Below are 56,262 nucleotides of genomic sequence, written 5' to 3' on the forward strand. Positions count from 1 at the left end.
TCGGCTATGACGGCCCCACCAGCATCGAGTGGGAGGACGCCGGCATGGACCGCCTCGTCGGCGCACCGCAGGCGCTGGCCATGGTGCAGGAACTGGGCCGGATCGCCCCGCCCGCAGCAGCCTTCGACGCCGCCTTCTCCAGCCGCTGACCCGACCTGTGCCGGCAAAAACAAAAGCCGGCAGCCAACCAAAGGAAACCCAATGACAGAACCCAAAAATGCCCTGGTGGTCCGCGGCGGCTGGGACGGCCACCAGCCGTACGAGGCCACCGAGCTGTTCATCCCCTATCTCAAGGACAACGGCTACGACGTCCGCGTGGAGGAATCCCCGAAGGTTTACGCGGATGCCGAATACATGGCCGGCGTGGACCTGATCATGCAGTGCATGACCATGACCACCATCGAAAAGGACGAGTTCGCCGGGCTGCGGACGGCGGTGGAAAACGGCACCGGCCTGGCCGGTTGGCACGGCGGGATCGCCGATTCCTACCGGAACAACTCCGACTACCTGCACCTGATCGGCGGCCAGTTCGCCTGCCACCCGGGCAAGCACCCGGACGAGTGCATCGGCGAGCAGTCGGACAACTACGTGCCCTACACCGTGAACATGCTGCCCGCAGCCGCGGAGCATCCCATCACCCGGGGCATCAAGGACTTCGACCTGGTCACCGAACAGTACTGGGTCCTCTCCGACGACTACATCGACGTCCTCGCCACCACCGCCCAAAAGGTCCGGGAATGGGACCCCTGGAACCGCGAAGTCACCTCCCCCGCCATCTGGACCCGCCAATGGGGCAAGGGCCGCATCTTCGTCGCCACCCCCGGCCACCGGGTCGAAATCCTCCAGGACACCAACGTCCGCACCATCATCGAAAGGGGCCTGCTGTGGGCAAGCCGTTGAAAGTAGGAATCATTGGCTGCGGCGCCATCATCGCGCAGTACCTCACCAACTTCCGCAAGCTCCAGGACCTCGAACTTGTAGCGGTGGCGGACCTGGATCCCGCTCGCGCCCAGGCTGTGGCTGAGCAGTACGACGGCGTCCGCGCCGTTTCCGTGGACGAACTCCTCGCCGCGGACGACGTCGAACTGGTCCTGAACCTCACCATCCCCGCAGCGCACGCCGAGGTGGCGCTGAAGGCCATCGCAGCGGGCAAGAGCGTGTACGGCGAGAAGCCCCTCGCCGCCACCGCCGCGGAGGCACGCACGGTGCTGGAGGCAGCGCGGGAGGCCGGCGTCGTCGTCGGCTGCGCGCCTGACACGGTACTGGGCACCGGCATCCAGACCGCCCGCAAGGCGATCGATGACGGCCTGATCGGCGCACCCATCTCCGCCTCCGCCACTATGGTGACCCCCGGCCACGAGCGCTGGCACCCGAACCCGGACTTCTACTACCAGCCCGGCGGCGGGCCGCTCCTGGACATGGGCCCCTACTACGTCACGGCCCTGGTGACCCTGCTGGGCCCGGTGGTCTCGGTGACGGGCGCGGCGAGCCACACGCGCAGCGAACGGACCATCGGCTCCGGTCCCCGGCAGGGCGAAAAGGTCCCCGTTGCGATCGACTCCCACGTCACCGGCGTCCTGACGCACGCTTCCGGCGCGCTCTCCACCCTGTTCATGAGCTTCGACGCCGTGAAGTCCAAGTCCCCGAACATTGAGATCCACGGCGAACACGGCTCCCTGGTGGTGCCGGACCCCAACCATTTCGACGGCGACGTCCAGCTGTTCTCCCTGGGCGCCGATGCGTGGGAGACCCTCCCCGTGTCCGCCGGCTACGTTGACTCAGGGCGCGGCTTCGGCATCGCCGACCTCGCCGCCACCCCGGAAGGTGCCGAGCCCCGCGCGGGCGGCACCCTGGCCTTCCATGTCCTTGAGGTGATGGAGTCAGTGCTGGAGTCGGCCCACACCGGTTCCTCAGTGCGCATCAGCAGCACAGTAGAGCGGCCTGCCGGCGTCGAATTGACCGTCCTTACGGGGGACGTGCGCGAACTCCAGGCGCAGGAGGCTGCTTCCTAGCCAAAGCGCCGGCTTGCGCCCAGCCGGGCAGGGTCCGTGAAAGCGGTCCCTGCCCGGCATTGTGCTGTGTCAGGTCCGCAGGTTCCGGGACTCTGGACAACTCCGCCGGGCCGTAGCACGATCTGAAGTGTGACCTCCAGCCCCCTCTCCGACGCCCGCCTCCGTGAGCTTACGGATCTTCGCCGCGTCAAGGACCGGATCGACCGGGAATATGCGCAGCCGCTGGACGTCGAGTCCCTGGCCCGCGGCGTCCACATGTCCGCCGGGCACCTGAGCCGCCGCTTCAAGGCTGCGTACCAGGAATCGCCCTACAGCTACCTCATGACCCGGCGCATCGAGCGGGCCATGGCGCTGCTCCGCCGCGGTGACCTTTCCGTCACGGACGTGTGTTTCGCCGTCGGCTGTTCCTCGCTGGGAACCTTCAGCACCCGCTTCACGGAGCTTGTGGGTATGCCGCCCAGCGTCTACAAACAGGAGGCAGAAATGTCGACGGCGGGCATTCCCGCGTGCGTGGCGAAACAGGTCACCAGACCGGTCAGGAATCGAGAAGCGCCCGTGCAGGAGCCGCAACTAGCATGACTGCCATGAACAAGATCAGCATTTCCTCAACCTTCCTTCCGCACACCGATCCCGACGCCTCCCTGGCGTTCTACCGCGACGCCCTGGGCTTCGAGGTCCGTAACGATGTTGGCCGCGGCACCATGCGCTGGATCACGGTGGGCCCTGCAGGGCAGCCGGATGTTTCCATCGTCCTGCACCCGCCGGCCGTGGATCCCGGCATCACCGACGACGAACGCCGCACCATCGCCGAAATGATGGCCAAGGGCACCTACGCCACCGTGATCCTGTCCGCCCCGGACGTGGACGCCGCGTTCGCCTCGGTGGAGGCCACCGGAGCCGACGTGGTCCAGGAACCCGTTGACCAGCCCTACGGAATCCGCGACTGCGCCTTCCGCGACCCGGCCGGCAACACCGTCCGCATCAACCAGCAGCCCTGAGCTGCGAGGATAGGAACCAGCGGCACGAGGGGGAGGCTGCGGGCGCGGCCTACCCCTCGCAGGACATATTGCAGCCCGACAGATGGAGACCCGATGAGCACGGACACCAGTACCGCCACGAACACCGATCCCCAGACCAACGGGCTGCACGTTGCCGACACCCACGACCTGATCCGGGTGCAGGGGGCACGGGAAAACAACCTCAAGGACGTCAGCGTTGAGCTGCCCAAGCGCCGGCTGACAGTGTTCACGGGTGTGTCCGGTTCGGGCAAGAGCTCCCTGGTGTTCGCCACCATCGCCGCCGAGTCGCAGCGCATGATCAATGAAACCTACAGTGCGTTCGTACAGGGCTTTATGCCCTCGTTGGCCCGGCCCGAGGTGGACTTCCTGGAAGGGCTCACCACGGCCATCATCGTGGACCAGGAGCGGATGGGCGCCAACCCGCGCTCCACCGTGGGCACCGCCACCGACGCGAATGCCATGCTGCGTATCCTCTTCAGCAGGCTCGGCTCACCATACGGCGGCCCGCCGACAGCGTTTTCCTTCAACGTGCCCACCCGCAAGGCCAGCGGCGTGATGTCCACGGAGAAAAGTGAAGGCCGGGTGGAGAAGGCCGTGGTCCAGCAGGCCGTCTACCTGGGCGGCATGTGCCCGCGCTGCGAGGGCATGGGCGCCGTCAGCGATATTGACCGCACGGCGCTGTACGACGACGAAAAGTCCCTGGGCGAGGGAGCGCTGCTTGTTCCGGGGTACTCGATGGACGGCTGGTACGGGCGCCTGTTCGAGGGTATGGGCCTGCCGATGGACAAGCCCATTGCGAAGTTCACCAAGAAACAGCTGGAGACCATGCTGTACGCGGAGCCCACCAAGATCAAGGTGGAGGGCGTCAACCTGACCTTCGAGGGCATCATCCCGAAGATCCAGAAGTCCATGCTGTCCAAGGACCCCGAGGCGATGCAGCCGCACGTGCGCCGGTTCGTGGAGCGCGCCGTGACGTTCCAGACGTGCCCCGAGTGTGAGGGGACCCGGCTGACGCAGCAGGCGCTGTCCTCCAGGATCAACGGGAAGAACATCGCCGAGCTCTGCCAGATGCAGATCAGCGATCTCGCCGAGTGGATCCGCAGCCTCAAGGACCCCTCCGTGGCTCCCCTGCTCAAGGGCCTGCAGCACCTGCTTGACTCGTTCTCCGACATCGGACTGGGCTACCTCAGCCTGGACCGCCCGGCCGGGACGCTCTCCGGCGGCGAGGCCCAGCGCACCAAGATGATCCGGCACCTCGGTTCCTCCCTCACCGACGTCACATATGTCTTTGACGAACCCACCATTGGGCTGCACCCGCACGACATCGAGCGCATGAACCAGCTGCTGCTCCAGTTGCGGGACAAGGGCAACACCGTGCTGGTAGTGGAGCACAAGCCGGAAACCATTGCGATCGCGGACCACATTGTTGACCTCGGGCCCGGTGCCGGCACCACGGGCGGCACCGTCTGTTACGAGGGCACAGTGGAGGGCCTGCGGTCCAGCGACACCATCACGGGGCGCCACCTCGGGGACCGGGCGTCCCTCAAGGAAACGGTCCGGAAAGCATCCGGAGCGCTCGAGGTGCGCGGGGCGTCAACGCACAACCTGCAGGCGGTCGACGTCGACATTCCCCTGGGCGTGTTGACGGTGGTGACGGGCGTAGCCGGCTCGGGCAAGAGTTCGCTGATCCACGGTTCGGTGGCCAAGCGCGAGGGCGTGGTGGTCATCGACCAGGGCGCCATCAAGGGCTCCCGGCGCAGCAACCCGGCCACCTACACGGGCATGCTGGAGCCCATCCGCAAGGCCTTCGCAAAGGCCAACGGGGTGAAGCCGGCGCTGTTCAGCTCCAACTCCGAGGGCGCCTGCCCCACCTGCAACGGCGCCGGCGTCATCTTCACCGAGCTGGGTGTGATGGCCACGGTGGAGTCGCCGTGCGAGGACTGCGAGGGCCGCCGCTTTCAGGCATCAGTGCTGGAATACACCCTCGGCGGGAAGAACATCGCCGACGTTCTGGCCATGTCCGTCACGGAGGCCGCCGCCTTCTTCGCCGAAGGCGAAGCCAAAACGCCGGCGGCACGCACAGTCCTTAACCGGCTCGCGGACGTCGGCCTGGGCTACCTCAGCCTCGGCCAGCCGCTCACCACACTGTCCGGCGGCGAGCGCCAGCGGCTCAAGCTCGCCACCCAGATGGCCGAAAAGGGCGACGTTTATGTCCTGGACGAGCCCACCACGGGCCTGCACCTCGCCGACGTGGAGAACCTGCTGGGCCTGCTGGACCGGCTGGTTGATTCCGGCAAGTCCGTGATCGTCATCGAGCACCACCAGGCGGTAATGGCGCACGCTGACTGGATCATCGACCTGGGGCCGGGAGCAGGGCACGACGGCGGGCGGATCGTTTTCGAGGGCACTCCGGCTGAGCTGGTGGCTGACGCCTCCACCCTCACCGGCAAGCACCTGGCGGCCTACGTGGGTGGTTGAGCCTGCGGAACCCAAGGCAGGTTGTTGCTGTCAGGAAATCGCGGGATCGAGAAGCCATGCGAGTGCCTCATCACGGGACGTGAAGAAGCGTGTGGGGCATGGCAGGGCCTGCCGTTCAATGGTGAAGTTGGCAATGATGCGGTCCACCGGACTTGAGCCAAGCAAGGCAATCCGCGACGCTGCACAGGGGATCTGGAAGGCGGACTTGGCCTGGCGGGTCACTGCCTTGGTAACCCCCATGTCCACCAGCATCGGGTATTCGGACCCTGCGGAAATGTCATTGACCTTGTCCATCGCCGCGTGCACGTCATCGCTTTCCAGGACGATCCCGGGTTGCCAGACAAGGTGAATGATTCCGTCGGCGCCGAGTCTTACGGTGCCCTTGCCGCCGTCAACAGCGATTGGTTCCAATTTCTGCTCCCCCAATAGTTCCGATCAGCGATCTCTGCGCCTACATCAAACTACGCTGGCGGTATGGCCGAACACTACCGGTACGACGTCGAAATCCTGCACCTGCTGGTGTCTCCCGGGCATGCCTACTTCGGGCGGGCCAAGGACGGCCCTGCGGACGTGCCGACGCTCGACGCCGGCACCGCTGAGGTGGTGGCCGGCAAGGGCATCGTGGGTGACCGGTTTTTCGGCAAGGCCGCGCACATGGATGCTGCGGTGACGCTGTTCGCCGTCGAGGCCCTCGAAGCCATGGCCGCGGAGCTGGAGGCAGGGCCGTTCGATCCGCTGGCGACGCGCCGGAACGTGATCCTGCGGGGCGCGCACCTGGCTCCGCTGCTGGGGCAGGATTTCGCGCTGGAATCCGGCGGCTCCGTGGTGGAGTTCCACGGCGGGCGGCCTGCCCACCCATGCGCCTGGATGAACGAGGTCCTTGCGCCGGGGGCCCATGCCGCGATGCGGGGCAGGGGCGGCGTCCGCTGCCGGGCACTCTCCAGCGGCACCCTGCACCGCGGCCCTGCGGTTCTGGTCAGTCCCGTTCCGCTGGATCCTGCACAAGCCGGCGTGCCTTCGGTGCTCCGGCCGAGCCGGCTGCCGTAGCTAATCCAACTGCACGTCCTAGTCCAACTCCACGCCCCGGAGCAGCAGCATCGTCCCGCCCACCACCGCGGCGGACGCAAGGAAAACACCCCCTGCACCGAGCCCTGCCGCGACCACCCCGATGGCACTCGGCATCACCACCTGGCCCACCCGGTTCCCGGCGAGCCTCAGAGCCAGCGCCCGTCCTCGCTGCCCCGCGGGGGCCTGCGCCGAAAGCCAGGACATGGTCAGCGGCTGGCCGATGCCCAGGCCCAGCCCGAGAACGGCCATCACAACAAACAACAGCCACGTCGGCATGGGAATCGCCGCCACGGCCAAGGCGACGGTGGACAGTGCCAGGCTCAACACCAGCAGCCTCATGCGGCCCAGCTTCCGGGACACCCGGCCCAGCAGGATCCGGGAAACCATGGAGAACACTGCCCGGACAGTGAGCATGGCGCCCACCGTTGCCGCAGTAAGCCCGCGTTCGGATCCGAGTGCCGGGAGGTACACCATGGTCAGGTCCACCACGGCAAGCACGGTGGCGCTGGTGGCCAATGCGCGGGCGACGCCAGGAGTCCGAAGCAGCGAGAGTGCGTTGCCGGTGTTGCCGTCTCCTGCAGCTGCCTTCCTCTTCGCGCCGCTGACATGTGCTGCCACGCCAAACGTGGTCACGAAAAGCGCCAGGCTCATGCACGTCGACAGGAAGAAGATCGCCTGCGTGTCGGGGCGGATGGAAGCGCCTCCCACGAGGGAAATCGCCAGGGGTCCCAGGGCCTGGCCCAGGGATGCGGCGAAAGTCAGGTAACCGAAAGCTGCGTCCATCCGGGTTGGGGGAGCGTTGTTGGCCACCACGGCTTGCTGCCCTACAACGCAGGCGAGTTGCCCGGCACCCAGCAGCGCGGTTCCGATGACCAGGGCGACGATTGACGAGCCCCACAGCAGCAGGAAAGCAGAACAGGCAAGAACGACGGCGGACCCGACGGCCATCAGCCGGCGCTCACCCAGGCGGTCCACCAGGCCGCCCGTCGGGACCGCGAGCAGCAAGGGGAAAACAGCATAGCTTGCTGCCAGAAGGCCCAGGGCAAAGCCGGGAACGTCCAGCTCAAGCGCACGGTAGGTTGCCGCGGGCCGGACCAGGAAGGTCACGGCCTGGATCAGCGCGGAATGGACCAGGAGGGAAGTTGTTGTGCGCCGGCCAAGTTCGCCGATCATGAGATGCCCGGGCCGCTGCCCGAGATGGCACGCACAGCGGCATCCCGCGCGCCCATGACATGCTCGAAAGCAATCTTCGCAGCGTTGTCCGGATCGCCCGCAGCCACGGCATCCACCAGGGCCCGGTGCTGGGCCAGGGCCTGGTCACGCCGTTCCTGGGTGCTGTTGGTGAAGTGCCGGTACCGCTCCATCTGGCTTGACACCTGCCCATGGAAACGGCGGGCCCAGGAATTTCCGGCAATCTCCGCAAGCCTGCTGTGCAATGCCATGCCCTGCCGCATGGCGTCATCGGCGAACTCCACCACTGCAGCGTTACGTGCCAGGATGCCGCGGAGCGCTTCGATGTCAGAAGGCGTCGCCTTAATGCAGGCGTTCCGTGCCATCAACGACTCCATGGCCGCCCGGACCTCGTATAACTCCGAAATGACTGCCTCGTCCAGGTTTGGCACCAGGACGGCCCCCGTGGGCTGCTGCTCCAGGAGGTTCTCCGAGATGAGCCTCCTCATGGCCTCACGCAGCGGCGTACGGCTCACCTTCAATGAAGCCGCCATTGCAGGCTCGAAAACCCGTTCCCCCGGCTTCAGTTCAAGGCTGAGGATCTGCCGTTTCAGTTCCGCATAAACAAAATGCGCGCCGGTGTTCCGGGCAGGTAAATCAGTCATGTTCGACCTCCGGTACCCATCATAGTTGTATAGATGTATACAAGTATGATTCCCTCGGGGAACGCGACCGATAAGGTGTAGGGATGCGTGTTTTTATCACCGGATCCGCTGACGGGCTTGGACGGGCTACCGCCCAGACCCTCCTGGAAAACGGCCACGACGTCGCTGTGCATGCCCGGAGCACTGCCCGGTTGGATGCCGTCCAGGATCTGGTGGACGGCGGGGCCGCAGCCGTGGTGGGCGACCTCTCGGACCTGGAACAGACGCGCGATCTCGCCCGTCAGGTCAACGCGATCGGCCGGATGGACGCCGTCATCCACAACGCGGGAGTGCTGCACAGCCCGGACATCTTTACGGTGAACGTTGTCGCTCCGTACCTCCTCACCGTGCTCATCGAACGCCCGCAGCGGCTGGTCTACCTCAGCAGCGGGATGCACCGCGGCGGGCACGCCGATCTCGGCAGGCTCGAACCGGGCACGGACGACGTGAGCTACTCGGACAGCAAGCTCTACCTCACAGCCCTCGCCGCCGCCGTCGCCCGTTTATGGCCCGACGTCCTCAGCAACGCCGTCGATCCCGGTTGGGTGCCCACCCGGATGGGCGGCGCTGGGGCCCCGGACGATCTCCGGCTCGGACACCTGACCCAGGAATGGCTCGCCACGAGCGATGACCCGGCGGCGCTCACCAGCGGCGGCTACTGGTTCCACCAGAACCGGGAGAAGCCGCACCACGCAGCCCGCGACGAGCGGTTCCAGAACGCGCTCCTGGACCACCTGGCCGGAATCACCGGCGAGAGCCTGGCCTGATCTGGCGCTTTCTGAGGCTCAGATGGTCTGCCCCGCGTCGGCGAGGAGGGTGCTTCCGGTCATGATGGTGGACAAATCGCTCGCGCAGAAGAGGACAACGCGTGCGATGTCGTCGGGGGTTCCCATCCGGCCGATGAGGCTGTTGGTCATGACGGCCATAGCCTGGCCGGATTCTTCCGTTGGCGCGTGAGCTGCGGCCGCGGCCATGTTGCCTTCCGTAGGCACGAAGGTGGGCGCGACGCCAAGAACGCGGATCCCGAGGGGAGCGAACTCAAGGGCCATCTGCTTCGTCATGCCGCGCACGGCGTGCTTGGATCCGACATAGGCGGAGAGTCCGGGAGCTGTCCCGGTGAATCCGGCGGTGGAGACGATGTTGATGATGACGCCGCCCCGATCAGCGCCCGTCATGTGCCGGGCCGCCTCGCGGGAGCCGTTGAAGACCCCGCGGGTATTCACGGCGAACACCTGCTCCCAGGTCCCATCCGGTGTTTCCAGGACCGGGACGCTGGGGAAGATGCCCGCGTTGTTCACCCAAATGTCGATACCGCCGAACACCTCGACGGCGGATGCAGCGGCGGCGCGGACGGATTCGGAGTCCGCAACGTCCATGGCGGCGCCGAGTGCCCGCACCGGAAAACGTGCAGCTATATCGTCTGCCGCGGCTTGCGCCCTTTCGGCGTTGATGTCGCCGATGAGGATGTCGGCGCCCGCTTCTGCCAGCCGGAGCGCGATGGCTTTGCCGAGCCCCTGGGCTCCGCCCGTGACCACCGCCTGCCGGCCGGCCAGGGACAGGAGCTCTGCGAGGGGTGCGGCGGAAACGTCGGCGAACGCGGTGGTCACGAGAGGACCCCGGCGTCCAGGGCGTTGTGCTGGGCCACGCCGCCGAGCCACGCCAGGCTTGGCTTTGGCGTCCGTACGAAGGTGTCCCGGTCGACGGCGATCAGGCCGAAGGTGGGCTCCCAGTGTCCCCACTCGAAATTGTCCAGGAGCGACCAGTGCAGGTAGCCGAGCACGTCAATGCCCTCAGCCATGGTTTCAAGGAGGCCAACGAGCGCTTCGGTGGTGTAGCGGATCCTTTGTTCGTCATCGGCGGTGGCGATGCCGTTTTCCGTGATGAGGACGGGCACGCCGCCGGTGATGTCCCAGGCGTGGCGGACGGCAATGCTGAGCGCGTCGGGCCGGTACGCAGTGCCAACGAGTGTGTTGTCGGGGTGCGGCGGGTGCGGGACGAGGCCGTTGACGTCCACTTCCTGGCTGGAGTAGGCCTGTACGCCGACGAAGTCGTCGCCACGGCTGCCCTCCCAGTAGACGTCCTCTTTGCCGTACCGGATTTCGAGGAGCTTTTCCTCGCCACCGGGGGCGGGGGTGAGGGCTCCGGCGGCGATGGTCCAGCCGACCTTGGCGTTGGTGCGTGCGCGGACGATGTCACGGGCGGCGTGGTGGATGGCCGTGAAGGCGCGCCCGATTTCGGGATCCGCGTAGGTGAGGAAGTCGCTGTGCGTCTGCTTCTTTTCACCCTCCCCTTCGACGGTGGGGCTCTGCCACTGGGCACCCTGGTTCTGCTGCATGCGGCGCATGGCCGTCATGATGGCCGCCTGCATGTTGGGTTCGTTCATGGTGACCACCCACTCGACACCGTCGAGGATTTCCGTGGTGGCTGTGACGTAGCGCTGGAACTTTTCGGACGCATCCGGAGCCAGCCAGCCGCCGTCGTTCGCGAACCATTGCGGAGTGGTGAAGTGCTGCAGGGTGACCACGGGCGTGACGTTCCGCTCGAAGCAGTACTCGATCATGCGTCGGTAGTGGGCCAGCTCCGCCTTGGAAAAGTGCCCGGCAACCGGTTCGATCCGGGACCACTCGAGGCTGAACCGGTAGGAAGTCAGGCCCGCGTCTGCGAGGAGGGCGATGTCCTCGCGGTAGCGGTGGTAGCTGTCGCAGGCGTCGCCGGAAAGCTCCATGCCGGGCATGGTCAGCTCGCGGGCCCACCAGTCGCTGTTGACGTTGTTGCCTTCAATCTGGTGGCCGGCGGTTGCGGCGCCCCACAGGAAGCCGTCGGGGAAAGTAGTCATTTGGTCCTCTAAGTTGCGTACGTTAGGTGGGTGTTGGTGGAGGGGATGGATCTTGCAGCGCGGAACCTGCCTGGGCCGGCCGTGTATTCAGTGCCGTCGGGGAAGACGATCCGGGCGGTGGTTTCGGCCGGGATGTCAGCGTCGATGCGCAGTTCTTCTTCATCGAGCTGCCAGTGGACCCTGATGGTCCCGTTGGGTGTCTCATGCGACCCGCGCGCCCAACTCAGGTCCGGGCCAGGGGTTGGAGCGATGACGACGGACCGCCAGGCCACCGAATCCGGATCCTGCCGCAGTCCTAGCGTGTATTCGTGGAGAAACCGGAGGACTGTTCCCTTGCTGTAGTGGTTCAGTGAGTCGTGGGCGTTGCCGTCCTCGTCAATGCCCTCCCAGGATTCCCAGATGGTGGTAGCGCCCTTGTCCACCATGTAGAGCCACGATGGCGCGCTGCGCTGCAGGAGCAGCCCGTAGGCCACGTCCTCCCGGCCGGCCTCAACGAGAACGGGCAGCAGGTCTCCCGTGGAGAGGAACCCTGTTCCCAGATGTGTGTCCTCGTTCCGGATCAGCTCGACGAGGCGGGTTACGGCAGGCCCGCGGGCTTCGCCCGGCAGCAGGCCAAACGAGAGCGCCCGGACATAGCTGGCCTGGCTGTCCGTGAGGGTGGTGCCGTCCGCGCGAAGGTAGGCGGCCTGCCACGCCAGCCGGATGGACTCCGCGGTGTCCGCATACTTTGCTGCCTCTTCGGCGCGTCCCAGAACGTGGGCTGCCCGGGAGAGTGTTGCCGTGGAGCGGTAGAGGTACGCCGTGCCCACTTCGCCCTTGTCTTCCATGAACCAGGCCATCGGGTTGTCCTGGACGGGGTCGATCAGTTTCCCGTCGGCGTCGCGCTTTTTCGGCTCGGTCCATTCGCCCCAGTGGAAGGTGCCGTCCCAGAGGTACTCCTCGAACGGTTCCGGCTCGGGTGCGAGCTGTGCGCGGGCGTGGTGGCGGGTGGTGCGTGCCTTGTCGAGGGCCCACCGGACCCATCGGTCCATGGCGTTCCAGTTCTCGGCGAGTACCGCCTCATCCCCGTACTCCTCGTAGAGGGCCCAGGGAACTGCCACAACGGCGTCTCCCCAGCCGGCGGATCCGGTCATCATCGCAAACTGGTCATCCAGGTTGTTTTTGATGCGGCGGCCGTCGGGCGAGAAGTTGGCGATCCGTCCATCGTCGAGCTGGTCGTCGCGGACTGACCGCAGCCATTTCCGGCTGAATCCGAGTACGTCCCGCAGCCTGGTAGCCGTGGAGATGAAGACCTGGTAGTCGCCCGTCCAGGCCACCCGTTCCCGGGTGGGGCAATCGGTGGGGACATCTACCGCGTTCCCCAGGAAGCTCCATTCGCCGATGCTGTGCAGGCGGTTGAGGTCCTCATTGCTGCAGGAGAATTCACCGGTGGGACGAAGGTCGGTATGGACCACCTGCATGGCCAGCGCGGACGGATCCAAGGCGGCGCCAAGACGGCTGATGCGGGCGTACTGGAAGCCGTGGACCGTGTGGCGGGGCTCGAATATTGCGCCGGCAGGTCCTGCTGTCACTTCATCACGTTGCGAAAAGATTCTTGCCGGCTCTCCCGGCCGGTGGGAATCGAGGTGCGAGGTGGAGAGGTCACCGTCCGGCCCGAGGTGTTCGCCGTACTCGATGACCGTGCGGGTGCCCTCTGGTCCCAGGTCCGCCAGCCGGATCCACCCGGATGCGTTCTGGCCGAAATCGGCCACCCATACTCCCGGCCTGATCTCATGGATGCGTTCGGGGGCACGGGAGTCAATGACTCGGACCGGCGGAGCAGGAGACCAGTCGATGGACGGCGCCTCCACCACGTTCACAAGAACTTTCTCCGAAGCGGCCGCCTTCCCGAAGTCAACGCTTTGCCCGTCCATCAGGTCCGCACGGGTCGTCGTCGAGGGGGCGCTCGTCCAAGTGCCGTCCGTGGGGATGACCTGGCGGGTTCCGTCGCTCAGTTCGATGTGCAGTTCTGCACGTGCTCCCAGGGTGGTGCCCCAGCCGGCGGGCAGCCGGAAAGCGCCCACCTGGCCGCGGTACCAGCCGTCGGACAGTTCAAGGTCCATCCGGTTGCGTTCCGGCCTCAGCGAGGATGTCACGTCGAAGGCCTGCGCGTAGAGGGTGTGGTCGTACGACGTCGACCCGGGGGACAGTTCCGCGGTACCGGCCCTTTCGCCGTTGACCGCCGCGGTGTAGACGCCGAGTGCCGTGGCGTAGAGCCTGGCTGACTTCACGGCGCCGGGCAGCTCGAAGTGGGTGGTGAGGAGGTAGGCGGGACGGCGGCCGTAGCCCGGGTCTTCGGGTTCCAGCGGGGAAATCCAGTCGGCGGTCCAGTCCGCGTCCAGCAGCCCGGCTTCGAAAGCGGACCACGCAGACCAGTCACCCGAGGCTCCCGCCCGCACCCGCCACTGGACCCGCTGCCCGCTGCCCAGAGCCTGCCAGGGCCAGGACACGTACAGCCGCTGGTCCGTCGTTACGGTGGGCTGGAGCGCGCCGTCGATGGCCGCTTCGACTTCATAGGAAGCGGTGGTGTCGGCTGAAATCTTCCACGACAGCCTGGGGGCGGGCCCCGTAACAGGGAACTGGTCTCCGCCGCTGTCGACGGCCAGATCGTAGGGCGCTCTGCCCATGGTGGTCCTTCTTCCTTCGTGGGGCCCGTTCAGCGGACTGCCTTGACCTTGACCGCGATCACGGTGCCGCCCAGCAGGGCCAGGACGGCGCCGGTGAGGTACAGGAGCGTGTAGTTCTTCTCCGGTCCAATGGCGCCGATGGTGATAATCAGGGAAGCAATGAGCGGAGCTACGGCGCTCGGGATCTTCTGCGCGAAGGCCACCACTGCCATGTACCGCCCGGTTTCGCTGCGGTTGGGCAGGATGGCGAAAATGATTGCCTGGTCGACTGTGGCGAAGACGGCGATGGCGGTCTGCATGAGCACGGCGCCGATGATCAGCTGGGGAAGGGACCACGCCGTTGCCTCTGCCAGCGCTCCGCCGACAAAGAGGAGTGCGGAGATCAGCACGAACAGGCGCCGGCGCCGCAGTCTGTCGGACAGGAATCCGCCGAGGAGCGCGCCCGCTGCTGCCGCGACAACGCCGAGCATACCGATGGTGGCGACCACGCCGGCCACTTCCCGGACGGGAAGGTTGAGGCGCTGCGCGTAGAAAAACGTGCCGAACGTGGTGTTGAAGTACAGGCCGATGAAGAACACGAAGCGGCCCAGCCAGTTCCACGCGAAGTCGGGGTATTTGCGCACGTTGAAGCCGTAGCTGGCAACCACCGATTTTGCTGTGACCTGCGAGGTAACGGCAAGGTCCTTAGAGCTGCCTTCGGGCTTGATGATCGGAAGCAGGGCCAGGAGCACGGCGCCGATGAGTCCTGGTACGACGAAGACCAGGAGGGTGTTCGACGAAACGGCATAGGCCACCCCGATACCCAGGACGGGCGCGATCTGGGTCATGAGCGATGTCAGGGCTGAAACGCGCCCGCGCTGCTGGTCCGGCAACTTGTCCGCCATCAGGTTCTGGATCGCCGCACCGGAAATGGACCACCCTGACATGCCCAGCACCCATCCGGCGCCTACGATCAGCAGATCGGGCGCCAGTCCCATCACCACCAGGCCTGCCAGGCCGATGCCGGTGCCGAGGAAGATGAACGGGGTGCGGCGGCCAAAACCGGACCGCATGCGGTCGCTCCAGATACCCACCATCGGGCTGATGACCAGGTAAATCAGCTGGGCCGTGCCGGTGATGTAACCCAGCACCTCTTCATGGCCGGGAGCCAGTTCGCTGATCCGCACGGCGATGCCGTAGGAAAGGGGCACCATCATGGCGATGGATGCCCCGAAGCTCGCGAGCATCAGCCAAAGAATGTAGCTCCTGCTCACGGGTGACTGGGGTTCCTCTGGGACGGTCGCAACGCCGTCGGAAGCTTCTCCGGGATTCTGGTTGCCGGGCACCGGCTGGGCGGCCGCAATGCCGCCAACGAAACCAGAAGCCTCGTGTTCGTTCGTAGTCACCTATGACTCCTTAATCGGATGGCTCCCCGCCCGCAGCGCCGCAGACGACGGACGACAGCTGTGTCGAAAGCCAAGTAAATAGTAACCACTGTGGTTACTCTTCGAGAAATAGTAGCCAGAGTGGTTACAATTGGCAATACCCCCGGGAAGAAAAGCCCGGCCACAGAAAAGAGACGATTTCCGTGACCACCACTGCCGGGCAAGAGACCGGAAAAAAGGCCGGCACCAGGCGACGCGGCCCGTATGCAACAACTCCCGCCCGCCGGGCGGAGATTGTCAGGGCAGCGTCAGCAAGCTTCGCCGAGCACGGCTATGAACGGGCATCCCTGAGGGATATCGCGGCCCGGGCGAACGTGACCCACGCGGCATTGCTCCGCCATTTCGCGACGAAGGATGAGCTTCTCCTGGCCGCCCTCGCCCAGCGCGATGCCGACGATTCGGAACTCGCCCGCCGCATCATCGAATCGAAAGTGCCCAGGGAACAGGTGTTGTCCACCATCCTTCGGGACGAGTTCGCCCACCCGGACCAGCAGCGGAACTGGCTTGCCATCACCATCGCGGCAACAAATCCCAGCCACCCCGCCCACGACTTCTTCATCGAGCGCCGCGAGAAGATGCGGGACCACTTCACCAGCACCCGGCTTGCCACCTCCCAGGACAGCGGGGAGCTCAGCGCAGACGACAAGGTCACCATGGTCATGGCAATGATGGACGGCCTCCGGATCCAGTCCCTCCTGGACCCCGGCCGGAAGACACTGCACCTGATGGAGACACTGATGAAGTTCCTCGCTCCTGACGGGGACGGGTAGGGGCGCAGCCAACTGACCCGGCAGGCGTCACAGCAACGCGGTGGCGTTCGCTGGTGATCCGGTCCCGCCGGTGATGTTCAGCGGTTTGATAGTAACGAAGGCGTCCCACTGGCTGATGCCCCGCATGTGGCGCGCGAGGGGCCCGAGCCGCCACAGTTCACCCAGCGGCATGCCCAGCTTGGCGAGGAGCTGCTGGTGCATCATCCCGTGATCGTTTGGGGCGGAGTCGCGGTAGGGGCTGGAAGCCAATGCTGGCAGGCATTCGAAGGCGAAGTTGTCCGCCGCGAGGAGCGCCAGCTTGTGGTCCCATGCCCAGGCGACGAAGTCCTCGGACTGGGCAACGCCGGTGGCCTGCCTGTTCTCCCGCATACGCTGTTTGTCCTCCGGCGCCAGGGCCAGGAACCACTCCCACCAGCCGGTATGCAGCATCAGGATGTCGCCCTGCCGGAGGGTCACAGACTGGGCGTCCAGCGCTGCCTGGATCAGCTCCAGGCCCAAGGGCTCACCGGTGGCGTGGTCGATCGGATCGCCCTGCCCGGCGCGGTACCCGGCGAGGTCAACAAGCACTCCCCTGCCGACGATCGGGTTGTCCGCCCATTCCTGGACGCCAAGATCGGGCGTACCCTCACGGACAAGGTCATCGGGTGTGCCGTTGTAGAAGCCCACGTCGTCTGCCCGGCGGTGCCGCAGCCCGTCGATCTGGCTGGATCCCTGCAGGTAGTAACCGTCCAGGAAGTCATCCCGGTGGGCGGGGTGCGAGGAGTAGATGGTGTGCCGGGGAGCGCCGCGCTTGAGGGACATACCGGGGTTGAACGCATCGGCCGGATAGTCCAGGCCAAAGGTTGTGCCGGTGCGGATGCAGCTTCGCGCCTCCAGCACGGTCCGGGAATTAATGAACGACGGCGTCCCTCGGGTTGCGTCCGGAAACAGGCCCCAGGAGGTCCCCGCCAGAGCGCCCTCCCGCTTCAGCAGCCCCGCGAACGTTGGATAGGTTCCGTCTCCGGAGCTCACCGCGCCCCTGCTTCCTGCGGCTGCTCCTGATTCTGCCGGCGTTTGTAGCTGAGCAGGAAGCCGGCGACGGCGCAGACCGAGGCAGCGATGCACATGGGCGCCTTGATGGTCTCGTTGAGCAGGGTGAGCCAGTCGCCTTGGCCGGCCACCAGGGCAATGGCCTGCCCGGCCACGAACACAACGCCGCCAACAAGGAGCGCTGCGAGGGTCAGCACGAAGAGGACTTCGATGGCCCTTCGGATGGTGTGCATGGTGACTTCCTTTAGATGGGCAGGACGCCGAGGATGATCAGGACCCCGATGCCGAGCAACGGCAGGGCATAGTGGGTGAGCAGCCGGAGGAACGTCGTGATCGGGTCCACGTCCGCGATGCCGCAGGCCACATACAGCGGGGCACCGCCGGGCGGAACCGCCGCCTCGCAGGAGGAGAAGACCAGGACGGCCACGGCTGCCGTGGTTGCCGGCACCCCGGCCGCCACCAGGGCGGCGACGCCGACTGTCCCCACAGCAGCCATGGTGGCGGTGGCGGACAGTGGTGCGGCGACGGCGATGACAATCAGCCCGATCAGGATGGCCAGGATCCACAGCGGGAGGTTCATTCCGTTGAGGAGCGTTGTCATTTGCTGTGGCAGGCCGGTGGCGGCCAGGGCGTTGGCTCCGGCGAAGGCGAACACTACGGTGACGCCCACGATTCCGAAGCGCGGGGCCGAGTTCTGCAGCAACGCCCACCACGCCCGCCCGTCCGTGGGAAGTTTCTTCCGGCCCAGCAGGAAGCCCGTGATGATCAGGACCACGGGGATCCAGACGATGACGCTGACGGACTTGGTGACGTCTCCCCCGGTCCAGTCCGAGAGCCCCTCTGCGATGGCCCCGGATGTGATGACCAGCGGGATGGCCACCACAACGAACAGCAGCAAGGTGGCCCAGCCACGGCCAAATGCGGCCCGGACCGGCAGCCGGTGGGCTGCATCAAGCGGAGCCATCCCGCTCTTGCGGATCAGCAGCCAGGTGACGATCAGCCGGTGCAGGAAGCACCACAGGCCGCCGAACAGCAAGGGCAGGACCAGCGCGTTGATGTCCAGGAGGGGACCCGCGGTGGCGGACCCCACCAGCACGAACATCGAGGCGCTGAACGGAAAGGTGATTCCCATGCCGGCGTTGCCGGCCACCAGCGTGGCCGCCGAGGGCTTGTCCAGCCGTGACTTTTCCATCCAGGGGATGGTTACCGATCCCACGGTGGCGGCAATGGCGGCCTGGTTGTGGACCACCCCGCCCAGGCCGGCTGAGGCCAGGGTGGACACCCAGGCCGGCCCGCCTTTAAGCCCGCCGATCAGGGAGTTCAGGAGATCGATGAGCTTGTCCAGCACACCGGTTTTGTCCAGCAGGTAGCCCATAAAGACGAAGGCCATGGTGGCGTAGACGATCTCATCGGTGATGGCCGAGTAGAGCGCGTCCCAGCCGATCCGCACCGCCGCTGCCCCGGTGAACGGAAGCACGGCCAGGAAGCCCAGGATCATGGCCTCCCCCACGCTGCGCTTGAGCACTGTGGTCCATAACAGGATGACGGCAAGGTAGGCGCCGAGTGCCCAGATGCCGATCATGTTGCTGCTCCTGACGGCGGGATGCCGGTTAGGTGGTGAATCACGTATTACCCGTTCTTGATTCTGCCGGACACAGCGGTCAGCGCAAGGCCGGCTCAGTTTCCAGTGCCATGCGCTGCAGGGCGGCAGCGGAGGCGCTGGTCATCTCGGCGGGAACTCCAAGATCGGCGAGGTAGCTGGCCGTGTCCTGCATTTCCTTGGAGCGCCGGACGGCGTGCTTGGCTGTGCCGGCCAGGAACCGGTCGATGACTGCCTGGCCGTCACCCGCGAGCTGGCTGGCGATCTGGGCCCGGATCCATTCTTCGAGCCCCGCTGCCCTGCCGGCAGTTACGGCCTCGACCACCACGGAAGCCAGGCCCTTCATCAGGACACTGCGCAGGAGTTTGTGGGCCATGGCCGCACCTGGTTCTCCCGCTGCAATTTCGACGTCGGCGCCCACTGGACCGAGCAGGTCAGCCACCGCCTGCGCTCCCGGTCCGCTGACCATCAGGGGCGTCTTCTCGCCGAGCGCGGCGACGGGTCCAAGGATGGCGACGTCGGCAAAGTCGGCTTTGCCGCTCAGCTGTCCGAGTTCGCGCATCACTCCGGGAGAGGATGAGGTGAAGTCCGCGTAGCAGCTGCCCGCTTCCAGGACCGGAAGGCACTCCCGGGCGACGCTGCGGGCAGCGGCGGCTCCTGTCATGACGAGGACGATGTCCGTGCCTTCACAGGCTTCCGCTGCTGTTCCTGCGCGGGCGACGCCGGCGGGGGTGGTGGGCGCAACCGGGTCAAACCCGGTGACCTTGTGGCCCGCGGCGTGGAGCGCCGCGGCGTAGGTGGCGCCGGCTTCGCCGAGGCCAATGACGGTTACCGCTCTCATGGTTTTCTCTGTCTTTCTTGCTTCAGGCGCGGGCTGCCACGATGGCTTGCCTGCGGTTCGTTTCGTCTGCGAAGACTGCTTCGGCAGCCTCGGCCACGGCGGCCGCCTGCTCGCGGGGCACCACCACCACACCGTCGGAGTCGCCGATGATCACATCGCCGGGCAGGACGGGGACGCCGCCGAAGGCGAGCGCTGTCCCCAGGCGGAAGGGACCGTTCTTGTAAGGGCCGGCGGGGGAAGTAGCCCGGGCGAAGACGGGCATGCCGATCTCACCCAGCGCTTCGGCGTCGCGCGCTGCTCCGTCCAGTGCGAAGCCGGCGATGCCAAGGTTGATGGCGCGTTCGCCGATGAGCTCGCCAAGCAGCGCGCGGGAGGCGTCTCCGCCGCCGGCCACCACAATGACGTCCCCCGGCCGGGCCTGTTCCAGGGCCTTGTGGATGCCCTGGTTGTCGCCGGGCCGCGTCCACACCGTGAAGGCAGGGCCGGCGAGAAGGGCGCCGGGCCAGATGGCCTGGATGGCGGAGTCCGCCACGCCGAGCCGGTCCATCGCATCGCCGATGTTGGCGGCGGGCAGCTTGGCGAGGCGTTCCACCACGTCCCTGTCGGGGCGGGGAAAGCCGGCGTCGATGGTGTCGATTGCTGGGGTTGTCATGAGGGTTTCTTCCGTCCGGTGGGTTTGCGGCAGGGTCAGTTGGTCTTCTGGACCAGCGGCAGGACCTTCTTGAAGTCCTCTTCCTGTCCGGCCCAGAACTGCTTGTAGTCCTCGCCGGAGAGGTAGCTGGTCTGCAGGCCGAGGGCGCTCATCTTTTCCTTGACCGTGGGGTCTTCGATGGCCGTCTTGATGGCGGCTTCGAGCTTCTTGGCCACGTCGTCCGGCAGGCCGGCGGGGGCGGAGTAGCCGCGGACCGTGCCGGCTTCGAGGTCGTAGCCCGCTTCCTTGAACGTCGGAACGTCCGGCAGCGAGGGTGCCCGCTCTGACGTCATGACGCCCAGGACGCGGGCCTTGCCCTGCTTGGTCAGGTCGGTGACGTCACTGACGTTGGCCACCAGGACGTCCACATGCTTGCCAAGGAAAGCGGTGGTGGCCTGGGATGCACCTTCGGAGAAGTGGACCGGAGCGAATTCGGAGCTGGTGTTCTCCTGGATCTGCGCCAGGGCGAAGTGTTCGCCGGTCTGGAGCCCGGTGGTGCTGGCGGTCAGGGACTTGGGGCTGGCCTTGGCCGCGTCCAAGAGTTCCTTCAGCGTTTTGTAGGGGCTGTCCGGCTGCACTGCGATCACGGTGGGGTCGATGACCTGGCGGCCCAGTGGCTGGAAGCTGTCGCGGGTGTATTTGGCGCCGCGGGCGGGATCCAGGGGTGAGACGACGACGGACGGTGAGCCGGTGGCGCCGATGGTGTATCCGTCAGGCTTGGCACTGGTCAGCTGCGTATAGCCGATCTGTCCGCCGGCGCCTGGCTTGTTGATGACCTCCACGTTGGTGCCCAGTTCCTTTTGCAGGATGGGCTGGATCAGCCGGGCAGCGGTGTCCACGGCACCTCCGGAGGAGAAGGCGACGACGAGGTCGATTGTTTTGCCCTTTTTGGGGAAGTCGCCGGCCGGGGCGTTGCTGGCGCCGGCGTTGGCGCCGCAGCCGGTCAGGGCGATCAGGGATGCGGCGGCCAGGGCGGCTGCGATGCGTGCACGGGTTTTCATGGTTCTTCTCCTTTGAAGGTGTGCTTGGGGTAGTGCTTGGGGGTGTACGGGTTTGGGCCTAGGTTTCGGGGTCTTCGTTGAGTGCCTTCGGCTTGCGCAGCTTGAGCAGCGGACTGAAGACGATCAGCAGGCCCAGGCCGATCAGGACTGCGGAGATGGGGCGGCTGGTGAAGATGCTGAAGTCGCCCTGCGAGATTTCAAGGGATTCCCGCAGGGAACGTTCCATGAGCGGGCCGAGCACCAGGGTCAGCACCATCGGCGCCAGCGGGATGTCCAGGTGCCGGAGGGCGAGGCCGAGGAGGCCGAAACCGATCATGACGAAGACATCGAAGACGCTGAAGTTGATGGTGTAGGCACCGATCACCATAAACAGCAGGATCAGTGCGGTCAGGATCGACGACGGGACGCGGAGGATGGAGGTCCACAGGCCCACCAGCGGAACGTTCAGCAGCAGGAGGAGCAGGTTTCCGATGAAGAGGCTGGCGATGATGGCCCAGGCGATCTCGGAGTGTTCGGTGAAGAGGGTGGGACCCGGGGTGAGGCCCTGCTGGAGGAAGGCTCCCATCAGCACCGCAATGGTGGGTGATGCGGGGATGCCGAGGGTGAACAGCGGGATCAGGGCGGCGTTGGCGTGGGAGTTGTTGGCTGTTTCCGGGCCGGCAACACCTTCAATCGCGCCCTTGCCCAGCTCGTTGCGGTGGCGGGAGAACTTCTTTTCCGCACCGTAGGCCAGCAGCGAGGACACTGAACCGGTCATGCCCGGGATGAGTCCCAGGCCAAAGCCGATGCCGGTGCCGCGCGCCATGGCCGGGGCGCTCCGGCGCCATTCCCCGCGGGTGGGAAGCAGGGACCGCAGGTTCGGTGCGTGCACTATGGGGGTGGCCGTGTCCTTGCGGTAGGAAAGGAGCTCCGAAAGGCCAAAGACGCCCACGATCACGGCAACAAAGCTCACGCCGTCCAGAAGCCGGTCCATGCCGAAGGTGAACCGCGGGGCCCCGGCAACGGGGTCGATGCCCACCATGGCGATCAGCAGGCCCAGGGCGCCGGAGATGACGGCCTTGACCATGGATTTGCCGGCAAGTGCGACGAGCAGGGAGATGCCCACCACCATCAGGGCAAAGAATTCCGGCGGTCCTACCAGCAGGCCCAGTTCACCGAGCGGCTTGGCGGCCGCCACCAGGCCGATGGTTGCAACGGTTCCGCCCACAAAGGACCCGACGGCGGCAATGGTCAGAGCGGCGCCGGCCTTGCCGATCTTGGTCATGGCATAGCCGTCGATGGTGGTGATGGCCGAGGCGGCTTCGCCAGGGGTGTTCAGCAGGACGCTGGTGATGGTTCCTCCGTAAGCGGTGCCGTAGAAGATGGCGCAGAGCATGATGATCGCGCCGGTCGCGTCCAGGTTCAGCGTGAGGGGAATGAGCAGCGCAACGCCGGCTACGGGGCCGATGCCGGGCAGCACGCCGATGATGGTGCCCAGCAGGCAGCCCAGGAAGGCAAAAAGCAGGTTTTGCCAGGTCATGGCGGCTGCGAAGCCGCCCATAAGTTCGTTGAGGGTATCCACGTTCAGAGTCCGATCGTGTTCAGCAGGGGGAAGGCCGAGACGGGCAGGGACACGTTCAGGCCGTAGTTGAAGGCGTAGAACGCGCCGACGCTGCCGGCCAGCGCGGTGATCAGCGAGGAGGGCCAGCCCCTGCGGCCGCGCAGCTTCAGGTGGTACATGAGGAACAGGAACATTCCCAGCTGGAAGCCGATCAGGTCCAGGACTGCCGCGAGGACCACCAGGCTCAGGACGACCGCGAGGACCAGCCCGCGGTCAACACCTTCTGCCGTTTGGCTGGGCTTACGGAGTTCCTGGATCAGCCAGACAACAGCCATGGCCACCAGGACGGCGCCCATGGCGAAGGGGAACAGACCGGCGCCCGGGCCCAGGGAAGTCCAGAGGCCGAGGTCGATCGAGGCGACCAGGACGTAGGCGCCCACAGCAGCAAAGGCTCCGATGCCCGCCAACACTGATGGCGCCGCTCGGACAGTGCTTTTGGGGGCGATTGCAACTGACTTCGTTGTCATGGGTTCCTTCTCCGTGCGTTGTTCCAGTCTGCGTTGCTTCATTTCACAGAATGAAACTATATTGCGTACAGAGAAATAGTGACAGCAGACACATCAGCTGTCAAGCGCAAGGAACTTACATAGAATGGAAGAATGACGACGACGACATCCAGCGCCTCGGGTGCTCCGGCAGAGGAAGGCCCTAAAGCCTCGAACATGCGCTCCCTCTCACGGGCTATGGAGGTCTTCGCGGAGCTGCAGCGCGCTGAGCGGCCGCAGCGGCTCAGCGACCTGGCCAGGAATTGCGGCATGAGCCTGCCTACCACCTTGCGGATCCTGCGGGTGCTGCAGGACTTCGGCATGGTGAGCCAGACCGACAAGTCCTACCGGATAGGGCCGGCGGTCCTGCCTGCCGCCCGGAGTTTCCTCGAAAACGATCCTCTCGTGGTCGCCGCCCGGCCCATCCTCCAGCAGGTCGCGTCACAGACCGGGCTGACGGCGTCGCTGTACACGCGGCTGGGGTTCGAGCGCATCCTCGTGGCACGCGTAGACGGCGAGGCCCCGCTGCGATACGACCTTCCGCTGGGCAAGCGGCTGCCGCTCACACTAGGCGCCGCCGGCAAGATCCTGCTCGCTTCAGCCTCCGACGACGAGCTGGAGCAGGTGGTGGCGGCGGCGGTTATTGCAGGTCAGGATCCTGAACTGACCGCCGGGGAGCTCCGCTCCAGGCTGCCCGAGCCCGACGCCGAGTATGCGTACTCTGCGGATGAGCGGGCCACTGGGGTTCTTTCCGTAGCCGTGGCCGTGCCGAACAGGACGGGGCGCCGCCCGAGCGAGTCGATTTCCCTCACCAGTCCCGTGGAGGCAGCCAGCGAGGCCACGCTCAAGGCAGGCGTCCCGGAACTCCGGCGTGCAGCCAACAGGCTTTCCGAGCTGCTCGAAGGGTCCGTCTACTGACGCCCCCTCCCGGGTCCGCGCCGTGGCCCCCGGACTAGCATTGGCTCATGGCTACGAATGACGTCTCTGCTGTTCACGGCGGCGGCCCGTCGGGTGATGCCATGGGTGCCGGCCAGATTATGGACATGCTTGATCGTGGCATCTCCGCGGCTGAACTGGAGACGACGCTCTCTGCCTGGCTGGACTCCGGGTCCATCGACCAGTCAAGCGCGGCAGCCGCACGCCGGCTGAACGCCCGGTTATGGGAGGCGAGCCGCAGGGAGGGTCTGCTTCGCGTGCTCTACGATACGGCTACCGACCTGACCGGCATACGCGATGTCGAGGCCGTGCTCAAGGCGATCGTGCGGCGCACCCGGTCTTTGATCGGCAGCGACATCGCCTACTTGAGCCTGAACAACTATGACACCGGCGAGTCCTACGTCCGGGTGACCGACGGCGCAACGACCGCTCTTTTCCGGAACATCCGCATGCCCCTGGGCGAAGGCGTGCTCGGTGCTGTGGCCACCGGCGAGGCGCCGGCCCAGAGCGCGGACTACCTCTTGGACGAGTCAAAATCCCATCTGGAATCCAGCGACACTGCTGTGGCGGCCGAAGGCGTCCGGGCGATCATGGGCGTTCCCCTTCGCGCAGAAGGGAAAGTGATCGGCGCATTGCTGGTGGCCGACAGGCATGCACACGATTTCAGCAGTGATGACGTGGCGCTCATGGAATCCATCGGTACGCACGCTGCCGTCGCGCTGGAAAACGCCCGCTACTTCAGCGAGATGGCTGATGCTCTAGCGCGGCTGGACCAGGCACAGCAACAGAACCTGTCCCACATGCAGGCACTCGAAGAGCTCTCAACCCTGGACCGACGGCTCATGGAGACCCTGGCGTCAGCCGGAAGCCTTCCACACCTGCTCCACCTGCTGGCCGAGTCCCTCGGCAGTCCTGTCTTCTTGGTTTCGCCCATGGGCGAGCCGCTGGCGGACGGGACGGCGCATCCTGACTTTGGAAGCCTTCCGGCCCTGAGCGCCGCCGAGGAGTCAGCTGCCAAGAGTGTGGCCATCGAGTTCGAGGTCAACGACAAGAAGTACACAGTCATGTCTGCCGTCGCGGGCGAGCAGCACCTGGCCTCCCTGATCGTCGCAGAGCAGCTGCGCCCGGCCCAGCTCGCCGTCCTGGAACGCAGCGCCCTGGTGCTCAGTGTGTCGCTGCTTTTCGAACGCACCTATCAGGACGCCCAATACCGTCTGCAGCTCGAACTCATCGATGACCTGCTCAGCCCCCGGGCTGAGCACTCGGCCGCACTGACCCGCAGGGCCGGGCAGTTCGGCTTGGCAAACCACGCCCGGCTCGCAGTTCGCGTGGTGGGCGTCGCCGACGACCAGCGCCAACGGGCTCTTTCCGTGCTCAGGCACCGGTCCGAGGGCAGCCCGGGAATCACCGCACTGCACGAATCACATCTGTGCATCATTGAACCTGTGGACGGGAACGGCAGCCGTCAGGATGACGCCCGCGCTTCCGGCCGCGCCGGCCAATCCATCATTGACGAACTAAGGCGACGCCGCATCACGGCCACCGTTGGGTCCTCAGAACCAGTGACCGGCTTTGCCCGACTCTCCACGGCCCACAGTGAAGCCCACTCCGTCCTCCGTGCCCTGCAGGCCCTCTCGCGTGACGGAGAGGCAGCGGACCGCGCAGCCCTGGGTACCGCGGGGATGCTGCTCGGAGCGATGGATAGCCCTTTCGCTGGACAACTGCTCTCTGCGCAGTTGGGGCCCCTCCTGGACTACGACGAGCGGCGGGGCACACAGTTGGTTCTCACAGCGTGGACGTTCCACAACAACGGTGGCGCCACGCAAGAGACGGCCGATGCGCTTCACATCCACTCGAACACCCTGAGACAACGGCTGGACCGGATCGACGCGCTGGCGGGTGCCTCGTGGCGCCGGGGAAGCCGTTCCCTGGACGTCCAGGTTGCGCTGCGCTTGTGGCGAATGAAGACGGCAGGCGTCGGTTCCGCCGGTTCCTAAACAACGCACCCTCTTTGCCGCCAGCCCAAAGCCCATGGCACCGACACACACGTGCTGGCCATTTATATGGCAGGGAACCACATGGTGAGGGTCACCCGCTTCTGGAATGCTGAGATCTGCGGCACCTTTCAGGAAGCCCGCCCATCCCATTTTCTAGGAGTTATTCACAATGTCGTGTGCGCACGCAGCGGGTATCCGTCCCGCAACTTTCGGCGTCCTCCGTCTGCCGCGGAGCGTCGTCGTCGGCGCCCAGCAGCGCTTCGCCGTCGCCGATATCGCAGCCGAATTCGGAACCAACGTCCTCATCTGCACCGATCCGCGGCTGGCCGTCTCCGAGGACCTCTCGGCCCTGGTCCGTAGCCTCGAAGACAAGAACCTGACCGTCCGGGTCTACGGCGACACCCAAGCGGAGCTGCCGGTGCCCGGGATCGTGGCCTGCGTCGAGGAGCTCAAGGGCCAGGAGATCGATGTCATCATCGGTTTCGGCGGAGGCAGCTGCATGGACATGGCAAAGGTCGTCTCCGTGTTGCTCACCCACGGCGGCAAGCCCAGCGATTATTACGGCGAGTTCGCCGTCCCCGGCCCCGTCAAGCCGGTCATCGCCCTGCCCACCACGGCGGGCACGGGTTCCGAAGCCACGGCCATCGCCGTCGTCTCCGATCCTGACCTTGGCATGAAAATGGGCATCTCGAGCCCCCACATCATCCCTTTCGCTGCGGTGTGCGATCCCGAGCTCACCTACTCCTGCCCGCCGTCCCTGACGGCCGCAACCGGCGCCGATACGTTCGTGCACCTGGTGGAGTCCTTCACGGCCATCACCCGGGAACCGACCTCCACGCTGGCAAGCGAACGGGTCTTCGTCGGCAAGAACATCCTGACGGACTCCATTGCCCTGAACGGCATCGGACTCGTGGGCCGCAGCCTGGTGACCGCCTACAAGGACCCCGAAAACACCGAGGCCCGGGCCGGGATGATGCTCGCCGCACTCTACGGCGGGGTGGTCCTCAGCAACGCCGGAACCGCGGCGGCACACGCCATCCAGTACCCGGTAGGCGCCCTCACCCACACTCCCCACGGCGTGGGCGTCGGCCTTCTGCTGCCCTACGTTGTCCGGCACAACTTCGAGGCCATCCAGCCGCAACTGGCGCAGATCGCTGAAGCCCTGGGGCGCGACATCCGCGGGCTGGACACCCGTGCTGCCGCCGCCGCAGGTGTTGAGGCCATCGATGAGGTCATCGCAGCCATCGAGCTGCCCCCGACGCTGCAGGACCTTGGGGTGCAGGAAAGCGACCTCGCCCAGATCGCCAAACTGTCGCTGAACTCCAAGCGGCTCATCGACAACAACCCCGTGCCGCTTGACCTCGACGCCGTCACCTCCATCGTTTCCGCCGCCTACGCCGGCGACCGCATCATCCGCTGATCAGCACTTAAGGACCACTGATGACCCTTCTTTCAATCTCTGAACCGCTCGACGTCGACGGCCTGACGGTGCCCCGCCAGCTGCTGGTTGCCGGGAAGTGGCAGGACGCCAGCAACGGTGACACCGTCGAGGTGATCAACCCCTCCGATGCTTCCGTCATCACCGACATCGCAGACGCCGATGTCGAGGACGGGCTCGCCTCCGTCGACGCCGCCGCCGCAGCCTTCCCGGACTGGGCAGCGACCCCGCCGCGCCGGCGGGCTGAAATCCTGCGCCGCTGCTTCGACCTGATGACCGAGCGCAGCGAGCAGATCGCCCGCCTCATCTCCCTCGAAAACGGCAAAGCTCTCAGCGACGCCCGCGGCGAAGTGGCGTATGCCGCCGAATTCTTCCGCTGGTACGCCGAGGAAGCGGTCCGGATCATCGGCGATGTGTCCGTCTCGCCGTCGGGCGCCAACCGGATCCTCGTCCAGCACATGCCGATCGGCGTCTGCGTCCTGATCACCCCCTGGAACTTCCCGGCGGCCATGGCTACCCGGAAGCTGGCGCCGGCGCTGGCCGCCGGCTGCACCGCAGTGCTCAAGCCGGCCACGCTCACGCCGCTGACCACCCTGGCGATCGCCCAGCTGATGATCGACGCCGGTGTCCCGGCAGGCGTGGTGAACATCATCACCACGAGCAAGACCAGTGAAGTCATGACGCCCATCCTCGCCGACCCCCGGGTGCGCAAGCTGTCCTTCACCGGTTCCACCAGCGTCGGACGCCACCTGCTCCGCCAGGCCGCCGACAACGTCCTCAAATGCTCCATGGAACTAGGCGGCAACGCCCCGTTCCTGGTGTTCGATGACGCAGACCTGGACCTGGCGCTCGAGGGCGCGATGGTAGCCAAGATGCGCAACGGCGGACAGGCCTGCACCGCGGCGAACCGGATCTACGTCCAGCGCGGCATCCACGACGAGTTCGCCCGCCGGTTGGCCGAACGCATGGGCGCCATGCGGGTGGGCCCAGGCACCGATGCCAGCACCGAAGTTGGACCTTTGGTGGATGAGGCCAGCGTCCGCAAAGTCGACTCGCTGGTCCGCGACGCGGTCAGCCAGGGCGCACGGCTCCTCGCCGGCGGCCAGGCCGTCGACGGCGCCGGGTACTACTACCCGCCCACCGTCGTGACCAACGTGCCGCTTCAGGCCCGTATGGTCACCGAGGAAATCTTCGGACCGGTGGCCTCGGTCATCCCCTTCGACACCGAAGAGGAAGTCATCGCAGCCGCAAACGACTCCGAGTACGGCCTCGCCGCGTACGTGTTCACCGAGGACCTCCGCCGGGGGCTCCGGGTCTCCGAGCGCATCGAAAGCGGAATGGTGGCCCTCAACCGCGGACTTGTGTCAGACCCCGCAGCACCGTTCGGTGGCGTAAAGCAGAGCGGCCTGGGCCGCGAAGGTGCCCACCAGGGCCTGCTGGACTTCACCGAAACCAAATACATCGCCCTCGACTGGTAGCACTGCCGGTCCCACCGTCTCCATCCGAAAGAAAAGATTAATGACGATCTCGAACACCCAAGCCAAGGCGAAGACGCCGTGGCGCGTTCCCCTCGCCAGCTTCATCGGCACCACCATTGAGTGGTATGACTACTACATCTTCGGCCTGCTCGCCGCGACCGGTGTCTTCAGCCGCCTGTACTTCCCGGAACAGGATCCGGCCACTGGCCTGCTGATGGCATTTGTCACCTACGCGGTGGGCTTCGTTGCCCGCCCGTTCGGCGGCATGTTCGCCGGCCACTTCGGTGACAAGATCGGCCGCAAGCCGATGCTGGTGCTCTCCCTGCTCATCATGGGTTTCGCCACCCTGGCCATGGGAATGCTGCCCACCTACGCACAGATCGGCGTCTGGGCTCCCATCCTGCTGACCGTCCTGCGCCTGCTGCAGGGCTTTGGCGCCGGAGCCGAGTGGGCCGGCGCGGCTGTCATCTCCATCGAACACGCCCCTGCCGGACGCAGCGGATTCTTCGGTAGCTTCACCCAGATGGGCGTCCCGGCAGGCATGCTGCTGGCCAACTCCAGCGTCCTTGCCGTCAAGGCAGCCGTCCCGGCAGCCGAGTTTGACGCCTGGGCCTGGCGCCTGCCGTTCCTGCTCAGCGTCATCCTGATCGTGACCGGCATGGTGGTCCGCAATAAGCTCGAAGACTCCAATGACTTCAAGGAACTCCTGGCGGCCAACGAGACCGCGAAGAAGCCGCTGGGCGAGGCCATGAAGAAGGAAACCAAGGGCATCTGGCTGGTCGTCGGAATGCGCCTGGCCGAAAACTCCGCGTTCTACCTGTACACCACCTTTTCCGTGGTCTACATCATGAAGACCTTCGGTGCTGAACGCGCCAACCAGGGCACCATGTCCGTTCTGATTGCCTCCGCCATCGGCGTCTTCGCCGTCCCGCTGTGGGCAATCCTCTCCGACAAGATCGGCCGCAAGCCGCTGTACCTGTTCGGTTCCATCGGCGGACTCCTGTTCTTCCCGCTGTACTTCGTCATGACGGATACCGGCAGCGCACTGCTGGCAACGCTGGCCATCATCATCGGGCTCGCAGTCTTCCACAACTCAATGTACGGCCCCCAGGCCGCGTTCTTCGCGGAATTGTTCTCCACCAAGCTGCGCTACAGCGGCGCGTCCATGGGCTACCAATTCGGCTCGGTCCTGGCCGGCGGCATCGCACCCCTTGTCGCCGTCGCGCTCCTCACCGCCGGCAACGGCAAGCCGGGCTGGGTCATCCTGTACTTCAGCATCATTGGCGTTATCACCGTGGTCGCCACAATCCTCGCTCCGGAAACGCTTTCGAAGCTCGATCGGCGTATTTCAGCCGCCCAGGAGCTGGACGCAAAAAACGCAGCAACTGCAGACTCCAGCTCTAACTGATACTTACGAAAGCAAGAAAGGCGCCGTCCAGGTCATGAGCCTCCTGGACGGCGCCTTTCTTGGATCAGAACAGCCATGCCAGCGGAACGGCCCGGGCCTCGGGCGCCTTCTCGGTCAGCGCATAGTGGAAGACCCTGCCATCCAGGGTTTCCAGGCCGCCGCGCGCTTCAACCCTGAACCGTTCGTGGCCGGCCACCGCCTGCGCCCACGCATCGGCCTCCTCCCAGTACACCTCATCGGACCGGCGGCCAGGGTGGAGGTGCATGGCGACGGAAATCATCAAGGGCGCGTCCTTGAGGGTGGCGCGTTGGGCGAAGCAGACAACGTCCACGCTGACCCCGTGGGTTACGCACGAAGGTTTGCGGGCCATCGCCGTGGCGGCCCCCTCCACCCCGCCTTCGCGGATCTCCTGCCAGGCCAGGGAATACATCTGGCGGCGGAGCAGGGAAAGCTCATCAGCGCAGGTCGCCTGGATCCTGCGGGTGAGTGTGCCGATCATGCCGTCAGGCTCCTGCCGGGCGCCGGACCCGTCCCCGCGAGCGGGACCTCGCCCCCGTCATGCGACCTGCTCCAGCCGGCGGACGCGCGCTTCCACTCCTTCGAAGTAGCGGCCTTTGAAGAAGAGGAGCGGCTCTGCGCCGTCCCGTGCCCCCAGGGCGCGGACGGCACCCACCACAATGGTGTGATCGCCGCCGTCGTACTCCTGATGCAGTTCGCAATCCACCCAGGCGAGCGCCTGGTCCAGCACGGGGTTGCCCAGGGGTGACTCCGAGTAGTCCACGCCGGCAAACTTGTCGGTGCCGGACCGGGCGAACTGGGCTGCCAGGTGCTGGTGCTCCGCGGGCAGGATGTTGACCGTGAACCGGCCGGCGTTGCGCAGCTGCGGCCAGGTGCTGGAGCTGCGCGCCGGGCTGAAGGTGACCAGTGCGGGTTCCAGCGAAAGGGAAGAGAAGGACTGGCACGTGAAGCCCGCCGGACCATTGTCCGTGGCGGCGGTGATGACGGTCAGTCCGGAAGCAAAGTGGCCCAGGACGTGGCGCAGGCGCTGCGGGGTGAGATCAAAGTGTTCCGTCATGTTCTTTCCTTTCAAGGCCGGTTATTCCAACCAACCACCCGCCGGTGCGCTGTTCAATCCCGGCTGAAACGCACTGACGCCGTAGGCAACATGCGGTCATGGCCCGAAGCATGGAGTAACGAAAAAGGGGCTCGTGACCTGCACTGATGGCGCCAGGCCGGTGTGGGAGAAGCAGAACTGAGGCTGCTCGCCGTTCTTCCGGCGGCCCGGAAACAAGGGCTTGGCTACGCCCTCCTGGCGGAAGGGGCGAATGTGACCGCGGATGGTTTTGAACACCGGCCTGAGCGGGACGTCCACCGGGAACCTGCCGCACCAGCCTCCCTGCGGGCTGCCGCCCCGCAAGGCGCAGACGCTTAAAGCCGGGACAGCGCCGTCGTCTAAATGACACTCCCTGAAGGGCTGCGCAGGGTACGGTGGCCCAATGGAGATGCGCCTTGAGGTTGTCCAGGTACCCGTGTCCGATGTGGATCGGGCAAAGTCCTTCTACACCGAGCAACTGGGCTTCGTGCTCGACCACGACGTGGAACACGTTCCGGGAATGCGGGTGGTGCAGCTGACGCCCCCGGGCTCGGCCACGTCGATCGTTATCGGCACCGGGATGACCGCCATGGCGCCGGGCAGCCTCGAGGGACTCCAGCTGGTGGTGCCGGACATGGGTGCAACCCGCGACGAACTGGTCCGCCGCGGTGCGGACATCAGCGAAGTCCAGGACATGGGTGGCGTGCTGTTTGCCCAGTTCGCCGATCCGGACGGCAACCGGTGGGTCCTCCAGGGCGCCACGCCGCCGGATGTCAGGGATGCGCACCTGTAACGGCTCCTGAGCAGGGGACCGGCCAATCCGGCGGTCAGCTGCGCGGCAGTCCGAGGGCCCGGCTGATCACAGCGTCGAACTGGCGGTCGCCGAGCAATCCTCGTGCAGTGATCAGCGGTTTGGCGCCGAAGCCCATCGCGTAGCGGGTCTTGGGCTTCGCGGCGGTCACCGCCTTCCCGATTGCGTCCGCCACCACCGACGGCGGGGAGTTCCGGTTTCCGGCCGACTCCGCCCGCAAGGTCCTGGCCACAGCTTCGGCCTGCGCCGCATACGGTCCGCGCCCGGAGGTAGCCTCAAGATTGTCCGCCGCGATGCCACCCCACTCAGTGGCGATGCTGCCGGGCTCAATAACCACCACATCGATGCCGAACGGTTTGACCTCCAGGCGGAGGCAGTCGCTGAGCGCCTCCAGGGCAAACTTCGTCCCGTGGTACCAGCCGCCCAGCGGGGTATAGATCTTGCCGCCCATCGAGGTGACGTTCACGATGGTGCCCGAACCTTGCCCGCGCATGTGCGGCAGGACCAGCTGCGCCAGCCGGATGGCCCCGATGACGTTGACCTCAAACTGCCGCCGGCCCTCATCAATAGGGACATCCTCCAAGGCGCCGTAGGAGCCGTATCCGGCATTGTTGACCAGGACGTCGATGCGGCCGGAATCGGCAATGATTTGCCCGACGCCGGTGCTCATCGAGGCTTCGTCGGTGACGTCCATGGCGAGCGGCCGGATGCCCTCTGCCGCCATTTCCTGCAGCCGGTCCGTGCGCCGGGCCGCGCCGTACACGGTATAGCCGAGGCCCTGCAGCTTGCGGACAGTGGCCTCCCCGATTCCTGAGGATGCTCCTGTTACAAGTGCGGTCTTGGCGGTCATACTCCTAACCTAGGGCGCATCAGCACCAGGTTGCCAGAGCCTCCGCCAAGCCCGCATCCGTACCATCCCCCACCCAGGCGACATAGCCGTCCGGCCGGACCAGGACAGCTGCGGGAGCGGGGACCTCCCCGAGCACCGGCAGTTCCCACTGCCCGTCATAGTGCGCATCCACCAGCTTCACCCGATCCGGCCGCTGCACGTTGTCGAAGACGCCCGGCGCACTAAGGTTCAGCAGCAGCGGCCGCGCCTCGTGCAGCAGCGAATACACCGTCAGCGCATCATTCGCAGTGGCAAGGTCGACGTCGGGCATCCGGCGTCCCAGCAGCGGGTGTCCCACGCCGAGGTCGTAATGGACGTCCAGGCCGGACTGCATCCCGGCGAACTTCCGGCGCGGCTCCTCCATGCCAAGGAGCTCGGCCACCACCTCCCCGGCGGCCTTGATCCGAGGATCCGGGCGGCGCAGCGCACTCTGCGCCATGGTGTTGCGCAGCACCCGCGCCGCCACGGGATGCCGCTCCGCCTGATAGGTGTCCAAGAGGGTTTCCGGGGCGGCCCCCTTGACCACCTGCCCCAGCTTCCAGCCCAGGTTCACCGCATCCTGCACCCCGATGTTCAGGCCCTGGCCGCCGTCCGGGGAATGCACGTGCGCGGCGTCGCCGGCCAGCAGGATCCGGCCGGAGCGGTACGTCGAAGCCTGCCGGGTCATGTCCGTAAACCGGGAAATCCACGTGGGACTGTGGGCCCCGTAATCGGTGCCGCAAACGGCAACCAGTGCTGCTTGGAGATCCTCCAGGGTTGGCTCGGTGGGAGGCCCCACGTGTTCCTCGGTCACCATCACGCCCACCGGCCCGCTGTCCGCGTAGACCACCTTGCCGTCCACGATCTTGTACTCCCGCCGGCCAAAGGAATGGATGCCGAAAGCATTCTGGTGCACGCCGAACTCGGGCTGGCCGGTCATCTCCACCTCGGCGATCAGGGCGCTGGTGGTGGGATCCCAGCCGGGAAATTCAATGCCCGCCGCTTTGCGCACCAGGCTCCTGCCGCCGTCGCACCCCACCACGTAGTCCGCGCGCAGGGTGCCGCCGTCCTTGAGTTGGAGGTCGACGCCGGAACTGTCCTTGGCGAGGCCCGTCACCTCCGTCCCGCGGTAGAACGTCACGGCCAACTCGTCCACCCAACCCGCCAGGATGCGTTCGATGTGGTTCTGCCACAGCCCCAGCCCGTAGGGATGGCGGGTGGGAAAGTCACTGATGTCCAAGCGGGTCATCGCGAACCCTGCCACCTGGGCCGGCTGCCCTTCGGCGATGAACCGCCCGGCGATGCCGCGCTGGTCCAGGACTTCAAGGGTCCGTGAGTGCAGGCCGCCTGCCCGTGCACCTGCCAGCTCCTGGCTGGGGCGCCGCTCCACAATGGCTGCATCAACTCCCGCGAGCGCCAACTCCCCTGCCAGCATCAACCCCGTGGGGCCGCCACCCACAATCACTACCGCGTGCTCAGACATCGCTTGCTCCCGTTCTCTCCGGTTGAGGCCTCGTCGATTATCCGGCCCCTACCGGGCCTTGCGGCAAGCCCCACCTGGGGCGATACATTGGAAATGGAAGGAGTGCATCAGCCTCCGCTTCCGTCTGCCGTTCCACCCGGTCAGGCTTACCGGCAAAGGAGCAGGCGTGGACACCCGCAAACTCAAATACTTCCTCGCCGTGGTGGACCATGACGGCTTCAACCGGGCGGCGGAGCACCTGCTGATCGCCCAGCCCTCGCTCAGCCAGACCATCGCCAGCCTGGAGAAGGAACTTGGCGTTCCGCTGTTCCACCGCATCGGACGGCGGGCGGTACTCAGCGAAGCGGGGAAGGAACTGGTGGGCCCGGCACGGCTGGTGATGCGGGACCTCGACGCCGCCCAGTCCGCGGTCCAGGCACTGCGCGGCATCCGCAGCGGGCGGCTGGACATCATCACCATGCCTTCCCCCGGCATCGAACCCTTGACGTCGATGATTGCGGAGTTCACCAGCCTCCACCCCTCGGTCCGGCTCAATGTCAGCGCCGCCTTTACGCCCGAGGAAGTCATCGATTCCGTCCGCAGCGGCAGCACGGAAATCGGGCTGGCAGGCTCCCCCACGCCCATCCGGGTCCCCGGCGTGGAGGTCCTGGAACTGGAGCGCCAGCCGCTGATCCTCATCGTCAACCCGCAGGCAGACACCTTCCCGGCCGGCCGCAAAGCCATCCAGCGTGAAGACCTCGGCGGCCACCGCATCATCGCCAGCCAGCGCGGTTCGTTGATGCGCTGGCTGGTGGACGATGCCCTGGCGCACGGCGTCAAGGTGGAAATCGTCGTCGAAGTGGCCCACCGGACCTCCATCCTGCCGCTGGTACTCGCGGGTGTGGGCCATGCGGTAATGCCGTCGTCGTGGGCGCCCACGGCCCACAAGGCGGGCCTCCGCACGCTACTCATCGAACCCGTGCACCACCTCGACGTCGCCGTCCTCAGCCGCAAGGAAAACCTCACGCCGGCGGCCAAAGCCTTCCTCGGCGTCGCGGCCCGGCACACGGAAAACCAGCAGCAATAGATAGGCCGTTCCTATCAGGCGTATCGAAACTAAGTCTTGGACGCTGCCTGCCCGCGGGCCGTCTACTTGAAGAGGAAGGGCAGTGTGACCGCGCTAACAGGTTCACTGCAAACACTCAACGAGGAGGCTGGCATGAGCGCCACCCAGAAATTCAGCATCGCATCCATCCCCGCCGACGGCGTTGGCAAGGAAGTTGTTTCCGCCGGTCGCCGGGTACTGGATGCCCTGGCACAGGACTCCAACGGCAAGTTCGCCTTCGACTGGACCGAGTTCCCCTGGGGCTGCGGCTACTACGAAAAGACCGGCCAGATGATGGACCCCAGGGGCCTGGAAGCCCTCAAGGACTTCGACGCCATCTACTTTGGCGCCGTCGGCTGGGAGAACGTCCCGGACCACATCAGCCTCTGGGGCCTGCGCTTGAACATCACCCAGAACTTCGACCAGTGGGCCAACATCCGCCCGGTGAAGTTCCTGCCCGGCATCCAGTCCCCGCTCCGCAAGGCGGACAACACCGAGCTCGACTGGGTTGTGGTCCGCGAGAACAGCGAAGGCGAGTACGCCGGCCTGGGCGGTCGCAACCTGAGCGGCCGCGGCCCCGGCAACGAGGTGGCACTGCAGACCGCGCTGTTCACCGAAAAGGGCTGCGAGCGCATCATGCGCTTCGCCTTCGACCTGGCCCGCACCCGCACCGTGAAGAAGGTCTCCTCGGTCACCAAGTCCAACGCCCAGCAGTACGGCATGGTCCTGTGGGACGAAACCTTCCAGCGCGTGGCCCTGGACTACCCGGATGTGCAGACCGAAAGCGTCCTGGTGGATGCAATGAGCGCCAAGTTCATCCTCAAGCCCGAGGACCTGTCCGTGGTGGTGGCCTCCAACCTGAACGCCGATATCCTCTCCGACCTCGGTTCCGCGCTTGCCGGCAGCCTGGGCCTGGCCGCCAGCGCCAACCTGAACCCGGAGCGCCGCTTCCCGTCCATGTTTGAACCGGTCCACGGCTCCGCCCCGGACATCGCCGGCCAGGGCATCAGCAACCCGATCGGAGCCATCGCGTCCGCAGCCCTCATGCTGGACCACTTCGGCCTGCACCAGGAAGCCCGCCGGGTGGAAGCAGCCATCGAGGCAGCCACCGGCTCCGGCCACCTGACGCGCGACGTCGGCGGCGACGCCACCACGGACGACGTCACCGAGGCGATCATCAAGGCCCTGACCCTGGCACCTGCCGCGGTATAACCCGCTTACCAGACCGTTCGACGGCGGTCCCCCGATCGCCGTCGAACGCTCCCCTTAGTCTTCACAACTTCCAGCGACGTTCCACAATGAGGTAGGAATCATGGATCACATCAGCTCAGCCGGCAGCGCGCGAACAACACAAAACGCGGCCCGGAAAACACGTTGGTACCGGCAGCTTTACTTCTGGGTACTGACAGCGATTGTTATCGGCATCCTGGTCGGCTGGCTGGCACCGAGCGCCGGCATCGCGATGGAGCCCATCGGCACCACGTTCGTGAACTCGATGAAGATGCTCATCGGCCCCATCGTGTTCCTGACCATCGTGGGCGGCATCGCCAGCGTGGCGGACCTGAAAAAGGTGGGCATGACGGGCCTGAAGGCCCTGACGTACTTCCAGATCGGCACCATCTGCGCCATGGTGTTCGGGCTGGTGGCCATCAACATCTTCCGCCTGGGTGACGGCGTCAACGCGGATGCCGGCACCATCAAGACCTCCGACTCCGCCGCGAAGCTGATCGACGCCGGCCAGCACCAGGAATGGTGGCAGTTCCTCACGCACATCATCCCGAACAGCATCGTGGGCCCCTTCGTTGAGGGGGACATCCTGCAGATCATCTTCATCGCCGTGGTGTTCGGCATCGCCCTTAACGCCATGGGCAAGGTGGGCGCACCGGTGCTCGACGGCGTGCAGCGCCTCACCGGCGTGATGTTCAAGATCCTGGGCTTCATCATGAAGGCAGCCCCGCTGGGTGCCTTCGGCGCCATGGCCTTCGCTGTTGGCAAGTACGGCGTCTCATCACTGACCAGCATGGGCGGACTCATCGCCCTGTTCTACGTCACGTCCATCCTCTTTGTGGTGGTGGTCCTCGGTTCCGTGATGGCCTTCCTGAAGCTGAACATCTTCCGGATGATCCGGCACCTGAAGGAGGAGTACATGCTCATCCTGGGCACCTCCACCGCCGAACCCGCCCTGCCCGGCCTGATGCGCAAGCTGGAGCACGCCGGCGTGAAGAAGGAAACCGTGGGCCTGGTGGTTCCCACCGGGTACAGCTTCAATCTCGACGGCGCAGCGATCTACCTCTCCCTCGCTGCCCTCTACATCGCCCAGGCCACCAACACGGACCTGACCATCGGCCAGCAACTGGGCCTGCTCGCCGTGATGCTGCTGACCTCCAAGGGCGCAGCAGGTGTGGCCGGCGGCGGCTTCATCGCCCTGACCGCCACGCTCACCACCATGGGGACCATCCCCGCCGCCGGCATCATGCTCATCTTCGGCATCGACAAGTTCATGTCCGAGTGCCGTGCCCTGGTGAACTTCACCGGCAACGCCGTAGCCACCCTCTTCATCGCCTGGTGGGACCGCACCCTGGACGTGGACCGCGCCCGCCGCGTCTTCGCCGGCGAAACGGTGGAGCCCATGCCGGCCGAGGACCCCATCCATGTTGAGGACGTCGCCGACATCGATGACGACCTCACCGAGTATGGGCACCACGCACCGAAGCACCACGCCGCCACCACCGACCGCCGCCCCGCCTACTCGGAAACCGTCTGACATGACCGCAGCAACTGCCCCGCACAGCGTCCGCGCCCTCATCGCCCCGGACAAGTTCAAAGGCAGCCTTACCGCCGCCGAAGTGGCCGACGCCCTGGCCGCCGGACTCCGCTCGGCTGCTTTCCCCGGCGCCGGTTCTACGGCCGGGACCGTCCACTGCGAGCTCCTTCCGCTGGCGGACGGAGGTGACGGCAGTGTTGACGCCGCCGTCGCCTCCGGTTTCGGCCGCCATAGCTGCACGGTGTCCGGGCCAATGGGCCGGCCTGTCCAGGCGAGCATCGCGTTCGACGGCGCCACGGCGGTTGTGGAGGTGGCGAACACCTGCGGGCTGGGGCTGCTGCCCGGCGGAAAGCTCGAACCGATGGAAGCGTCAAGCCGCGGTTTCGGCGAGGCGGTCCTGGTTGCCGTCAGCCTCAACCCGGCCCGGATCATCCTAGCCCTGGGCGGCAGCGCCAGCACCGACGGCGGGATGGGAATGCTTACCGCCCTCGGCTTCCGCTTCCGTGATGCCGCCGGGCGTCAGCTGCAGGGCAGCGGACGGGACTTGGGCCAGATCCACACCGTAGAGCCGACGGCGCTTCCGGAACTCCGCGAAACCGAACTGATCGTTGCGAGCGACGTCCACAATCCGCTCGGCGGACCGCACGGCGCACCCGCGGTGTTCGGGCCGCAGAAGGGCGCCACGGCTGCGGACGTGGCCGCGCTCGATGCCGGCCTGGCGAATTTCGTGGCGAAGATGTCCGAGTCAGGGTTCGACGACGCCGCGGCGCTGGCCGAGAACGAGGGTGCCGGCAGCGCGGGCGGCATTGGCTATGCATGCCTGCTGCTGGGGGCGCGGCAGGTGTCGGGCGCAGACTACTTCCTGGACCTGCTGGACTTCGACACCCGCAAGGACGGCTGCGACGTGGTGATCACGGGCGAGGGAAGCATCGATGAGCAGACGCTCGCGGGGAAGCTGCCCGCCGCCGTCGCCCGCCGGTCCGGGGACCGGCCGATCATTGCCGTCGCCGGCCGCTCACTCCTTCCGCGGGAGCGCTGGTCCGAAATGTCGCTTGCCCGCGTTTATACGCTGGCGGAGTACACGGACCGGGACTCGTCCAAGGATGCCGAACTCTCGGCCGCGCTGTTGCACCGGATAGGGCGGGACATCGGCGAAAGCCTGCAGGTTCCCGCTGTCAGTCCCGGAGCCTAGACTTTTCGGCATGAGTGAAAACCAGGAAACCATCGGCAGCTCCACACCGGAACCGGATGCAGGCTTGAACCGGGACCCTGAGGATTGGGGAACCGGCGATGAGCCCATGACAGCGGCGCAGCGCAGCTACCTCGACAGGCTGGCGCGCGAAGCAGGGGAAGAACTGCCCGCTGATCTCAGCAAGGCGGAAGCGTCCAAGCACATTGACCGGCTGCAGCAGCGCAGCGGAAGAGTGTCAGGCGGCGGCGAAGAGAAGTAACGCCGCTACGGACGAAGGCGCCCCAGGCGGCCTACCAGGCCTGGTGTTCCTGGGTGAGGCCGAAGGGAACAGATTCGCTCAGCGCCACCGTGAACTTGTCCACGCCGTGCCGGGTGACCAGGATGCCGTGCCGCTTCTCGGCCAGCGCGTGGGCTTTGGCAGCGGTGACGGCGGCGTCTAGCTCGCTGTCCATGCTCTGGCGGTCGGCAACGGTGAGGGTCAGTGGGAAGTTCATGGTCTAGCCTTAGTGTGTTGGGGGTAGGGGTTCATATCTAACACCTGCGCTCCCCAAGGCTGCAGACGAAGTTGGGCACCTTTGTGCCCAGTTCATGATGCCCGAGTAATGGATCACCAGCAACTTGAAAAATCAAGTAATAAGTCGTCGCAGGTCAGCAGCATGACGGCTCGGGCCTGGTCCGGCAAATTACGGGGCCAAAGCACCGTGAATTAGAGTTGGACAGGAGTGGAAGCTGTTTCCGGACGGCTCCGATGCCCCTGAACCAGCCATGCGGCAGAACCCAAGCCACCAGCACAACACCATACCTGTGCCACGACCTGACAAGGATCCCGCCATTTCCACGGACGCTTTCTTCGGCAATCTCACCCGGATCCGCAACGTCATCCTTCCCGCACCCGCCCGGAACCGGCTGAACACCGGCCGCGGACTGCTGGGCGGCTTCATCGTGGTGCACCTGGTCTTCCTGGTCTTCGCCGCTTCCCTCTCGCTGCGCGGCGAAGCCTTCAGCGATACGTTCATCTACCGGGACTGGGCCATGGCAGGCTTCGACGACGCCAACCTCACCGGCGGCCCCAGCCCCTGGGTGTACCCCATCCTCGCGCTGATCCCCATGGCCATCGCCGGCATCGCGGGACCCGGACCGTTCTTCTTCCTCTGGGTCCTGATGACCACCCTGCTCAACGGCTGGGCACTGCTGAAGCTGACCAACCGCGGCCGTGACCAGAACGCCATCCCCGCCGGCTGGTGGTGGCTCGCGTTCACCTTCCTCATGGGCTGGCTCGGCTTCGCCCGCGTGGACGGCCTCACCGCACCGCTGGTCCTGGTGGCCCTCGCCTACGGTGTGGGCCGGCCCTTCATCGCCTCCATCCTGCTGGCCGTCGGCACCTGGGTGAAGGTCTGGCCGGCGGCCATCATGCTGGCCCTGTTCGCCGTGGTGCGGAACCGGATCCTGGTGGTGCTTGCCGGAATCACGACGACGGCGGGCGTCATTGCGCTGGCAGCAGCAGTCGGCAGCGTTCCCAAGCTGTTGAATTTCCTCACCCAGCAGGGCGACCGGGGCATGCAGCTCGAGGCCACCTTCACCACGCCCTGGCTCTGGCTGTCCGTCCTTAACGTGCGCGGCTCGCGGATGTACATGAACACGGACATCAACTCCATGCAGGTGGACGGTCCCGGCACTGCGCTGATGTCCGTCCTGATGCAGCCCCTCCTGGTCCTGGCCGCGCTGCTGGTGGCCGGCCTGACATTCTGGGCGCTCCACAACGGAAAAACCAGCGGCGGCGTGGACCGCACCGAGCTTCTCCTGGCCGGCGCCCTGACCCTCGCCACCGCGTTTGTGGTCTTTAACAAGGTGGGCTCCCCGCAGTTCATGGTGTGGCTGGCCCCTGCGGTCGCCGTCGGGCTGGCCCACAGCTGGCGGGAATGGCGGGTGCCGGCCGCCATGCTGATTGTCATCGCCGTGGCCACGTACTTCATCTACCCGCTGTTCTACGACGCCCTCAGCCACAACAACCCGTGGATGGCGCTGGTGCTGACCATCCGCAACGTCCTGCTGGTGGTGTTGTTCATCTGGAGCGTCCGGCGCCTCTACCTGCTGGGCAAGAAGACGCCCGCAGCCGCTCCCGCGCTCAAGGAGTCCTAAGATTTCCACGAAGTTCTTTGACCGGCTGGTGACCGTCCGCACCAAAGTCCTCCCCGCCACGGTGGTGGACTGGTTCGCCCGCCCGTCCAGCGTGTGGTGGGGCTTCGCCGTCGTCCATCTCTACTTCCTGGGCTGGATGGCGTCCTTTTTCCTCAACGGCGATACCTTCAGCGACACCGAGCAGTACCGCCAGTGGGCCCAGGACGGCTACAACCCGCAGGACCTGGACGGAAAGATCAGCCCGTGGGTGTACCCGGTGCTGGCACAGCTCCCCATCTTCCTCGCGAACATCGCAGGGCCCGGCCTGTACCTGCTCGTCTGGTTCCTGATCATCACGGCCCTCAACGCCGTCGGACTTGCCTTCCTCACGCGCGGACCGCGGAAGGTCAGCGGCATCGCGCCGGCCTGGTGGTGGCTGTTCTTCACCGTGTTTATGGGCTACCTCAGCTTCGCGCGGGTGGAAGGCATCACCGCTCCCATTGTGCTGATCGCGCTGCTCTATGCCGCCCAGCGGCCGGTGGTGGCAGGTGTCCTGCTCAGCATCGCCACGTGGATCAAGGTATGGCCCGCGGCGGTGCTGGTGCCCATCGTCATTGCGAGCCGGAAGCGCATCCAGGTGGTCCTCGCCGGCGCCGCGGTGACCGCCGCGGTGGCGCTGGGAACCTGGCTGTCCGGCGGGCTAAGGCACATCCTGGATTTCCTCCTGAACCAGGGCGAGCGGGGCATGCAGCTGGAGGCCACCTTCTCCACACCATGGGTGTGGCTGAGCGTCTTCAAGATCGCGGGTTCGAAGATGGCGGACAACACGGCCATCAACTCCACCGAGGTCTACGGCCCGGGGGCCGGCGCGGCAGCCTTCCTGATGCAGCCCCTGCTGATCCTCGCCGCGGTGGGAGCCGCGGTCCTGCTGGTCCGTGCACTGAACCGCGGGGCGGAGCGGGAGGAACTGTTCCTTGAGGGTTCGCTCATGATGGTCACCGCCTTCATCGTGTTCAACAAGGTGGGCTCCCCGCAGTTCATCATCTGGCTGGCGCCGGTGATCATTGCCGGCCTGGCGCACGACTGGAACAGGTGGAAGGTCCCGGCGGCCCTGCTGATGGGGATCGCGATGACCACCTTCGTGATCTACCCGCTGTTCTACACCCCGCTCATCCACGCCCACCCGGTGATGGCCGCGATCCTCACTGCGCGCAACGTGCTCCTGGTGGTGCTGCTGTGGTGGTCCGTAAAGCGGACGGCGGAACTGGGCCGGAAGCCTGCCGCGGTGCCTGCGGGCGCTTAGCGGCTCCGCGAGGCCTGGTACCTTTCCCACCGGTCCAGGCTCCAGGTCCAGCCCCGTTTGGCAAGGTCCCAGGGCTTGGCCTCGATGAGCAGTTTGCGTGTATGCACGTCGAGGAATAGAAGGTAGAACGTAAATGCCAGGGCGGTAATGAATGCCAGCGACGACGCGTCGATGGGCAGTTCCACAAAGGACCACACCGAGAGCTGGTCCTGCGCCCCGAACACCACAAAGAACGTGACGGCCACGTAGAAGGACCTGATCTGCCAGTCGTCCCGGATCCCGGTGACGGCCAGGAACGGGATGAACCAGAGGATGTACCAGGGCTGGATGATGGGTGAGAGCATCACCACGGCGGTGAATGCCAGGGCCATCCGCCGCACCGCACGCGAGTAGTCCCCGCGGAACATCAGCAGCAGGACCAGCCCGACCGCGGCATACTTCATGCCCGTCCGCAGCAGGGTGGCGAAAGTGCCGCCGGGCAGCCCCAGCACGTTGGCCAGGAACTCCACCTGCTGGCCCAGGAAGCCCGACGGTGAGTAGCCGGTGTAGCCGGGGGTCGGGTCCATGATCGCCCAGGTCCAGCCCAGTCCAAGGTTGTACGGAATCCCGCTGACGGCCAGAATGCCGAGGCTGATGCCCGCCGTCGCGCCCCAGATCAGGAACTTCCGCGGCCAGGACGCGGAGGGGCCGGCCCACATCACGCCGATGAACGGCAGCAGGAGCACGGTGATGGGCTTGATGCCGATGGACGCGGTGACCAGGAGAATGCCCAGCAGGTAGCGGCGCGTGGCAGCGAAGTAGACGCCGGCGACGGCGAGTCCCACCATCAAAGCGTCGTTGTGGGCGCTGGCGATGAAGCTGATCAGGAACAGGGGGTTGGCTACGGCGATCCAGAGGGCGCGCGCCCCGTTAATGCCGTGCAGTTCCGCAAGTTTGGGCACGTAGATCACGCAGAGCAGGACGCCCACGCCGGCCAGGAGGCGGAAGAGCAGCACCGATGCGTCGGGCTGGGCTCCGGTCAGTCCGACGACGGCGCGCGCCAGCCACAGGAAGTAGGGGCCGTAAGGGGTCCTGTTTTCGGCCCAGGCCGGATCGGCGCCGAGCGCAAACCAGTTGTTGAGGGTGGAAATGCCCACCTGGTACGGGTTCTGGCCTTCCATCACCAGCCTGCCCTGGCCGGTGTAGGCGTAGACGTCACGGGAGAAGACCGGCACGCAGAAGAGCAGCGGCAGGGACCAGGCGGAGATGGCAATGACCACGGACCGCAACGAGGAAGCGCCCCACTCGGCAAGGCGCTGCCCCAGCCGGAGCCACGAACGCATCAGCACCATGGCCCCCACCGTGAGCAGCACCGTCGACACTGTGACGCCCCAGCCCTCGGTGCGCAGTGCGATGACGATGGGCTGGCGGATCATGGGCGAGCCGTTGGCGATCCAGCCGGTGCCGATCGAGCCCACGAACATCATCAGGGCGCCGAGGAATCCTTCAATGGTTGCTACATAGACCCGGCGCTTCACGGGCGCGGCCGCGGCAGTGGCCGGCGGGCCAGGCTGGCTTTCCGACGTCCCGAGGTGTGCACCGCCTGCCGTCATGTGTGTTGGTCCCCTACTTCGTTACGGCGCTGGCTGCACCAGCGAAAAGGCCGCCCTGCAACCTGGCCATTTTATCAGCCGCGGTTCCGCCTGCTCCCGGATGACGTCCCCCTCTCACGTCCGGGTAATCTTGAACCTGCAGCCAAAAGTCACCGGCGCATCCCTTTGCACTCCGGCTCCCTCCCATGACGGGGCTGGACCGCGCGCAACGTGGCGTGCAGCGATCCCCCCAACCGCTCTTTTCCACAAGAGCCAAGCCCCTGGAGCCGCTCCTTGGCTGTCGCCGACCGCCCCCGCCCTCTGCGGCAACCGATCACGGTTCGCACGGCCCTCCGCTCACCGCGGCAACTTTCCCGCGAAGTCCTCGCCGGGATGGTCACCACCCTGGCCTTGGTCCCGGAAGTGATTTCATTCTCGATCGTGGCCGGGGTTGATCCCATGGTCAGTCTTGTGGCCTCCATCGTCCTGGCCCTGGCCATGTCGGTCCTTGGCGGCCGCCCGGGGATGGTGACCGCCGCAGCAGGCTCCGTCGCCCTCGTGATCGCCCCGCTCGTGCATGAGCACGGTGTCCAGTATGTTTTGCCGGCGGTGCTTATCGGCGGTGTGATCCAGGTGGTCTTTGGCTTGGCCGGGCTTGCGCGCCTGATGCGGTTCATCCCGCGATCGGTGATGATCGGGTTCGTCAACGCCCTGGGTGTGCTGATCTTCATGGCACAGGTGCCCCACGTACTCAACGTCGCCTGGCCGGCCTACGCCCTGTTCGCCCTGACGTTCGCGATCATCTTCATCCTTCCGCGGTTCACCAAGGTGGTCCCGTCGCCGCTGGTGGCCATCGTCGTCGTCACGGCGATTGTCATCGTCGCCGGCCTCGCCATACCAAACGTTTCGGACGAGGGCCCGCTGACCGGCCGGATGCCCGGCATCACCCCTTTCCAGGTTCCGCTGACCCTTGAGACCTTCCAACTGGTCTTGCCCACTGCACTGAGTGTGGCGTTCGTCGGCCTCATGGAAACCCTCCTCACGGCGAAACTCGTCGATGACATCACCGAGACGCCCTCGCACAAAAGCCGCGAGTCGTGGGCCTTGGGCGTTTCGAACATCCTTGCCGGCTTCTACGGCGGCATTGCCGGGTGCGCGATGATCGGCCAGACCGTGCTCAATGTGAAAACCGGCCAGGCGCGTACCCGGATCTCGACCTTCGTGGCGGGGCTGTTCCTGCTGGCGCTTGTGACTGGCCTCAGCTCCGTCATGGGCCAGATCCCCATGGTCGCCCTCGCAGCGGTCATGATGGTGGTCGCTGTCACCACGGTGGACTGGCACAGCGTCAAACCCTCCACGCTGAAGCGGATGCCCATCCCGGAGACCCTGGTCATGGTGGTCACGGTGGCCGTTGTGGTCCTCACCGGAAACCTGGCTTACGGCGTCCTTGTCGGCGTCGTCCTGGCGATGGTCCTGTTCGCCCGCCGGGTGGCCCACGTCATCAGCGTGGAACGGACCGTGGCCGGAGACAGCGGAAGCGTCCACTACGACGTGGTGGGGCCGCTGTTCTTCGGAAGCAGCAATGACCTCGTGGAGCAGTTCGCCTATGCCGACGATCCCGCCCGGGTCACTATCGACCTGAGCCGTGCCCAAATCTGGGACGCCTCAACGGTGGCCGCCCTCGACTCCATCGAAACGAAATACAGCGCCCACGGGGCCACCGTGGCCATCCAGGGGCTTGATGAGCGCAGCGCCGGCTTCCACCGCCGCCTCACGGGGCACTTGGGGGCCTGACCGGCCGCCTGTACCCGCCACGGGGGCGGGGCGGCAAGATGCAGCCCCGCCCCTTGCCGGCACACCTCAGGAGAAGCGCCCGGGCCGGAAGGTGGCCAGCATGGGGTGCTTTTTGCCGGTCAGGATTTCGCCGGCCAGCAGTTCGCCGGCAATAAGCCCCAGTGTGGCCCCGGAGTGCGTAAAGGCAACGAAGCATCCGGGTACCTGTCCCAGCTCGCCCAGGACCGGTTCGCCATCGCCGGGAATCGGCTTGTAGCCCATCTTCCAGGACGCAGGCTTGAGCTCGGGATTGCCGGCGATGAGCTTTGAGGCTTCGTCGGCCAGTTCCTGCACTACACCGTCCGGGATGCTGAAGGAACCGTCGGCGTGCTCGGTGATGTGTTCCTCATACCAGTCGTGGTCCAGCGCGAAGGTGCCGCCCGGGTTGGGCCGCACGGCGGCGCGCGGGGTGTTCATCACCGCTGCCACGCTGCGCTGCACCTGCTTGGTCACCACCAGCATGGACACTGGAGAGCCGTTCGGGATGTGCACTCCCAGGGGTCCGACGACGGCGGGCGTCGCTGCGCCGCAGGCCACCAGTACGGCGTCGGCCGGGTACGTCCCGCCCGACGAGGTTTCCACGCCCGAGGTGCGGCCGCCCTCCACCATAACGGAGGCCTTGCCGGCGTTGAGGACCAGTTCCCCGCCCCTGGCGTGGAATTCCTCCATCAGGAAGTCGATCAGGTCCGGCAGGCTGACCCACCCTTCGCCGGGATTGAAGATGGCGTTCTCCGGCACCGCGTCCGGATCGATGCCCGGGGTAACGGACGGGATTTCGCCTGGAGCAACCAGCTTGGAGTCATAGCCGATGGATTTTTCGAAGGCGTGCCTGGCCTCGGTGGCTTCGCGCTGCCCCGCGGCGTTCCACATCAGGCCGCCGCCGAACTGCAGCCATTCCCGGCTGGGGTCCGCGGCGAAAAGCGTGCGGTAGCGGTCCACGCCGGCCACGCGCAGCTGGTGGTAGGGGGTGGACCGTTCGCCGGCGGAGTTCAGCCAGGAAAGTGAGCGCCCGCTGGCTTCGCTGGCGAGGCCGCGCTCAGTCAGCAGGATCACGGAGGCTCCTTCGCGGAGCAGGTGTACTGCGGTGGAGACGCCGAGGATGCCGCCGCCGATGACGGCGACGCGCTTGGTGGCAGTGCGCGGGGAGGCTGGAACAGAGGACATGGTGTCCCTTTCTGTGGAATTTATGGGAGCGGAAGACGCTTACCTGCGTCGCGGGGAAGAGTTCGGGACTTCAGGCCAGGGCGTGGATGCCTTCGATGACCTTCAGGACTTCAAGAGGTTCGGCTGGATCGACGGGAAGAGGCCCGTTTCCGCGCAGGGCGGCGGCCAGTTGGACATAGAACTGCGGGTAGGCGCCGCGTTCGGCAGGTACGGGAGCGGTTGCCCCGTCCACCCCCAGGAGCCCCCAATGCTCCTGGGGGTCCACGCCGTAGGCAGGGTCCGACGGCGGCATCCCGGCGGCGAGCGCGGGTTCCTGTCCGTCCAGGCCCCACTTGGTGTAGCCGGCCCGGGTGCCGAGGACGTGGAAGCGGGGCCCGGCCTGGGCGGCCATGCCGTTCATCCACAGCCGTGTGCGGGTACCGGAGGCGTGCAGCAGCGACACGAAGGCTTCGGTGTCCGCCGCGTCCGGATGCGGACCGCGGTTGGCCGTCTCGCCGTAGCTCGTTTCCACCGGGCCGAACAGCTGGATGGCCTGGTCGATCAGGTGGGCGCCGAGGTCATGCAGGATGCCGCCGCCCTCCGCCAGGGACACCGTGTCCCGCCAGTTGCCGAAGCCTTCGGGCCGCCACCATTCGAACCGCGACTCAAAGCTGGTGACCTCGCCCAGGCCTCCGGAGGCCAGCACTTTCTGCAAGGTGAGGAAGTCGGCATCCCACCGGCGGTTCTGGAACACCGTCAGCTGCACCCCGCCGTCGGACGCCCTGCTGATCAGTTCCTCGCCAAGCGCGGACGTGGGTACGAAAGGCTTGTCCACCACCACGTTCAGGCCGTGGGCGATGGCCGTTGCGGCCAGCCCGAAATGTGTGTGGGGCGGGGTGCCCAGGATGACCAGGTCCAGGTCCGCGGCCAGGGCGAACAGTTCCTCCGGGTTGGCAACAATCCGTGCCCGGGGGTAGAGGCGTGCCGCCTCCCCGGCGCGTTCCGTCTGCGCCGTGACGATGACGTCCAGCGAGAAGTCCGGGTTGGCCGCGAGGAGGGGCGCGTGGAATACCTTGCCGGAGATTCCGAAGCCGACGACGGCGGTCCTGATGGGTGCCTTGGCAACCGTGCGCATCAGAGCACCTCGGAGAGGAAGCGCTGCAGGCGTTCGCTGCGGGGGTTGTCGAAGAGTTGGGCGGGTGTTCCGGCTTCCACCACTTCGCCTTCGTCCATAAAAACCACCTGGTCGGCCACTTTGCGGGCGAAGCCCATCTCGTGGGTGACAACGAGCATGGTCATGCCGCGCCGGCCCAGGCCGGCCATAAGGTTCAGGACGCCTTTGACGAGTTCGGGGTCCAGGGCGCTGGTGGCCTCGTCGAAGAGCATCACTTCGGGTTCCATCGCCAGGGCACGTGCGATGGCAACGCGTTGCTGCTGGCCGCCGGAGAGGTCACGGGGGCGGTGGTCGGCGCGTTCGGCCAGCCCAACCTCGGCAAGCCGCTGGCGGGCGCGTTCCATGGCCTGGGCCTTAGGCATGCCTTTGACGCTCCAGAGAGCAAGGGCAACATTCTCTTCGGCGGTGTGGTCCGGGAAGAGGTTGAAGTGCTGGAACACCATGCCGATACGGGCCCGCAGCGTGTCCGGGTTGGCGGCCAGGGTGCTTTCCCCGGCCAGCAGCACGTTCCCGCTTTTGGGTTCGTGGAGCCGGTTGACGCCGCGCAGCAGGGTGGATTTACCGGATCCGGAAGGCCCGATGATGCAGGTGGTGGTGCCAGGGGCCACGGTGAGGCTGACGTTGCGCAGCACCTCGATGTCGCCGTAGGCCATGGTGAGGTTGCGCAGTTCCAGGCTGGATCCGTGGAAGGTCTCCGGGCCGGCGGCGCCGGGTCCGGCAGTGGTGGTGGATTGCATGTTCATGTGTTGCTCCCGGTGGTGAGCGGCGATGCCGCGTCGAGTTCCTTGACTTCCTTCAGGCCGCTGGTGGGCGGTGCGGGGCGGCGGCGTCCTGTCCGGAACTTGTTGTCGAAGTGGTTCACTAGGTGGGTCAGTGGAACGGTGATCACCAGGTAGAAGATCCCGGCTGCCACCAGGGGCGAAAGGTTGCCGGACAGGACAGCGGCATCCTGTCCCACCCGGAAGAGTTCGCGTTCACTGACCAGCAGGCCCAGGAAGTACACCAGGGAGGAGTCCTTGACGATGGCGATGAACTGGTTCACCAGGGCCGGAAGCACCCGGCGGACGCCCTGGGGCACCACCACCAGCGCCATGGACTTGGCGTAGCTCATGCCCAGGGCACGGCAGGCCTCTCCCTGGCCCTTATCCACGCTGAGGATGCCGGCGCGGAAGATCTCGCCGATGTAGGCGCTGGCGATCAGGCTCAGCGCGATGATGCCCAGCGGGTAGGGCGAAGGCCCAAAGACCGACTGGCTGAGCCGGGCGAAGCCCTGTCCGATCAGCAGGATGGTGAGGATGGCGGGCAGGCCGCGGAACAGGTCTGTGTAGATCCTGGCCGGAACCCGCAGCCATTTGGACGGTGAGATGCCCATGACGGCCACCACCATGCCCAGCACGGTACCAAGGACGGTGGCGGCAATGGAAATGATCAGCGTGTTCAGCAGGCCGACCGTCAGGAGTTGGGGCAGGACCTCGGCCATAGCGCCGAAGTCGAAGAAGGTACGGATGATGGTGTTGAACCAGTCCATGGTTGCTCTCAGACGTAGATATTAGGGAGGTGCCGGGCAGGCCGCGTGCGGCTGCCCGCCCGGTCAGGTGGATGGAGGCACGCTTGCGGGCCTACTTGCCCGGCGTCGGCGAAGCGGCCTGTTCAGCCTTGGGCAGGTACTGTTCGGGCATCGGGGAGCCCGGGAACCACTTCTGGTAGAGCTTTTTCCAGGTGCCGTCTTCCATGGCCGCGGCCAGGCCCTTGTTCAGGGCCTCCTTGAATGCCGGCTTGCCCTTCGCGACGGCGAAGCCGGCGGGCGCGTCGAAGGACGGGATGTCCGCGGCGCTGACCAGGCCGTGCTGTTCCTGGTAGGCCTTTGCAGCCTCGTAATCCAGGAAGTGGGCGTCCACCGTTCCGCTGTTCAGGGCTGCAACAGCGGTGTTGTTGTCCGGGAAGCGCACCAGGCTGGCCGAGGTGAAGTTCTTCACCGCAAATGCCTCCTGGAGGGTGCCCTGGACTACGCCGAGGCGTTTCCCGGCCAGGCCGTCAGCGCTGGTGATGCCTGATGTCTTGGTGGTGATGACCGTCAGGTAGCCGGCCAGGTAACCATCGGAGAAGTCCACCGTTTCCTTGCGCTTGTCCGTGATGCCGATCGCGGCCACGCCGGCGTCGAACTGCCCGTTGGCGACTGCTGCAAGGAGGCCAGAGAAGTCCTGGCCGGTGAAGACCACGTTGTCTACGCCGGCGCGGTGGGCCACGTCCTTGAAAAGCTCCACGTCGAAGCCGGTGAAATTGCCCGAGCCGTCAGCGAAGGTGTACGGCTTTGAATCGCCCAGGCTCGCCACCCTGATGGTGCCCGGCTGGATGAGTCCATACGGATTGTTTTCCGTGGTGGAGGCCGCCGAGGTCGAGCCGCAGCCGGAGAGCGCCAGGACGGCGGCCAGTGCTGCCGCGGCAATGCCGGCCGGCCGGAATGTCATTTTCTTCACAGCGTTGTCCAATCGTTGGTGGGAAGGCGGTGCTGTCAGGGCCGCCGAAGAAAGTCGCCGATGTTTCTTGTTGAGTCCGGTCTCACCGCTTAGGATTGAGACCGGACTCACATCGATGGATAGAAATGTAGCCGAAGTCACAGGGGCCGTCAACAGCCCTTCGAAAGGTGAAGATGAACGGTGAAGGAGCACGACGGCGGGACGTAACAGTTGCCGACGTCGCCAAGGCGGCCCAGGTCTCCAAAGCGCAGGCCGCACGCGCTTTGGGAAATTACGGAGCCGTCAGCGATGATGTCCGGGAACGGGTCCTCGCCGCGGCGGAGGCTCTTTCCTACCGCCCCAACGAACTCGCCCGCAGCATGAATACGGGCAAATCGCACACTATTGGCGTGGTGGTGGGTGACATTGAAAACCCGCACTTCGGCCTGGCTACCCGGGGCATTACGGATGCGGCGAAGAAAGCCGGCTACAACGTCATCCTGGTGAATACCGATGAGGACCGGGCAGCCGAAGTGGAGGCGGTGCGGGTCCTGCTGGACAAGCGGGTGGATGGCCTGATCGTCGCGCCGGCATCGTCAGTGGACACCGAACACCTCCGGCAGGTCCACCAATCCGGCCGCCCCCTGGTCTTCCTTGACCGCAGCGGCGGCACCCTGGACGTTGAGACGGTTGCCGTGGACATGGCGAAGATTTCCCTGCAGGCCACGCAATATCTGCTCGGTGCCGGCCACCGGAGGATCGCGTTCATTTCAACGCTGAGGACCGACTCTCCCTATCGGGCGGACATGGTGCTGGATTCGTCGCAGATCGCGGACCGCCTTGAGGGCATGCGGCAGGCATACCTGGCGGCCGGGCTGCCCTTTCCGGAGGATCTGGTCCGGTTGAATGCCGGCGACGCCGACTCCATCCGCAGCATCACCCGGGAGGTTCTCCGGGGTCCGGAGCAGGCAACTGCGGTGGTGGCGTCCGATGGCCTGATCGCCCTGAGCGTCGTGGAAGCGATCCAGGAGCTGGGACTGTCCATTCCGGCCGATGTTTCGTTCCTCATGTATGACGACTTTCCGTGGACACGGCTCACCAGCCCGCCTCTGACCGTGATCGCCCAACCGGTGTACAACATGGGGGCAGCCGCCGCGAAGGCCCTCATCCGGCAGATGGAAGGGCTCCCCCGGGCCGCACCGGCACAGTTCACGGCAACGCTGGTCCGGCGCGGGTCGGTTGGTACGGTCCGTGCGGCCGCGGCAGCACCAAAACTCGGACAACTCGCAGGGGAACCGGCCTGACTCCGGCCTTCCAAGGCATCGCCGCCGGTCCGCAGTACTAGCGCATCCTGTCGCTGCGGGCCGTTCGGTTCCTGCCCAGTGACTTGGCCATGTACAAGGCAGCATCCGCGGCGGCGATCAGGCCCTCCACGTCCCTGGTGCCGGCGTCGTACGTGGAAATCCCGTAACTCGCAGTGGGCATGTCCATCCCGTCCCCTGCCGGGGCCGCGGCCAGGCGCCGGCTGATCTCCTCGGCAATGTTTTCGGCCCGCTCCGCATTGGTTCCGGGAAGGAAGAGGACAAACTCTTCGCCCCCGTACCGCCCCACCAGGTCGGTGGACCGCACGGTGTCGGTGCAGGCATTGGCAAAGGACTGCAGGGCCAGGTCCCCGGCAGCATGGCCGTAGGTGTCGTTGACGGACTTGAAATGGTCCAGGTCGGCCAGGATCAGGGTGCCGGAGCCGCGCGTGGTGCTGCGGTCCGCCAACTGCTCGGCCGCCAGGTCCAGGAAGGCTTTCCGGTTGAGGAGCCCGGTGAGGTCGTCACGGGTGGCCACCACGCGCAGAGCCCTGGTCTGCTGTTCGCTGCTGAGCGCGGCCATGCTGAAGGAGACCACCACCAGCAGCACCATGGTCACCATGGTGGTAACGGCGGAACCGAAGACCGTAACGAAAGTCGGGCCGTTCTGCCCCTCCACCAGGAAAGCCAGCCAGCGAAGGAAATAGAAGACCGCGAGGCCGCCGGCCGCCACGGCCATGGGAATCCGGACGCGCGAATATCCCGGCTCCAGGCGCCACAGCTCGCGGGATGCAAGCCCGATGGTGAGGCACATGGCGCCCAGGAACACCGGGCCGCCGGACCAGGTGTTGGTGGCGGGGTTGTCCAGGACGGAGGCAACCAGCGTGACCAGCGGAATGCCGGTGAAAGCCCATTTGATGGGCGGGACCGTGCGCAGCGAGCGTGCGCCTGCCCAGACCGCCACGCCGCCGTGGACCAGCAGGACGTTTCCCGCCGGGTTGGCCCAGACCTGGTGCGGGGTGCCGTCCAGCAGGAAGCATGCGGATCCGGTGAGGAAGAAGATCAGGGCAAGGCACCACCAGCCGCTGTACGGCGAGCGCGTGATCCGGTATGCGGAGAAGTAGAAGAGGAACACCAGAACCAGGGCCATCAGGCCAAACGCGATTCTCAGGGTCGCGGTATCCAGAACCATGAGTGCGAAGTCCCCCCGAGTGCGGAAAAGCGTGCCGACCCCAAGTATGGCATCGGCCCGCGAACCTGTCAGGACAACCCCTGACGCACGCGCCGGGCCTAAAGTTGTCTAATAGCCCGCAGGACCATCCCGAAAGGCAGAACCGTGCTCCTTCTCTTCGGTTTCAAGACAGTACTGAAAGCCCTGCCCGGCAAGCCCGCAACGTGCCGGAACTGCGGATCCTTTGTGCACCATCACCTGGAGGAACGGGCCACCAAGTTCACGCTGTTCTTCATCCCGGTGTTCACCACCTCACGCTCCTACCGGATCACGTGCACCAACTGCGGCTTCGTCTCGAGCATCTCGGCCCGGCAGCGGCGGGCCCTGGAGCTGCAGCGCTAACGACCCCCATGGCGGATCCAGCAAGCCGCAGCTACAGTAAGAGCCGGACTGGATACCGGTCCCGACTGCTGGAGAGGGAGGTGTTTTTGATGACTGTTACTGTCGCTCGCCCTGAGCGCTCCGCACCCTTCATCCAAACCCTTCCCCTGCACCGCACCGTCGCCGCCTGACCAGCGGAGCGCCGAACGCCAAGGCCGTCAGCGGCCGGTGCGCAGGGGGCATACCCCGAGGTATCAGAGTGAACAACAGCACGTTCCGCTACGGCTACACCTCCACCGTCGCCCAACATTTCGACAACCATCCCCTCGCACATGCCAGCGAGCGCGGCCGGGTGGTCCGCGTGGACCGCAACCTGCTGCTCGTGGCAGTGGGCGCAGACCTCCTGCACCTGCCCTACCCCCTGACCGGTGAAACCGCAGTCACCGGCGACTGGGTATGGATAGGCCCCAACCGGGGCGGCGAGCGCCAGATCCTTGGCGTCCTTCCGCGCCGCTCGGAACTCAGCCGCAAGCGCGCCTTCGAGGACTCCTCCGCCGCGCAGGTCCTGGCCGCCAACATGGACATGGTGGGCGTGGTGGTGCCGGTGGACCGGCCCCTCACGCACAACCGGCTGGAGCGCACCCTTGTTGCCGCCTGGGACTCGGGTGCCACTCCCCTGGTGATCATCACCAAGGCGGACCTCGCCGCGGTGGCGGACGACGTCGTCGGCAAAGTCATCCTGCAGGCGGCGGGCGTGGACGTGGTCACCACCTCCGCTGAAAACGGTGACGGCATTGACGAACTCCTGTCGCACATTCCGGCGTGCGGCACCATCGTCCTGCTGGGCCCGTCCGGCGCCGGCAAGTCAACGCTGATCAATGCCCTGGTGGGGCGGGACGTCCAGGACACCGGGGAGGTGCGGGCCGGGGACTTCAAGGGCAAGCACACCACCACGTCGCGTGAATTGGTGCCGCTTCCCAACGGGACAGTCCTGATGGACACCCCCGGCGTGCGGGGCTTTGGACTGTTCGACGCCGAGGACGGCATTGGTGAGATGTTCGGCGACGTGGAGGTGCTCGCAGCCCGGTGCAGGTTCTCGGACTGCGCCCACCAGGGCGAGCCGGGGTGCGCCGTGCAGGAAGCCATTGCCGGCGGCGCGCTGGAGGAGCGCCGCTGGCACAACTACCTGAAGCTGCAGCGCGAACTGGCCGGCCTGGCCCGACGGAGCGATGCCGCCGCCCAGCGGGCCTACCAACGGGAGTGGCACCAGAAGGTGGTGTCCGCCGGGAGGTCCCAGCGGTGGGCGGAGCGCGAGACGGCGGAAAAAAGGGAAAGCTCCGGAACTAATGGACGGGCTCGGAAGCGGCGCTGAGCGCACATTCAGTTTGTCCGTCCCGGCTAGTAGGGTGCCGTCATGGACATCATCCTGGTTCCCGGTTTCTGGTTGGACGCCTCCTCCTGGGCGGAGGTGACGCCCGCGCTGGACGCCGCCGGCCATAGGACGCATCCGCTCACCCTTCCCGGCCTGGAGTCGGTTGACGCCGACCGGGCCGGGATCGGGCTGCGGGATCATATCGACGCCGTGGTTGCCGCCATCGACTCCCTGGAAGGCAGGGTTGTGCTCGTTGGGCATTCGGGGGGAGGCGCCATCATCCATGGCGCCCTGGATGCGCGGCCGAACCGGGTGGAGCGCGCCATCTATGTGGACAGCGGACCCCTGGGCGAAGGGGGCGTCATCAACGACGAACTGAAGGCCGACGGCGACGACGTTCCGCTGCCGCCGTGGGAGGAGTTCGAGGACGCGGACCTGGTGGACCTCGACACCGGGCTCCGCGAGGCCTTCCGGGCCCGGGCCATCCCGCAGC

Annotated in this window: 55 protein-coding genes (2 of these 55 only partly in view); 28 read left to right on the forward strand and 27 right to left on the reverse strand. The window is 66.1% G+C overall.

Translation table 11 applies throughout. The annotated features are described in order from the left end of the window. The 6 genes from QRN11_RS09790 to QRN11_RS09815 all read left to right on the forward strand — a co-directional run. Positions 1–149 carry the end of a sugar phosphate isomerase/epimerase family protein gene (locus QRN11_RS09790; RefSeq protein ID WP_285250812.1) on the forward strand. The gene continues 856 nt to the left of window position 1, outside the view, so the window shows 149 of its 1,005 coding nt (coding positions 857–1,005); its start codon lies off the left edge, out of view; it ends in the stop codon at positions 147–149. A 52-nt stretch (positions 150–201) separates the two neighbouring features. Next, complete coding sequence (locus QRN11_RS09795) at positions 202–900, forward strand: ThuA domain-containing protein (RefSeq protein ID WP_285250813.1); 699 nt, start codon at positions 202–204, stop codon at positions 898–900. After that, on the forward strand, positions 885–2,012 hold the full coding sequence (locus tag QRN11_RS09800) for a Gfo/Idh/MocA family protein (protein ID WP_285250814.1): 1,128 nt from the start codon (positions 885–887) through the stop codon (positions 2,010–2,012). Before QRN11_RS09795 ends, QRN11_RS09800 begins: the two co-directional genes overlap by 16 nt. Before the next feature lie 129 nt (positions 2,013–2,141). Then, complete coding sequence (locus tag QRN11_RS09805; RefSeq protein WP_285250815.1) at positions 2,142–2,591, forward strand: helix-turn-helix transcriptional regulator; 450 nt, start codon at positions 2,142–2,144, stop codon at positions 2,589–2,591. After that, entirely contained in the window at positions 2,588–3,010 is a 423-nt protein-coding gene (locus QRN11_RS09810) for a VOC family protein (protein WP_142058484.1), read from the forward strand. Before QRN11_RS09805 ends, QRN11_RS09810 begins: the two co-directional genes overlap by 4 nt. Positions 3,011–3,103: 93 nt before the next feature. Next, positions 3,104–5,509, forward strand: coding sequence for an ATP-binding cassette domain-containing protein (locus QRN11_RS09815; protein WP_285250816.1), 2,406 nt, complete (start codon positions 3,104–3,106; stop codon positions 5,507–5,509). 30 nt (positions 5,510–5,539) lie between these two features. Here QRN11_RS09815 and QRN11_RS09820 read toward each other — a convergent pair whose 3' ends face one another. Then, complete coding sequence (locus QRN11_RS09820) at positions 5,540–5,920, reverse strand: DUF7793 family protein (protein ID WP_285250817.1); 381 nt, start codon at positions 5,918–5,920, stop codon at positions 5,540–5,542. 63 nt (positions 5,921–5,983) lie between these two features. On the opposite strand from QRN11_RS09820, the gene QRN11_RS09825 reads away from it, so the two are divergent. Further along, positions 5,984–6,556: an MOSC domain-containing protein gene (locus QRN11_RS09825; RefSeq protein ID WP_285250818.1), complete on the forward strand. Its 573-nt coding sequence runs from the start codon at positions 5,984–5,986 to the stop codon at positions 6,554–6,556. A gap of 18 nt (positions 6,557–6,574) precedes the next feature. Here QRN11_RS09825 and QRN11_RS09830 read toward each other — a convergent pair whose 3' ends face one another. Both QRN11_RS09830 and QRN11_RS09835 read right to left on the reverse strand, forming a co-directional pair. Further along, positions 6,575–7,750, reverse strand: a complete 1,176-nt coding sequence (locus QRN11_RS09830; RefSeq protein ID WP_285250819.1) for an MFS transporter — start codon at positions 7,748–7,750, stop codon at positions 6,575–6,577. Further along, positions 7,747–8,412, reverse strand: a complete 666-nt coding sequence (locus QRN11_RS09835; protein ID WP_285250820.1) for a GntR family transcriptional regulator — start codon at positions 8,410–8,412, stop codon at positions 7,747–7,749. The genes QRN11_RS09830 and QRN11_RS09835 overlap by 4 nt, the downstream gene beginning before the upstream one ends. Positions 8,413–8,495: 83 nt before the next feature. Between QRN11_RS09835 and QRN11_RS09840 the strand changes: the two genes are divergently transcribed. Continuing rightward, positions 8,496–9,218: an SDR family NAD(P)-dependent oxidoreductase gene (locus QRN11_RS09840; protein ID WP_285250821.1), complete on the forward strand. Its 723-nt coding sequence runs from the start codon at positions 8,496–8,498 to the stop codon at positions 9,216–9,218. 18 nt (positions 9,219–9,236) lie between these two features. Here QRN11_RS09840 and QRN11_RS09845 read toward each other — a convergent pair whose 3' ends face one another. Genes QRN11_RS09845 through QRN11_RS09860 form a run of 4 tightly spaced genes read right to left on the reverse strand, consistent with a single transcriptional unit; the run spans position 9,237 to position 15,338 of the window. Next, the gene (locus QRN11_RS09845; protein WP_285250822.1) at positions 9,237–10,058 is read right to left on the reverse strand and encodes an SDR family NAD(P)-dependent oxidoreductase; all 822 of its coding nucleotides are present in this window, start codon (positions 10,056–10,058) and stop codon (positions 9,237–9,239) included. Then, entirely contained in the window at positions 10,055–11,287 is a 1,233-nt protein-coding gene (locus QRN11_RS09850; RefSeq protein ID WP_285250823.1) for a glycoside hydrolase family 1 protein, read from the reverse strand. The genes QRN11_RS09845 and QRN11_RS09850 overlap by 4 nt, the downstream gene beginning before the upstream one ends. Before the next feature lie 8 nt (positions 11,288–11,295). Then, positions 11,296–13,953: an alpha-L-rhamnosidase gene (locus QRN11_RS09855; RefSeq protein WP_285250824.1), complete on the reverse strand. Its 2,658-nt coding sequence runs from the start codon at positions 13,951–13,953 to the stop codon at positions 11,296–11,298. A 29-nt stretch (positions 13,954–13,982) separates the two neighbouring features. Further along, the gene (locus QRN11_RS09860; protein ID WP_285250825.1) at positions 13,983–15,338 is read right to left on the reverse strand and encodes an MFS transporter; all 1,356 of its coding nucleotides are present in this window, start codon (positions 15,336–15,338) and stop codon (positions 13,983–13,985) included. Between the two features lie 182 nt (positions 15,339–15,520). Between QRN11_RS09860 and QRN11_RS09865 the strand changes: the two genes are divergently transcribed. Next, the gene (locus tag QRN11_RS09865; protein WP_285250826.1) at positions 15,521–16,147 is read left to right on the forward strand and encodes a TetR/AcrR family transcriptional regulator; all 627 of its coding nucleotides are present in this window, start codon (positions 15,521–15,523) and stop codon (positions 16,145–16,147) included. A 27-nt stretch (positions 16,148–16,174) separates the two neighbouring features. On the opposite strand, the gene QRN11_RS09870 is transcribed toward QRN11_RS09865, so the two are convergent. The 8 genes from QRN11_RS09870 to QRN11_RS09905 all read right to left on the reverse strand — a co-directional run bounded on the left by QRN11_RS09870 (position 16,175) and on the right by QRN11_RS09905 (position 23,376). Next, positions 16,175–17,158, reverse strand: a complete 984-nt coding sequence (locus QRN11_RS09870; RefSeq protein ID WP_285250827.1) for a cyclase family protein — start codon at positions 17,156–17,158, stop codon at positions 16,175–16,177. Then, a complete protein-coding gene (locus QRN11_RS09875; protein ID WP_091419021.1) occupies positions 17,155–17,409 on the reverse strand; it encodes a hypothetical protein in 255 nt (84 codons plus the stop codon). Before QRN11_RS09875 ends, QRN11_RS09870 begins: the two co-directional genes overlap by 4 nt. Before the next feature lie 11 nt (positions 17,410–17,420). Next, a complete protein-coding gene (locus QRN11_RS09880; protein WP_285250828.1) occupies positions 17,421–18,758 on the reverse strand; it encodes a TRAP transporter large permease subunit in 1,338 nt (445 codons plus the stop codon). Positions 18,759–18,837: 79 nt separating this feature from the next. Next, positions 18,838–19,617: an NAD(P)-dependent oxidoreductase gene (locus QRN11_RS09885; protein ID WP_285250829.1), complete on the reverse strand. Its 780-nt coding sequence runs from the start codon at positions 19,615–19,617 to the stop codon at positions 18,838–18,840. A 22-nt stretch (positions 19,618–19,639) separates the two neighbouring features. After that, positions 19,640–20,269, reverse strand: coding sequence for an RraA family protein (locus QRN11_RS09890; protein ID WP_285250830.1), 630 nt, complete (start codon positions 20,267–20,269; stop codon positions 19,640–19,642). Positions 20,270–20,304: 35 nt separating this feature from the next. After that, a complete protein-coding gene (locus QRN11_RS09895) occupies positions 20,305–21,309 on the reverse strand; it encodes a tripartite tricarboxylate transporter substrate binding protein (RefSeq protein WP_285250831.1) in 1,005 nt (334 codons plus the stop codon). 58 nt (positions 21,310–21,367) lie between these two features. Beyond that, positions 21,368–22,870: a tripartite tricarboxylate transporter permease gene (locus tag QRN11_RS09900; protein WP_091419013.1), complete on the reverse strand. Its 1,503-nt coding sequence runs from the start codon at positions 22,868–22,870 to the stop codon at positions 21,368–21,370. Between the two features lie 2 nt (positions 22,871–22,872). Beyond that, positions 22,873–23,376 (reverse strand): tripartite tricarboxylate transporter TctB family protein, encoded by a 504-nt coding sequence (locus QRN11_RS09905; protein WP_285250832.1) that lies wholly within the window; start codon positions 23,374–23,376, stop codon positions 22,873–22,875. A gap of 132 nt (positions 23,377–23,508) precedes the next feature. Between QRN11_RS09905 and QRN11_RS09910 the strand changes: the two genes are divergently transcribed. The 5 genes from QRN11_RS09910 to QRN11_RS09930 all read left to right on the forward strand — a co-directional run bounded on the left by QRN11_RS09910 (position 23,509) and on the right by QRN11_RS09930 (position 30,651). Next, positions 23,509–24,312, forward strand: coding sequence for an IclR family transcriptional regulator (locus tag QRN11_RS09910; protein WP_285250833.1), 804 nt, complete (start codon positions 23,509–23,511; stop codon positions 24,310–24,312). A 47-nt stretch (positions 24,313–24,359) separates the two neighbouring features. Further along, complete coding sequence (locus QRN11_RS09915) at positions 24,360–26,327, forward strand: helix-turn-helix domain-containing protein (RefSeq protein ID WP_285250834.1); 1,968 nt, start codon at positions 24,360–24,362, stop codon at positions 26,325–26,327. Positions 26,328–26,496: 169 nt separating this feature from the next. Further along, positions 26,497–27,747: an iron-containing alcohol dehydrogenase gene (locus QRN11_RS09920; RefSeq protein ID WP_285250835.1), complete on the forward strand. Its 1,251-nt coding sequence runs from the start codon at positions 26,497–26,499 to the stop codon at positions 27,745–27,747. Between the two features lie 20 nt (positions 27,748–27,767). Beyond that, positions 27,768–29,243, forward strand: a complete 1,476-nt coding sequence (locus QRN11_RS09925) for an NAD-dependent succinate-semialdehyde dehydrogenase (protein ID WP_285250836.1) — start codon at positions 27,768–27,770, stop codon at positions 29,241–29,243. Between the two features lie 40 nt (positions 29,244–29,283). Next, positions 29,284–30,651, forward strand: a complete 1,368-nt coding sequence (locus QRN11_RS09930) for an MFS transporter (RefSeq protein ID WP_142058452.1) — start codon at positions 29,284–29,286, stop codon at positions 30,649–30,651. A gap of 64 nt (positions 30,652–30,715) precedes the next feature. Here the strand turns inward: QRN11_RS09930 and QRN11_RS09935 are convergent, their stop codons facing one another. Continuing rightward, entirely contained in the window at positions 30,716–31,150 is a 435-nt protein-coding gene (locus QRN11_RS09935; protein ID WP_285250837.1) for a hypothetical protein, read from the reverse strand. 57 nt (positions 31,151–31,207) lie between these two features. Then, complete coding sequence (locus QRN11_RS09940) at positions 31,208–31,726, reverse strand: flavin reductase family protein (RefSeq protein WP_285250838.1); 519 nt, start codon at positions 31,724–31,726, stop codon at positions 31,208–31,210. 162 nt (positions 31,727–31,888) lie between these two features. On the opposite strand from QRN11_RS09940, the gene QRN11_RS09945 reads away from it, so the two are divergent. Beyond that, entirely contained in the window at positions 31,889–32,083 is a 195-nt protein-coding gene (locus tag QRN11_RS09945; protein ID WP_285250839.1) for an N-acetyltransferase, read from the forward strand. A 64-nt stretch (positions 32,084–32,147) separates the two neighbouring features. After that, on the forward strand, positions 32,148–32,537 hold the full coding sequence (locus QRN11_RS09950; protein WP_285250840.1) for a VOC family protein: 390 nt from the start codon (positions 32,148–32,150) through the stop codon (positions 32,535–32,537). Between the two features lie 34 nt (positions 32,538–32,571). On the opposite strand, the gene QRN11_RS09955 is transcribed toward QRN11_RS09950, so the two are convergent. Both QRN11_RS09955 and QRN11_RS09960 read right to left on the reverse strand, forming a co-directional pair. Then, positions 32,572–33,405, reverse strand: coding sequence for an oxidoreductase (locus QRN11_RS09955; protein WP_285250841.1), 834 nt, complete (start codon positions 33,403–33,405; stop codon positions 32,572–32,574). 19 nt (positions 33,406–33,424) lie between these two features. Beyond that, positions 33,425–34,906, reverse strand: a complete 1,482-nt coding sequence (locus QRN11_RS09960; RefSeq protein ID WP_285250842.1) for an FAD-dependent monooxygenase — start codon at positions 34,904–34,906, stop codon at positions 33,425–33,427. A gap of 166 nt (positions 34,907–35,072) precedes the next feature. Between QRN11_RS09960 and QRN11_RS09965 the strand changes: the two genes are divergently transcribed. The 5 genes from QRN11_RS09965 to QRN11_RS09985 all read left to right on the forward strand — a co-directional run bounded on the left by QRN11_RS09965 (position 35,073) and on the right by QRN11_RS09985 (position 40,205). Further along, positions 35,073–35,972: a LysR family transcriptional regulator gene (locus tag QRN11_RS09965; RefSeq protein ID WP_285250843.1), complete on the forward strand. Its 900-nt coding sequence runs from the start codon at positions 35,073–35,075 to the stop codon at positions 35,970–35,972. Positions 35,973–36,104: 132 nt separating this feature from the next. Next, a complete protein-coding gene (locus QRN11_RS09970; protein ID WP_285250844.1) occupies positions 36,105–37,202 on the forward strand; it encodes a tartrate dehydrogenase in 1,098 nt (365 codons plus the stop codon). 100 nt (positions 37,203–37,302) lie between these two features. Continuing rightward, a complete protein-coding gene (gene dctA / locus QRN11_RS09975; protein WP_285250845.1) occupies positions 37,303–38,754 on the forward strand; it encodes a C4-dicarboxylate transporter DctA in 1,452 nt (483 codons plus the stop codon). A 1-nt stretch (position 38,755) separates the two neighbouring features. Then, positions 38,756–39,946 (forward strand): glycerate kinase, encoded by a 1,191-nt coding sequence (locus QRN11_RS09980; RefSeq protein WP_285250846.1) that lies wholly within the window; start codon positions 38,756–38,758, stop codon positions 39,944–39,946. A gap of 10 nt (positions 39,947–39,956) precedes the next feature. Then, a complete protein-coding gene (locus tag QRN11_RS09985; protein WP_285250847.1) occupies positions 39,957–40,205 on the forward strand; it encodes a DUF3072 domain-containing protein in 249 nt (82 codons plus the stop codon). Positions 40,206–40,236: 31 nt separating this feature from the next. Here QRN11_RS09985 and QRN11_RS09990 read toward each other — a convergent pair whose 3' ends face one another. Further along, complete coding sequence (locus QRN11_RS09990) at positions 40,237–40,440, reverse strand: hypothetical protein (RefSeq protein WP_091418988.1); 204 nt, start codon at positions 40,438–40,440, stop codon at positions 40,237–40,239. A gap of 310 nt (positions 40,441–40,750) precedes the next feature. Between QRN11_RS09990 and QRN11_RS09995 the strand changes: the two genes are divergently transcribed. Together QRN11_RS09995 and QRN11_RS10000 are read left to right on the forward strand one after the other, a co-directional pair. Then, positions 40,751–42,085, forward strand: coding sequence for a glycosyltransferase family 87 protein (locus QRN11_RS09995; protein WP_285250848.1), 1,335 nt, complete (start codon positions 40,751–40,753; stop codon positions 42,083–42,085). A gap of 28 nt (positions 42,086–42,113) precedes the next feature. Next, complete coding sequence (locus tag QRN11_RS10000) at positions 42,114–43,367, forward strand: glycosyltransferase 87 family protein (protein WP_285250849.1); 1,254 nt, start codon at positions 42,114–42,116, stop codon at positions 43,365–43,367. Here the strand turns inward: QRN11_RS10000 and mptB are convergent. After that, on the reverse strand, positions 43,364–44,959 hold the full coding sequence (mptB, locus tag QRN11_RS10005) for a polyprenol phosphomannose-dependent alpha 1,6 mannosyltransferase MptB (RefSeq protein ID WP_285250850.1): 1,596 nt from the start codon (positions 44,957–44,959) through the stop codon (positions 43,364–43,366). The genes QRN11_RS10000 and mptB overlap by 4 nt on opposite strands. A 273-nt stretch (positions 44,960–45,232) precedes the next feature. Here mptB and QRN11_RS10010 point away from each other — a divergent pair, with 273 nt between their 5' ends. After that, a complete protein-coding gene (locus QRN11_RS10010; protein WP_285250851.1) occupies positions 45,233–46,732 on the forward strand; it encodes a SulP family inorganic anion transporter in 1,500 nt (499 codons plus the stop codon). 66 nt (positions 46,733–46,798) lie between these two features. Here QRN11_RS10010 and QRN11_RS10015 read toward each other — a convergent pair whose 3' ends face one another. The 5 genes from QRN11_RS10015 to QRN11_RS10035 all read right to left on the reverse strand — a co-directional run bounded on the left by QRN11_RS10015 (position 46,799) and on the right by QRN11_RS10035 (position 51,556). Then, positions 46,799–47,935 (reverse strand): NAD(P)/FAD-dependent oxidoreductase, encoded by a 1,137-nt coding sequence (locus QRN11_RS10015; RefSeq protein ID WP_285250852.1) that lies wholly within the window; start codon positions 47,933–47,935, stop codon positions 46,799–46,801. 70 nt (positions 47,936–48,005) lie between these two features. Continuing rightward, a complete protein-coding gene (locus QRN11_RS10020) occupies positions 48,006–49,049 on the reverse strand; it encodes a Gfo/Idh/MocA family protein (RefSeq protein WP_285250853.1) in 1,044 nt (347 codons plus the stop codon). Next, a complete protein-coding gene (locus QRN11_RS10025) occupies positions 49,049–49,831 on the reverse strand; it encodes an amino acid ABC transporter ATP-binding protein (RefSeq protein ID WP_502935024.1) in 783 nt (260 codons plus the stop codon). Before QRN11_RS10025 ends, QRN11_RS10020 begins: the two co-directional genes overlap by 1 nt. Next, positions 49,828–50,616, reverse strand: coding sequence for an amino acid ABC transporter permease (locus QRN11_RS10030; protein WP_091418976.1), 789 nt, complete (start codon positions 50,614–50,616; stop codon positions 49,828–49,830). The genes QRN11_RS10025 and QRN11_RS10030 overlap by 4 nt, the downstream gene beginning before the upstream one ends. Positions 50,617–50,707: 91 nt before the next feature. Further along, complete coding sequence (locus QRN11_RS10035; protein WP_502686287.1) at positions 50,708–51,556, reverse strand: ABC transporter substrate-binding protein; 849 nt, start codon at positions 51,554–51,556, stop codon at positions 50,708–50,710. Positions 51,557–51,738: 182 nt separating this feature from the next. Here QRN11_RS10035 and QRN11_RS10040 point away from each other — a divergent pair, with 182 nt between their 5' ends. Continuing rightward, the gene (locus QRN11_RS10040; protein ID WP_285250854.1) at positions 51,739–52,848 is read left to right on the forward strand and encodes a LacI family DNA-binding transcriptional regulator; all 1,110 of its coding nucleotides are present in this window, start codon (positions 51,739–51,741) and stop codon (positions 52,846–52,848) included. Positions 52,849–52,885: 37 nt separating this feature from the next. Here QRN11_RS10040 and QRN11_RS10045 read toward each other — a convergent pair whose 3' ends face one another. After that, positions 52,886–54,037, reverse strand: coding sequence for a GGDEF domain-containing protein (locus tag QRN11_RS10045; protein ID WP_285250855.1), 1,152 nt, complete (start codon positions 54,035–54,037; stop codon positions 52,886–52,888). A 144-nt stretch (positions 54,038–54,181) separates the two neighbouring features. Between QRN11_RS10045 and QRN11_RS10050 the strand changes: the two genes are divergently transcribed. The 3 genes from QRN11_RS10050 to QRN11_RS10060 all read left to right on the forward strand — a co-directional run. Then, positions 54,182–54,418 (forward strand): zinc-ribbon domain-containing protein, encoded by a 237-nt coding sequence (locus QRN11_RS10050; RefSeq protein ID WP_091418971.1) that lies wholly within the window; start codon positions 54,182–54,184, stop codon positions 54,416–54,418. 238 nt (positions 54,419–54,656) lie between these two features. Continuing rightward, on the forward strand, positions 54,657–55,769 hold the full coding sequence (gene rsgA, locus QRN11_RS10055; protein ID WP_285250856.1) for a ribosome small subunit-dependent GTPase A: 1,113 nt from the start codon (positions 54,657–54,659) through the stop codon (positions 55,767–55,769). Between the two features lie 42 nt (positions 55,770–55,811). After that, positions 55,812–56,262: the 5' portion of an alpha/beta fold hydrolase gene (locus QRN11_RS10060; protein ID WP_285250857.1), read on the forward strand. 254 nt of this gene lie beyond the right edge of the window; only the first 451 of its 705 coding nucleotides appear in the window; its start codon is at positions 55,812–55,814; its stop codon lies beyond the right edge, outside the window.

This window comes from Pseudarthrobacter sp. fls2-241-R2A-168 (genome assembly GCF_030209335.1).
Classification (GTDB): domain Bacteria; phylum Actinomycetota; class Actinomycetes; order Actinomycetales; family Micrococcaceae; genus Arthrobacter.

What these genes read in the sequence shown, in the direction of transcription:
- QRN11_RS09795 (WP_285250813.1), top strand. Translation starts at nt 202, where the DNA reads ATGACAGAACCCAAAAATGCCCTGGTGGTCCGCGGCGGCTGGGACGGC.
- QRN11_RS09810 (WP_142058484.1), top strand. Translation starts at nt 2,588, where the DNA reads ATGACTGCCATGAACAAGATCAGCATTTCCTCAACCTTCCTTCCGCAC.
- QRN11_RS09890 (WP_285250830.1), bottom strand. Translation starts at nt 20,269, where the DNA reads ATGACAACCCCAGCAATCGACACCATCGACGCCGGCTTTCCCCGCCCC.
- QRN11_RS09830 (WP_285250819.1), bottom strand. Translation starts at nt 7,750, where the DNA reads ATGATCGGCGAACTTGGCCGGCGCACAACAACTTCCCTCCTGGTCCAT.
- dctA (WP_285250845.1), top strand. Translation starts at nt 37,303, where the DNA reads ATGGATCACATCAGCTCAGCCGGCAGCGCGCGAACAACACAAAACGCG.
- QRN11_RS09940 (WP_285250838.1), bottom strand. Translation starts at nt 31,726, where the DNA reads ATGACGGAACACTTTGATCTCACCCCGCAGCGCCTGCGCCACGTCCTG.
- QRN11_RS09950 (WP_285250840.1), top strand. Translation starts at nt 32,148, where the DNA reads ATGGAGATGCGCCTTGAGGTTGTCCAGGTACCCGTGTCCGATGTGGAT.
- QRN11_RS09850 (WP_285250823.1), bottom strand. Translation starts at nt 11,287, where the DNA reads ATGACTACTTTCCCCGACGGCTTCCTGTGGGGCGCCGCAACCGCCGGC.
- QRN11_RS10020 (WP_285250853.1), bottom strand. Translation starts at nt 49,049, where the DNA reads ATGCGCACGGTTGCCAAGGCACCCATCAGGACCGCCGTCGTCGGCTTC.
- QRN11_RS09835 (WP_285250820.1), bottom strand. Translation starts at nt 8,412, where the DNA reads ATGACTGATTTACCTGCCCGGAACACCGGCGCGCATTTTGTTTATGCG.
- QRN11_RS09920 (WP_285250835.1), top strand. Translation starts at nt 26,497, where the DNA reads ATGTCGTGTGCGCACGCAGCGGGTATCCGTCCCGCAACTTTCGGCGTC.
- QRN11_RS09970 (WP_285250844.1), top strand. Translation starts at nt 36,105, where the DNA reads ATGAGCGCCACCCAGAAATTCAGCATCGCATCCATCCCCGCCGACGGC.
- QRN11_RS10035 (WP_502686287.1), bottom strand. Translation starts at nt 51,556, where the DNA reads ATGACATTCCGGCCGGCCGGCATTGCCGCGGCAGCACTGGCCGCCGTC.
- QRN11_RS09880 (WP_285250828.1), bottom strand. Translation starts at nt 18,758, where the DNA reads ATGATCGGCATCTGGGCACTCGGCGCCTACCTTGCCGTCATCCTGTTA.
- QRN11_RS09930 (WP_142058452.1), top strand. Translation starts at nt 29,284, where the DNA reads ATGACGATCTCGAACACCCAAGCCAAGGCGAAGACGCCGTGGCGCGTT.
- QRN11_RS09905 (WP_285250832.1), bottom strand. Translation starts at nt 23,376, where the DNA reads ATGACAACGAAGTCAGTTGCAATCGCCCCCAAAAGCACTGTCCGAGCG.
- QRN11_RS09985 (WP_285250847.1), top strand. Translation starts at nt 39,957, where the DNA reads ATGAGTGAAAACCAGGAAACCATCGGCAGCTCCACACCGGAACCGGAT.
- QRN11_RS10045 (WP_285250855.1), bottom strand. Translation starts at nt 54,037, where the DNA reads ATGGTTCTGGATACCGCGACCCTGAGAATCGCGTTTGGCCTGATGGCC.
- QRN11_RS09825 (WP_285250818.1), top strand. Translation starts at nt 5,984, where the DNA reads ATGGCCGAACACTACCGGTACGACGTCGAAATCCTGCACCTGCTGGTG.
- QRN11_RS09915 (WP_285250834.1), top strand. Translation starts at nt 24,360, where the DNA reads ATGGCTACGAATGACGTCTCTGCTGTTCACGGCGGCGGCCCGTCGGGT.
- QRN11_RS09960 (WP_285250842.1), bottom strand. Translation starts at nt 34,906, where the DNA reads ATGTCTGAGCACGCGGTAGTGATTGTGGGTGGCGGCCCCACGGGGTTG.
- QRN11_RS09910 (WP_285250833.1), top strand. Translation starts at nt 23,509, where the DNA reads ATGACGACGACGACATCCAGCGCCTCGGGTGCTCCGGCAGAGGAAGGC.
- QRN11_RS09980 (WP_285250846.1), top strand. Translation starts at nt 38,756, where the DNA reads ATGACCGCAGCAACTGCCCCGCACAGCGTCCGCGCCCTCATCGCCCCG.
- QRN11_RS09855 (WP_285250824.1), bottom strand. Translation starts at nt 13,953, where the DNA reads ATGGGCAGAGCGCCCTACGATCTGGCCGTCGACAGCGGCGGAGACCAG.
- QRN11_RS09875 (WP_091419021.1), bottom strand. Translation starts at nt 17,409, where the DNA reads ATGCACACCATCCGAAGGGCCATCGAAGTCCTCTTCGTGCTGACCCTC.
- QRN11_RS09815 (WP_285250816.1), top strand. Translation starts at nt 3,104, where the DNA reads ATGAGCACGGACACCAGTACCGCCACGAACACCGATCCCCAGACCAAC.
- QRN11_RS09895 (WP_285250831.1), bottom strand. Translation starts at nt 21,309, where the DNA reads ATGAAAACCCGTGCACGCATCGCAGCCGCCCTGGCCGCCGCATCCCTG.
- QRN11_RS09925 (WP_285250836.1), top strand. Translation starts at nt 27,768, where the DNA reads ATGACCCTTCTTTCAATCTCTGAACCGCTCGACGTCGACGGCCTGACG.
- QRN11_RS09935 (WP_285250837.1), bottom strand. Translation starts at nt 31,150, where the DNA reads ATGATCGGCACACTCACCCGCAGGATCCAGGCGACCTGCGCTGATGAG.
- QRN11_RS09840 (WP_285250821.1), top strand. Translation starts at nt 8,496, where the DNA reads ATGCGTGTTTTTATCACCGGATCCGCTGACGGGCTTGGACGGGCTACC.
- QRN11_RS10030 (WP_091418976.1), bottom strand. Translation starts at nt 50,616, where the DNA reads ATGGACTGGTTCAACACCATCATCCGTACCTTCTTCGACTTCGGCGCT.
- QRN11_RS10025 (WP_502935024.1), bottom strand. Translation starts at nt 49,831, where the DNA reads ATGAACATGCAATCCACCACCACTGCCGGACCCGGCGCCGCCGGCCCG.
- QRN11_RS10040 (WP_285250854.1), top strand. Translation starts at nt 51,739, where the DNA reads ATGAACGGTGAAGGAGCACGACGGCGGGACGTAACAGTTGCCGACGTC.
- mptB (WP_285250850.1), bottom strand. Translation starts at nt 44,959, where the DNA reads ATGACGGCAGGCGGTGCACACCTCGGGACGTCGGAAAGCCAGCCTGGC.
- QRN11_RS09885 (WP_285250829.1), bottom strand. Translation starts at nt 19,617, where the DNA reads ATGAGAGCGGTAACCGTCATTGGCCTCGGCGAAGCCGGCGCCACCTAC.
- QRN11_RS09990 (WP_091418988.1), bottom strand. Translation starts at nt 40,440, where the DNA reads ATGAACTTCCCACTGACCCTCACCGTTGCCGACCGCCAGAGCATGGAC.
- QRN11_RS10015 (WP_285250852.1), bottom strand. Translation starts at nt 47,935, where the DNA reads ATGTCCTCTGTTCCAGCCTCCCCGCGCACTGCCACCAAGCGCGTCGCC.
- QRN11_RS09955 (WP_285250841.1), bottom strand. Translation starts at nt 33,405, where the DNA reads ATGACCGCCAAGACCGCACTTGTAACAGGAGCATCCTCAGGAATCGGG.